Source organism: Cupriavidus sp. 10L43_2 (assembly GCF_056395265.1).
This window is the reverse complement of sequence record NZ_JBFTJE010000008.1, coordinates 222,564-271,354: the sequence shown is the minus strand read 5'-3', so window position 1 is coordinate 271,354 and position 48,791 is coordinate 222,564. Positions and strand designations below refer to the sequence as shown.

The window sequence follows — 48,791 nt, the reverse complement described above, 5'->3', positions numbered from 1 at the left end:
GGAACCACCCCTTCCCATCCCGAACAGGACCGTGAAACGACTTTGCGCCGATGATAGTGCGGACTACCCGTGTGAAAGTAGGTCATCGCCAGGCTCTTATACCCAGAACCCCCAGCCCCATAAAGGCTGGGGGTTTTGCTTTGTGGGCTCCCGATTGGCATTTTCGTGACGAAAACGCTTATGATCTGCGTGCCATGCCCTCTGACGAAGAAGACCTCGCTTGTGCCGAGGCAACGCCCTGGTATCTCTACCTGCTCGAATGCGAAGGCAATTCGATCTACACAGGGATTACCACTGACGTCCAGCGCCGTTATGCCCAGCACCTTGCGGGGATTGGTGCCAAATACACACGCTCCCGCAAACCTACGCGCCTGCTTGGATGGCTTCGCTACGATAACAAGTCAGAAGCGTTGAAAGCCGAGTTGGCCACCAAGCGCATGTCGGCCGTGCAAAAGCGCGCATTCTGCGCGATGCTCGAAACGGAAGACAGCGCATAAAAACAAGCATAAAAACAAAAACGCCGGCAAATTTGCCGGCGTTTTTGTTTGTGATCGCAACTACAGTCAAACTCAGACTACCGTGAGCGTTACCTCGATATTGCCGCGGGTGGCATTCGAATACGGGCAGACCTGGTGTGCGGCTTCCACCAGCTTCTGGGCCGCTTCCTTGTCCATGCCCGGCAGCGAGATCTTCAGATCGGCCTGGATACCAAAGCCCTGCGGAATCTGGCCGATGCCGACGGCGCCTTCGATCTTGGCGTCCGGCGAGACCGTGATCTTCTGCTGGCTAGCCACGAAACGGATCGCGCCCAGGAAACAAGCCGAATAGCCGGCTGCGAACAGTTGCTCGGGATTCAGGCCATCGCCCTTGCCGCCCATTTCCTTGGGTACGGCCAGCTTCACGTCCAGTTGATTATCGGACGTCACGGCGCGGCCATCGCGGCCACCGGTTGCGGATGCGTGGGCGGTGTACAGGACTTTCTCGAGTTTCATTTGCATTCTCCTAGCGATGCCCGCTCGGGGGCGTTTTCAAAGTCATGCCGAAATCGGCAAATCAACCGTCGGACCGTGCATCCTCCAGCGTGGTCCGCATCTCATGCAGGCGCGCCGTCAATGTCTGGATCTCCTCGATCGAGCACTGCGTCGCGCACAACATCTTTTCCGGGATGCCTTCCGCCGATGCGCGCAGGCGCCGGCCGGCATCCGTCAGGCTGACCAGCACGCGTCGCTCATCCTCGTCATCGCGTGCCCGTGCTACGAACCCCGCCACCTCGAGCCGCTTGAGCAGCGGAGTCAGTGTTCCGGAGTCCAACGTCAACCGTTCTCCGAGCGCCGACACCGTCAGCTTGTCCGTCTCCCATAACACCAGCATGACCAGATACTGCGGATAAGTGAGCCCAAGCTCACCCAGTATCGGCTTGTAGATCTTGGTCATTGCCAGCGAGGTGGAATACAGCGCGAAGCAGAGCTGTTGATCCAGCCCGAGCCAGTCTTCGTTAGTGGAGGAGTTCGTTGCGTCAGCCATGGCTCTATCTTATACACAATTAAATTGTGTGCAAGATAAATTTTCTATCGTGACTATTGAGGATAGGTGACGCGGGCGAGATAGGTCGGAACTTTAAGTCTGGTTTAAGGATGGCTGCTTACGATGCTTCCATCGCGCCGCAACTCCTGCGTCCGCGCAAGAAGCCAACCAGAAAGGAAAGACCATGATTCGCCAGACTTTTGCCCGCTCCGCCGTCGGTGTCGCCGCGCTCGTTGCGCTGGCCGGCGGTTATGCCTATCTCCAGAAGGACGCCATCACCCCCGGCTACGCCGCGCCGACGCCCGTCACGGCATCTGCCTCCGGCGCGCCCGTCGCCGTCGCCACGCCAGCCGACTTCTCGGGCATCGTCGACCAGTACGGCCCCGCCGTGGTGAACATCAGCGTGACCGCGCGCGCCCAGCGCACCTCCGCGCAGGCGCCGCAGGGCATCGACCCCGACGATCCGCTGTTCCAGTTCTTCAAGCGTTTCGGCCCGCAGTTCCAGGGTCCGCAAACCAGCCAGCCGCAGCTTGTGCGCGGCCTGGGCTCCGGCTTCATCGTCAGCTCGGATGGGCTGATTCTCACCAATGCTCACGTGGTCGATAACGCCACGGAAGTCACCGTCAAGCTGACCGATCGTCGCGAATTCAAGGCCAAGGTGCTGGGCGCCGATCCGCAGACTGACATCGCCGTGATTCGCATCGATGCGAAGGACTTGCCCACCGTGCGCCTTGGCGATCCGTCGAAGATCCGCGTCGGCGAGCCCGTGCTGGCCATCGGCTCGCCCTACGGTTTCGAGAACACGGTCACCGCCGGCATCGTCAGCGCCAAGTCCCGCTCGCTGCCGGACGACACCTACGTGCCCTTCATCCAGACCGATGTGGCGGTGAACCCCGGCAATTCCGGTGGCCCGCTGTTCAACCAGCGGGGCGAAGTGATCGGCATCAACTCGCAGATCTATAGCCAGACCGGCGGCTACCAGGGCCTGTCGTTTGCGATTCCGATCAACGTGGCGACGAAGGTGCAGGAGCAACTGGTGGCGCATGGCAAGGTCACGCGCGGCCGTCTCGGCATCTCGGTGCAGGAGGTCAACCAGGCGCTGGCCCAGTCCTTCAACCTGCCCAAGCCGGCAGGCGCGCTGGTAAATGCGATCGAGCCGGACAGCCCCGCTGCCCGCTCCGGCCTGAAGGCAGGCGACGTGATCGTGCAGCTGGGCGACGACGTCATCGACCATTCGGGCGATCTGCCCGAGCACGTCGCGGACATGAAGCCCGGCACGCAGACCCAGCTCAAGGTCATCCGCAAGGGCGAGCCGCTGACGCTGACCGTCAAGGTGGGCACGGCCCAGGAAGGCGCCGTGGCGCAGAAGACGAATGGCGGCGATACCGGCGGCAAGCTTGGCCTCGCGGTGCGTCCGCTTACGCCGGCCGAGAAGCGTGACAGCGGCATCGACGGCGGGCTGGTCGTGGAGAACGTGGCCGGACCGGCCGCGCGCGTGGGCATTCAGCCGGGCGATGTCATCCTGTCGCTGAACGGCACGCCGATCAGTTCAGCAGAGCAACTTCGGGCCCTGGTGTCGAAGTCCGGCAAGCAGGTGGCGCTGCTCGTGCAACGCGACGACGCCCGGATTTTCATCCCCCTCGACCTCGGCTAACCGGGTCCGAAAAACCGGGTTTACGGTGCCCGGTTTACGTATACAGGCCGTATACCGTAAACCGGTATACGGCCCGCAAACCCTTGCCAGAGGCCGCATTCAGGGCGATAAAACATCCCAAAAACGCGTTTGAGCAGGTATGATCTCGACTGCGATGCATGAAGCGCGTGGTGGCCATGGCCGCCACGTCTGGTTCTTGCTGAATCGACAGAACAAGGAAGTCTATGCAGTTGGATTTCACCCGCGCCCCCATCTCGCCGGGTACCGACCGAACGCGGCGCTTGACGCCTGCCACCACCAAGCCGACGACCCCGCGTCGCCGCAAGAAGGAAGCCGCTCCACACTGGGAGCGCGGCTACCGTTCTCATTTTTACCGTAGCGAACGCGGCGACAAGCTCGGTGAGGTCCACCTTTCCGATCGCGGCGAACTCCCCGTGGTCTACCGCTGGGCGGCCGGCAACTACTCCGGCGCAGAGGGCTCCCTGGCCCATGCGCGTGCCCGCGTGGAAGAAACCATCGGCTTCGGCATGCGCCAGCTGTCGCTGTTCTGACGGGCGGACACGCCTCCCGCCCCTAGTCGTATCCTCAACGCGCCGTCCCCAGTCTGGGCGCTAGTCCAGCCGACGCTGCGCGAACATGCCGATAGCCGCCACCAGCGCGAGCACGGCAATCAATCGATAGAGATCCTCGCAGGCAATTAGCCGCGCCTGTTGATCGGCAATTGTCGCCAACTGCGCCAGCGCGCCCACGTGCGCCTGCCCCGTATCGAAGCCGCGCGCCATCAGCGCCTTCTGTGCCGACTCCAACCACTGCGCCGCCTCAGCGGGACGTTGCCCGATGGCATTGGTCAAGCTGGTATGGACCGCGAACTGCCGGTTCTGCAGCAGCACGGCGCCGAGCGCCGACGCGAACGAGCTGGCAATCTGCCGCATCAGGTTCTTGCTGCGGTAGCCGTGGGCAAAGTCATCGTCGTCGGCCAGCGAGCGGAACGTCAGTCCAGCAATCGGGATGATGACCATCACGCCGAACAGCCCCTTGCCCACCAGCCCGGGCAGCAGCGCGACCGGTCCGACATCGGGTGGCATGATCGAAAACCACGCCATCGCGCCCGCCATCAGCAACAGGCCCGCCACCATGACCGGCTTCTTGTGCGTGAGGTGCCGCGCCACGCGCAGATAGCACCAGATGCCGGCGAGGCTGATGGTGGCGGCCAGCGTGTTGAGCCAGCCTGTGGTGGCCAGCGGGAAGCGCAGCGCCTGTTCGGCGTAGATCGGGAACACGTAGCCGCTCAGGTTGCTGATCATGTAGTAGACGAAATACATGGCCAGCCCCGTGAGGTAGACGGGATGGCGCAGCGCACGCAGTCGCAGCACCGGCGTGGCGTGGTGCCACTGGTGCCACAGGAAGCCGGCGAGCAGCGCCAGGGCAAGCGCGGCGACCAAGGCTACGCGGGCGGGATGCGAGAAGAGGTCGAAGCGCGCTTCGGTCAGGGACGCCTGGAGCGCCACGATGGCCACGCCGAACAGCAGCAGCGGACCGAGCGCCGGGCCGCCCACATCTTCGCGGGGTTCGGCGTCGGGCAGCAGCAGCCAGGCGCCGAGCGTGGCCAGCGCCGCGAACGGCAGCACGCCATAGAACACATCCTGCCAGACCCCGCGCTCGACCAGCTCTGCCGCGAACGCCGGCCCGAGCGCCGAGGCGCCGAAGATCCCCAGCATGAAGATACGCGTGGCGCGCGGCCGATCAGCCGGGCCGAACATCAGGTTCACGAGAATCCGGCAGCTGGTGAACAGCGCGCCGCCGCCCACGCCTTGCACGAAACGGGCGGCCACCATCTGCGCGAGGCCGGTGCTGGTGGCCGCGCCGAGCGTGCCGGCCATGAACAGCAGCAACGACCCTGTCAGGTAATAGCGATAGCCGAACCGCTGCGCCAGCCACTGCTGCTTGAGAATCATCAGCATGCTGCCCACGGCATAGGCGGCCTGCACCAGCGCAAAGCTGCGCGGGTCCGCATCGATGCCGCCGACGATATGGCTGGACGCGAACACGAACATGATGTTCTCGAGGAACTCCACGCCGGTGGCCAGCGCGAGCAACATCATCAGCAACGTCTGGCGCTGCGGTCGGCTCAACAGGCGACTCAGCGCGCCGGGCCAGCGGGCGCCGGCGCCCTTGCCCTGGGGGGCGGGCAGGTTCACGACCGCTGCGCGTCGAGCGCCGCGAGATTCTGGTGCAACTGCGCAAGGTCGCGCGTCACGTCGGCCAGCCGGTCCTTGCCCAGCGGCGCCCAGGCCTCGCCATAGGCGGCATGCACGGCGGGCGCGGCGCGCTCCAGCAACGCCCGGCCTTCCGCCGTCAGCGTCAGTTCCAGGCTGCGCCGATCCTGTGTCGAGGTCTTGCGCTGCACCAGGCCGCGCGCCTCCAGGCCGTCGATCAGGCGCGTCATCTGGGTGCGCGTGGCGTCGATGGCGACGCCAAGTTCCGACGGCATGGTCGGCTGTCCGCCATCGGCGACCAGCAGGCTCATGACCAGGTACTGGCCCATGTCGAGCGTGTGCGGCGCCAGTGCTCGCTCGATGTGATGTCGGAGCAATCTGGCGGAACGGAGCAGCAGGCGGGAGGCGAGCATGAGATCGCGCGGGGCTTCCGGATATTCCGCGCAAAACCGGGTGATACGCTGTTCGAACGGCATTTGTTACATCCGAGATAGTTACGAACGTAACTATATGCGCGAGATGCGGGAATGGCAACCGGTCGATGGTGCGCGGGACGGCTAGCGCACCTGCCGCCGCACGAGCGTCAGCGCCCTGCGCATGCGCGCCATCGCTTGCAACCTGCCTGCGGCGTCCGGCGTACCGTAGCGCAGCGCGATGTAGTCGCGCGTGAATGCCTGCAAGGCGGTGGCGGCGCCCGGCAGCGCCTCGGCGGCGCGCATGGCGAAATCGGCTGGCCCTTCCGAAGCCCCGCGCGCGCAGCCATGACGCGCCAGCAAGGTGCAGAAGCGGGCATAGAGCGACTGGAGCGGATCGAGCCGCCGTTGCCGTAGCCAGAGCGGCAACAGCGCGACGAGGCTCAGCGTTGCCAGTCCGCCCGCCAGCAACGCTGGCAATTGGCCATCCATGCCAAGTTTCTGCAGCAGCCGGCCCTGTTGCGCGCGGTCGTACTGGAGCACCCAGCGCTGCCACGTATAAGTCAGTCCGTCGAGGCCCAGGCGCAGGTCCCGCAACCATGCCGGGCCGCGCAAGGCGCGTAGCGCCTCAGCCTCGTCGCCGCTCAGGGCGGCGTCCACGCCTTCTTCCACACGGCTCGGCGCCACGGCGCTGGTCGGGTCCACGCGCACCCATCCGCGCCCGGCGATCCACACCTCGGCCCAGGCGTGGGCGTCCGATTGCCGGATGATGTAGTGCCGGCCCATCGGGTTGTACTCGCCGCCCTGATAGCCCATCACGGCGCGCGCGGGCACGCCGGCGGCGCGCATCAGGAACACGAAGCTGCTGGCGTAGTGCTCGCAGAAGCCACGGCGGGTATCGAACAGGAAGCTGTCCACCTGCTGCTTGCCGAGCGGCGGCGGGGAGAGCGTGTAGGCGAAGGGCGCCGCGGCGAAGAGCCGCAACGCGGCCTGCACGCGCTGCCACGGGTCCGGATACTGCGCCATCCAGCTGGCTGCGAGTTCGCGGCTGCGCGGATTGCCGTCCGGCAGCGCGAGCGACAGCGCAAGTGTGCGCCGCGACAGGGGTTGGGGCGTTCCCGTCAGTGTCGAGTGGCCCCGGTAGCGCAGCGGCCGGTCCACCGGTGCGCGGGCGAAAAACTCATCGTCGGCGGAAACGCGGGCGTCGAGGCTGCCGGACACCGCAACGCCCCGGTCGAGCAGGTACAGCCAGGCCTGCTGGCTTGGCTCCAGCGTAACGTTGTACGCGCGCACGCCCGAGGGCGGTGGCGTGGCGTCGTCGCCGTCATCGTCGCGCAGCCCGGTGGCCGGGCGCGTGGGCCGCATCGACCCATCGGCGGGCCGCCACGCCAGTCCGTCATAGTTCCAGAGCACCAGCGCGCGCCAGTACAGCGCACTGGCGGGCAAGGGATCGCCGATGATATCGGCGCGGAACGCCACCTCGGGCGAGCGGATCAGCTCGCCGACGCTGCCGGGTTTCATCGTGTCCGAAATACCGGTGCGGCCCACCGGCTCCGACTGCGGCAGCCGCCACAGCGGATGGTCGAGCCGAGGAAACAGCACGAACAGGAACAGCGCCCACGGCAGGCCGATCAGCGCCATGCGGCCAAGCAGCGGCCAGATCGCCAGCCGCCCGCGCGCTTCCGGATGGTGGAGCAGCAGCCAGTTGCGCAGGATCCATGCGCCGATCGCCATGCTGTAGATCGCCAGCCAGAACGGCTGGTCGGCGAGGTAGAGCGTCAGCAGCAGGTAGAACGACAGTTGCGTGACCAGCGTGGCATCGGACAGCGCCCGGGTTTCCAGCAGCTTGAGGATGACGAAGGCGCCCAGCAGCGCCACGCAGAGTTCGCGCCCGAGGCTGCCGCCCGATTGCCATACGAGCGCGGCGGCGGTCACCAGTACCAGCACGGCCGATACGCCGAGCATCAGCTTCGATGGCAGCGGTGCGCGCTGGCGCCAGAGCAGCCAGCGCCAGGCCAGCAGCACCAGCAGCAGCAGGCTGACCGACACCGGCAGCGAGCGCGCCTGCGGCGCCAGCACCAACGCGAGCTGGCCCATCAGCATCCCGTGTTCCTGATGCCCGAGCGGGCGAACTTCGTGCCGGGTCATGACGCGCGCCGCTCCGGCCACACGGCCAGCGCTTCCAGGCAGGCGCGGCGATGGGCGGCACCCTGGGCGGGCGGCAACGCCACGCCGGGCAGGCGCAGGCCGATCTCGAACTCGTCGCCGGCGGCCAGCACCCACGCGCACAGCCGCGATAGCCGGGCCTCGGTGTCCATGCCCGGCGGCAGCGCATCCCAGTCGAGCCAGCAACCGGGCTGGCGCGGCGTGGTGCCGGTGCGGCTCAGCATGCGGCCCGTGCGGGCGCTGTGCTTCCAGGCGATGCGGTGCAGCGGGTCGCCGGTGCGATAGCGGCGCAACTGGTCGATGCCATCGTCCGACGCGACGGATAGCGTGCCGTCCTCGGCGTCGTCCGGGCGGGCCACCTGCGGCAGCGGCGGGGCGTTCGGCTCGGGCGCCGGATAGACGAAGGCCACCAGCGACAGGTCCGCATAGCTCCACACGCGAAACAGGCCGAACGGAAAGCGGCTGGAAAACTTGACGCGCGGCAGCTTCATGCGCCCGCGCGCGGTGGCCGGCACGCGGAGCGGCAAGGTGCCCCGGCTGTCGCCATCAATGGTCAGCGTGGCGGTTTCGGATTGCGGCGTGCGGGCCTCCAGGCCGATGCGGGCGGCTGGGTCGGCGTTGTCCACGTTCAGTGCGAAGACCGCCACATCGCCCACGAAGGCCGGCGAGGCGGCACCCGTGGACACCGCCAGTTCCAGCAGATTGCGATAGGCCATCCACATGCACGCCATGCCGATGCCGGCGAGCAGGAACGTGAGCGCGAAGCCGAGGCTGATGTTGTAATTCAGCGAGGTCAGCAGCATCGCCACGAGCAGCACGCCAAAGCCGGCCCCGCTGCGCGTGGGCAGGATATAGAGATGGCGCCGATCGAACGTCACCACGCCATTGACCGGCCCATGCTGCCGATGCAGCCAGGCGGTCAGCGGACGATGCGCGGTGGCGGAGGCTTGCCGCATGGCGGGACGGAAATCAGGGAATGGCGACGTTGGACAGCAGGCGGTCGAGCACCCCGGCGCCCTGGCCCACGCCATGGCCGGACGGCAGCAGCCGATGCCCCGCCACTGCCGCAAACACGGCCTGCACGTCCTCGGGAACCACCATCTCGCGCTGCTCCAGCAGCGCCCACGCCCGTGCGCAGGCCAGCAGCGCCAGCCCCGCACGCGGCGACAGGCCGGCGACGAAACCCGGTTCCGCGCGGGTGGCCTGCACCAGCGCCAGCACGTAGTCCACCAGCGCGGGGCTCGCGTAGACCTTGGCGGCGGCGGCCTGCAGCGCCATCACCTGCTCGGCGTCCATCACGGCAACGGGGCGCTGATCGGCGGCACCGCCGAGGTACAGCACCCGCTCGAAGGCCGGATCGGGGTAGCCGAGCGAAATCCGCATCGTGAAGCGGTCGAGTTGCGACTCGGGCAGCGCATGCGTGCCGATCTGCTCGAGCGGGTTTTGCGTGGCGATGACGAAGAACGGCGCCGGCAGCGCGTGCGTGGTGCCGTCGTGGGTCACCTGCCGCTCGGCCATGGCTTCCAGCAGTGCGCTCTGGGTTTTCGGGGGCGCGCGGTTGATCTCGTCGGCGAGCACCAGCTGGGCGAAGATCGGGCCGCGATGGAAACGGAACTCGCTGGCCTCGCGCAGGAAGACTGACACGCCGACCAGATCCGCCGGCAGCAGATCGCTCGTGAACTGCACCCGCTGGTATTGCAGGCCCAGCGTCTGGGCCAGCGCATGCGCGAGCGTGGTCTTGCCCACGCCCGGCACGTCCTCCAGCAGCAGGTGGCCGCCGGCCAGCATGCAGGCCAGGGCAAGGCGCACCTGGCGCGGCTTGCCCAGCACGATGCGGCCTAGCTGGGTTTGCGCCTCGGCGAGCGAGGCAACGATCCTGGGTCGGGCGGTCACGAGTTGCCTCCGGTGACGTGGCTGCGGGTGCAGAGTGCGGCCATTGTAGCGGCGTCGGGGTCGCATCGGACAGTGGGTTGCCGCACGCTTTCAGGGCGACAGATGTCCTGTTGTCTCATGCGAAATGGGCGGTATCGCCCGCCAGCCCGCGCCGGATCTCGCCGCTTCTGGCATCATCGATCTGTTGGCGCCTTGCCACTTTCAGAATGGTCTCATCCCTCCACGATGACTGCCTCGCAACACCGCGCCTCAGGCGCCTCGGCTTCCCTCGATTTCGACTCTTCCGCGCCCCTGGCCGACCAGGCCGGTCTGGCCAGCCTGGCGCGTGAATTCCACGCGGGCGGCTACATCGTGCTGCGCCGCTTTGCCAGCGAGGCCATGTGCGCCGCGCTGGAGGACATGACCCGCAAGCATCTGGCCGCCGCCGTGCCGCCGGTGGAGTTCGAGGCCGATCTCGGCTATCCCGGCGCGCCCACCTCGCGCAAGGCCGAAGGGGGCGGTACGGTACGCCGGCTGCGCCAGGCCTATGGCCGTGACGAGGTATTCCGCCGCTGGGCCAGCGATCCGCACGTGGTGGCCACGGTGGAGGCGCTGCTGGGCGAGCCCGCCCGCCTGACGCTGGCGCACCATAACTGCGTGATGACCAAGCATCCGCATTTCGGCAGCCAGACTGGCTGGCATCGCGATACACGCTACTGGTCGTTCGTAAAGCCCGAGTTGGTCACGGTTTGGCTGGCGTTGGGCGATGAAGACGAGCGAAACGGCGTCTTGCGTGTGATTCCGGGTTCGCATCAGGCCAAGCTGGCGCCGGAGCAGCTCGATCCGGCCGAATTTCTCATCGAGGCGCATCCCAATAGCCAGAGCCTGCTGAAAGGGGCGATGCCCCTGACGCTGCATCGCGGCGACGTGCTGATGTTCGACAGCCGCCTGTTCCACGCGGCCGGCCGGAATGACGCCGAGACGGTCAAGCTGTCGGTAGCGTTCGCTTACTTCGGTGCGAGCAACCGGCCGCTGGCCGGCACGCGGTCCGCCGAGTTCGGCAGCGTGGAGCTGCCGCCGGCCGCCTTGTAGACGTCCCTTCCCAGAAACACAAAAGCCGCCTGATGGCGGCTTTTTCATTGGCGCGCGTGGTGCGCGTCAGGCGGCGTTGCCGCGAGTCGTGCCCGAACGGAACAGGGCAAACAGATCGGCCAGACGGACGGGCAGCAGCGGGGTGGCGTGCCGAACCGCATCGCGGCGGGCAAAGTGCTTGCGGAGTTGCTCGCCGACCGGACGGCTGAGGTACGAAGCATCCGGGTATTGCATGATGGTCATTCCCTATTGTGGTTAACAACAGCCTACAGTATACACCGCGATGGTGCGGCGCGCCATTTGCTGGTGCGAACGGGGAATGCCATGCGCAGACGCCCGCGCGAGGGCGGGCGTCCGTGCACCGGAATGTGGCCGGAATGTGGTGTCGAGGTCAGGCGGCGGAGATTACGCGCCCTTGTCAGGCGTATCGACCGGCGCGTTTGCCGGGGTGCCGTTCATGTTTTCGACAGCTTTCGCCGCGCTGAACACATGGCGCGTGGCCAGCAGCGCAGCAAGGTCGGCATCGCCGGCAATCACGGCCTGGAGAATCTGGGCATGCTCGTCCCAGTTCAGGCGCGCGCGGCTCAGGTTGGCCGGCGCGAACAGCAGCCCGGTGCGCTCACGCAGCGAACGCATCATGTCCTGCAGCACGCTGTTGGCGGCGATATTACCGAGCAGTTCGTGGAACTTGGAGTTGAGTTCGACGAAGCGCTCGGTCTGGCCGCTGTTCACGGCGTCGTTGCCTTCCTTGAGAACCTTCTCGATTTCCAGGATCAGCGCGGGGTCGCGGCGTTGTGCCGCGAGCTTGGCGTTGAGACCTTCGAGGGTGGCGCGCACCTCGACCATTTCGCGGGCGATATTGGGCGACAGACGCGCCACCGATGCCCCACGGCGCGGCTCGATCTTGACCAGCCCTTCCGCCGCCAGCGCGCGCAGCGCCTCGCGCACCGGAATGCGGGACACGCCCAGCTCCAGCGACAGCGTGTTCTCCACCAGCCGCTCGCCGGGATCGTACTGGCCGTCGAGGATGCGCTGCCGCAACGTATCGGTCACAAGCGCGAAGAGCGGGGAATGCTGGGCGCCCAGGCTGGCAGCCGGGGTGTCCGGATTCGGGCTGAAGGCACTGGTGGTGGCGTCGTTCATGGTCGGGATCGGCCGTGGAAATCGTGGATCGCGCAAGAAACTTGAGCGTTGAAGCACCGGCCCATTGGGATGCATGGGCCCGGCGTGAATGCCACTATTGTATACCGTCAACCTTTGCGACCAGACATTCCACTACATCGTCGGATGCTGAAAAGTGAACCCGTCGGCATACAGGAACGGGACCTGCGCGCCGAGTCCGGTGAACAACTGCTTTGCATCGTGGATCATGTTCGGCGAGCCGCAGAGATAAATCGCATGCTCGGACAGGTCGCCCAGGTCCGCCGCCACGGCTTCGTGCACATAGCCGCGCCGGCCCTGCCAGTCCGCGTCCGCGCGGGACAGCACCGGCACGTACTGGAAATCGTAAAGCCGATCGCCCCAGGCGCGGATCTCGTTGTCGAGGTAGAGGTCCGATGCGGACCGCATGCCCCAGTAGAGCCACACCGGCGGGCAATCCGGGTCATCCATCAGGGACTCCAGCATGCTCTTGATGGGCGCGATACCGGTGCCGGTGGCTACCATCAGCAGCGGGCGGTAGTCCTCCTTGCGCAGTGCGAAGTTGCCGAGCGGCACTTCCACGTCGAGCCGGTCGCCCGGTTGCAGGCGCGGCAGTTGCCCCGCCGTGAAGCGACCGCCGGCAATGCGGCGCACGTGGAAGTCCACCTCGTTGCCGCGCGGGGCGGACGCCATCGAGAAGCTGCGGTGGCTCCCGTCGTCTAGCAGAATCTTCATGTACTGGCCCGGCGCGAAGGCCAGCGGCGTGTCGTCGGGCAGGGCCATGCGCAGGTGCAGCACGTCGGCGGCGAGCGGCGTCACCGCCTGTACGATGGCTGACGCGCGGCGTGCCGGCACGGCCGGCTCCAGGCCGCGCGCGGTGCTGATGACGAGGTCGGCCGTGGGCCGCGCCTGGCAGGCCAGGGCGAAGCCGGCGGCGTCCTCGTCCTCGGTCAGTCCCATCGGAAATTCTTCATAACTGACCGATCCTTCCACCACGCGCACGCGGCAGGTGCCGCATCCGCCGAACGTGCATTCGTGGGCCAGGCTGACGCCCGTGCGCAGCGCGGCATCGAGCACGGACTCGCCGGGCTGCGCCGTGAACGACTGCTGCGTCTCGGCAATCTCGATGCGATAGAGGGGATGGGTACCGTGGGACATGACCGCTCCTGCTTACTTCTTGATGTCGGCCTGCGCCAGCACGGTCAGGTCCTCGCCGGCCAGCAGGTCGCGCAATGCTTCCAGCGCGGCCACGCCGCACGCGGTGTCCTGCTCGCCGTTGCCGCCGGACAGGCCCACGCCGCCGACCACCTCGCCGTTGACCACCACCGGGTAGCCGCCGACGAACACCGCGAACTTGCCTTCGAAGCTCCACTGGATGCCGAACGCCTCGTTGCCGGGCAGCGCGGGGCCGTTGGGCGCCGTATTGAACAGGTGTGTGGAACGCTTGTGGCCGGCCGCCGTGAATGCCTTGTTCCAGGCGATCTGCGGGCCGGTGATGCGGGCGCCGTCCATGCGTTCGAGCAGCAGCGGATAGCCGCCCTCATCGACGATGCAGATGGACTCCAGCACGCCGATTTCCTCGGCCTTCTTCACCGCCGCCGCCACCATGTGGCGGGCTTCCCGCAGTTCGAGCTTGATTGCCTTTTTCATCGTGAAATCCTTAATAGCCGGGTAGTCGCCGCTTAGCAGCCGCGATAGATGGTCTTGATCTGGGTGTAGAACTCGAGCCCCGCGCGGCCCGATTCCCGGAACGTGGAGGTGCTCGACCGCTTCAGCCCGCCGAACGGCGCGTTGACGAGGTTGCCGGTGGTGGTGCGGTTGATCTTCACCGTTCCGGACTCGATGTCATGCGCAAAATCGTGCATATAGCGCGGATTGCGCGTGGCGATGGCCGCGGACAGGCCGTACTCGGAGTCATTGGCAACGGCGATGGCCTCGGCGTAGCTGCCCACTTCGAGGATGGCGAGCACCGGGCCGAAGATTTCCTCGCGGGCGATGCGCATGGTCGGCGTGACATCGGTGAACACGGCCGGCGAGACGTAGTAACCGTGCGAGAAATCGCCATCCGTCAGCGCTTCGCCACCGCACAGCAGCGTGGCTTCAGCCTTGCCGGCGGCGATGTAGCCGAGCACGGTTTCCAGTTGCTTGCGCGTGGCGAGCGGGCCAAGATCCATGCCGGTGGCCATGCCGCTGCCGATCTTCAGCGTCTTGACCTTGGCCACGAGCTTGTCGGTGAATGCCTGCTTCACCTCGCGCATCACGAGGATGCGGCTGGTGCCCGTGCAGGCCTGGCCGGACAGCGACAGGCCGCCCTTGATGGCCAGGTCCACGGCCTTGTCGAGGTCGGCGTCCTCCATCACGATCAGAGGATTCTTACCGCCCAACTCCATCTGCGTGCGCGTGGTCATCGGCACGGACTTGTGGATCTGCTCGCCCGCTGCCGTGGAGCCGGTGAAGGACACGGCCCGTACCGCGCGCGATTCGACGATGGTCGGGCCCACCTCGGCGGCGCTGCCGGTCACGAAATTAAGCACGCCCTTCGGAATGCCCGCCTTGACGAAGGCTTCGGCCAGTCGGTAGCCGGAGAGCGGCGCGTCCGACGAGGGTTTGAAGACCACCGTGTTGCCGGTGATCAGCGCCGGTGCGATCTTGCGGGCCGGAATCGACACCGGGAAGTTCCACGGCGAGATTACCGTCACCACGCCCAGCGGCTCGCGCTGGCTGTAGACCAGCATGTCCGGGTCATCGTTGGGATACGTCTCACCGCCGTAGGTCTGTCCTTCCACGGCGTAGAAACGCAGCGTCTGGGCGGAGCGCATGACTTCGTCGCGCGCCAGCGACAGCGCCTTGCCTTCCTCGCGGGTCAGCTCGGCGGCGATGGCGTCGGCGTTGGCTTCCAGATGCGCGGCGGCATCGTTGAGAATTTTCGCGCGCTTGCCGATGGGGGTCTTTTTCCAGCTGTCGAAGGCGGCCGAGGCGGCGGCCACGGCGGCGGCGGCGTCACGCGCGTCCGAGGCGGCGTGCCGGCTCACGATGTCGCGCGTGTCGGCGGGGTTGAGGTTGTCGGTGGTGCGGCCGCTGGCGCTGTCGCACCATTCGCCGTCGATGTAGTTGCGGTACGTCTCGGTCATGACTGTGGCCTTTGCGAACGGGGGCGGGGCGCCCGGCACGGGGGCCGGGCAGATGCGGGGCCGCTCAGGCGGCCACGGTCTCGCGCGTGCCGTCCACGTAGTCGTAATAGAGCGCGGTGGTGTACAGCAGTCGCATCTGGGCGCCAACCTCGCAGATCTTCAGGCAACGCTGCTGCAATTCCGGCGTATTGGCGTGCTCGAGCACGATCTGATAGCCGCGTTCGCCGTGGATCTCGTCGGAGACGATGTGCAGGTCGAAGAATTCGACTTCCTCGTCCGTGAAGCCGTACTTCTCGCGCAGCGTGGGGGTCTGCTTGCGGTAGATCGACGGCACCTGCGACTCCAGGCCCACGACCAGGCCGGCCACGGCCACCACCGGGTCTTCGCGCATGGCCACGGCGTAGCACCAGCTTTGCAGGCCGCGCGTGGTCGGCGACATGTTGTCCGCATCCACCACGCGCTCGCGGGTGGTGCCGCAGGCTTCGGCAAAGCGGATCAGCAGGTCGGTGTGGCGGTCGCCGCCGATCTCTTCCTCGTACATATTGGCCAGCAGGAAGTCCTTGGCCTCGGTCATGTGGTCCGGCGTGCGGGCATAGATATAGGCGAGGTAGTCGGCGAACGGGCCCACGTAGTGATAGTGGTTCTCGGCCCAGCGGGCGAGGTGGTCGCGCGACAGCGTGCCGCCAGCCCATGCCTTGCTGAAGGGTGCCTGGTTGGCGCTCTTGCCCTTGATTGCGTTCTCGAGGGCGGCGCGGAAATCTTCACGGTTCATCAGTTCGGCCATTTGGGGGCTCCTGTTTTGACGAGGGGTGGTTGTGAGCCGCGACGTGAGAGACGTCTTATCTGCGGCGGGTTTGAATCAGGATGAAATTTGTATACTTTCTGCAATCGAATTTGGGCGACAAAGAGCTGACCGGGCGCAGCACGCGTCAGGCTTTTCCAGCCTCCGCTTCGGTAATCCGTCGATAGGCGACACCAGCCAGGGCGATGTCCTCCAGACCGACGCCGACCGACTTGTAGATCACGATGTCGTCGGCGTGGCGGCGCCCCGCCTTGCCCAGCAGAACATCGGCCAGCTCCACGATCTTGCTGTCGGGCAGCACCGCCTTGTCGGCGAGCACCAGGTCGCCGGCCTCGCGCAGCGACTGCGGCCGCCACTCCACCACCACGGTGGCGGCGCGGGACAGCGCGGTGTCGTCGAGTTCGCGGGTATGCGGCAGGCTCGATCCGATGGCGGCGATGAAGGTGCCCGGCTGGATCAGTTCGCCGGAGAACAGCGGTGTGGTCGAGCGCGAGGCAGTGACGATGATGTCGGCCTGCGCGGCGGCCACGGCCGGATCGGCAAAGGTCACGGGAATGCCGCACTGCGCGGCGAGCCGGTCGGGCAGGCTCGCGTCGGCATAAGGATCGACCACCAGCACGCGGCGCAGCGGCAGCGCGGCGGACAATTGCGCCGCATGCTGCACGCCCTGCGTGCCGGCGCCGAACAGCGCAAGCGTGGCGCTCTCGGGCCGGGCCAGCCGCTGCGCGGCCAGCACCGTGCAGGCCGCCGTGCGCAGCCGCGTGATCGCGCCGGCGTCGAACGAAGCCAGCGGCCGGCCGTCAACGGTTGAAAACAGCAGGATGACAAATGAGAACTGTCCTGCGATCGTCGTATATACCTTGGCCCCCGCCACCTCCTGCTCCGGAATCACCGCGCCAAGCGTGGAAAGCTTCACACCACCCGCCTCCGTCCGGATCCGTTCCTGCATCGCGGCCTCGCCGCGTCCAAAACTCTGGAAGGCCGCCAGCATGGCCTGCTGGGCGTCCTGGGCCGTCACGTGTCGGTCGATCAGTTCGTCGGTGATATGGAGCATGGTCGATGGGGGTTCAGGGCTGTTTGTGGCTCGAGTCGGTATACAGTCTACACATGGCCGGAAAAATTGCTAGCGTTGATGCATCGATATTTTCCCGGGGCGTGCCTTCCAGAGTGGTGCTTGATGCGCTGAAACCGTGCACTGATGCGGCTTTCCGCACCGCATTGGGGGATTACCCCAAGCCGTGCAGGTTTCGCTTGTTCGGAAGCGTCAACGGGATATAGTATACAAATTAGATCGACGCCCAGCGCTGCACGCAGCCAAGAGGTCGACGGCAGGTCTTATTCATCCGCCCCCACAAGGGCCCCAAGATCAGGATCAGGGGAGCCTCATGCAACAAACCGTAGAAATCGGCCTGGCACATTGGGTGTATTTGCTAGGTGTCGCAGTCATCGTCTTGACGATGATCCTGCGGGCCAACGTTGTCGTGCCGTCTATCGTCGGCACCTTCCTCGTGATCCTGGCCATCACGGGCAATCCGGTCAGCGCGTTGGGGGGCATCTTTGGGGCCAGCCTCGTCGCGGCGAAGGAGCTGTTCAATATCTTCCTGGTGATCGCCTTCATGACGGCGCTGCTCAATGCGCTGAAATCGTTGCGATCCGATATCCGCATGGTGGAGCCGTTCCGCCTCGTCATGAAGAACGGGCATAGCGCCTACTTCATCCTGGCGGGCATCACCTATGTGATTTCGCTGTTCTTCTGGCCCACGCCGGCCGTGCCGCTGGTGTCGGCCATCCTGCTGCCCGCGGCCATCGCCGCCGGGCTGCCGCCGCTGGCCGGCGCCATGGCCATCGCCATCGCCGGGCAGGGCATGGCGCTCTCGTCGGACTACGTGATTGGTGTGGCGCCAGGCATCAGCGCCAAGGCGGCGGGCGCAGCGGTCAGCGCGGCCGTGGTGGCGGACCGGGCGCTGATCCTGTCGATCATCACCGGCACCATCGCGCTGACGCTGGCTTATCTGTCGATGCGCCGTCACATCGTGCCGGCCAACGGCGCGCTGCTGGACCGCTGGCAGGCCCGCGCCACGGGCGTGGACACGGCCATGGAAGCCACCGGCACCTTCGACAAGGCGGAGATTGCGCGCGGCACGTCGCACCCGGAGCCGCTCGTCACGGACGCCAATATCGAACAGAGCCTGGCGATGGTGGCCAAGCGCCGCATCAAGTGGTCGAAGTTCTTCGCGGTGCTCACGCCGGTGGCGTTTATCTGCGTGGTCTCGCTGATGGTGGCGCCCAAGCTGGCCGCCGGCATGCCGGATCTCAAGGGCGGCGCGGCAGCGGCACTGGTGGGCGGCGTGGCCGCGCTGCTGATGATGCTGGCCACGCTGGCCGCCGAAGGGCCGCGCAAGATGCTCGATGTCTGCCCGGAGCACATCACCGATGGCTTCGTGTTCGCGTTCAAGGCGATGGGCTCGGTGCTGCCAATCGCCGGCTTCTTCTTCGTGGGCGCCGGCGAGACCGCCGCGCAGATCCTGGGCGTGGACGCCGGCAAGGCGCCCAGCCTGCTGTTCGAGCTGATCCAGGCGTACCAGCACATGATTCCGGACAACCACGTGTTCGTGGCATTCGGCGTGCTGTTGGTGGGCATGATCACCGGCATCGATGGCTCCGGCTTCGCCGGCCTGCCGCTGACCGGCACGCTGGCCGGCGCGCTGGGTCCGGTAGTCGGCTTCGACTCGGCCACGCTGGCCGCAGTGGGTCAGATGGGCGCGGTCTGGACCGGCGGCGGCACGCTGATCGCCTGGTCCTCCCTGATCGCCGTGGCCGGGTTTGCGCGCGTGCCGGTGCTCGATGCAGTGCGGGCGTTGCTGCTGCCCGTGCTGGCCGGGCTGTTCGTCTCCACGATCTGCGCGATGCTGCTCTGGCACTGACGCCGGGCGCTTCCTTTTTTTCGATTTCAGCGAAGTCACCAACATGCCGAAAGTCGTCTTTCACAAGCACGGGCAGGTTTTCGTGGACGAGGTCAAGCCCGAGACCAACCTCGTCGTCCGCGCCGGCATCAAGCAGTTTCCGTATCCGAACCTGCGCTACGAATGCGGCATGGGCAAGTGCTCCAAGTGCGCGTGCCGGGTCCTGGCGGGCGCCGAGCACCTGCCGCCGCCGAACTGGAAGGAAAAGAAGCAGCTGGGCGAGCGGATCGACCAGGGCTTCCGGCTTGCCTGCCAGATCTGGCTGACGCATGACATCGAGCTGGAGCAGGAGGATCAGCAGCCTGAGACCCCGGCACAACCACAGGCCAACACCCAGGCCCAGACCTCATGTTCGTGATCCTGACCAGCAAGCCGGGCCAGTTCCGCACGGAGGCCGTGCCGGGCGTGGAGCCGGTGGAAACCTACGAGTACCTGTTCTATGGCCGCCCGAAGGCGATCTTCGTGATCGCCACGCTGCATGCGGCGGTGAAGGTGCCCGTGATCGACGAAACCGGCGGCCCGGATGCGCCGCCGGTGGTCAACCACGTGCCATCGAAATTCCTCGAGCGCTTCGACACGCTCGACGCTGCCCGGGCCGCGCTGCAGGCGCTGGCGCACTTCGGCAGCATGGACCTCTCTTTAAGGAAGCAATGATGCGGGCAGATATCGAGACGGCTGCCGCCGACACCACCGAGGACACTGGCGGCGGCAGCGCCGCGCCCGCCGCACCCGCTGCGGCGCCGGAGGTCCGCAAGGTGGAAATCGAATTCGTGACCAATGGCGGCAAGACGGTTACCGCGCCCGCCAACAGCAACCTGCTGCGCGTATCGCTGCGCGAGCAGGGCGGCATCCCGTTCAAGTGTGGCGGCGGGCTGTGCGGCACCTGCAAGTGCCACATCGATCGCGGGCTGGAGCATACGGACGCGGTCAAGCCCAAGGAGCGCAAGCATCTGAGCGATGACGACCTGCGCGCCGGCTTCCGCATGGCCTGCCAGACCTTCGTCAACGGCGATATCGCGGTGTCGTGGGAGCCGAAGGCGCGGGTCTGAGCCCGTCGGTCTTCGACGCAGGCGCGCCTAGGTCCGCAGGCCGACCAGCCCGGAAATCTTCTCGGAGGCCTCCAGCAGCGGTGGCAGGAATCGATCCGACATCTCCTGCGCGCTGGTGCGGTTGGCCTGCCCGCTGATATTGATGGCGGCGATGATCTGCCCGGTGCGGTTGCGGATGGGCGCGGCCAGCGAGACCAGCCCTTCCTCCAGTTCCTGATCGTTCTGCGCCCAGCCGCGCGTGCGGATGTCGGCAATCAGCGACTTCAACTGGTCGATGTCGGTCACGGTGCGGCGCGTGCGCGCTTCCAGTGCGGTGTCGCGCAGCACGCGGTCGAGCGTGTCGTCATCGAGCCCCGACAGCAGCACGCGCCCCATCGACGAGCAATAGGCCGGCAGCCGGCTGCCGATGGACAGGTTGATCGTCATGATCTTGCGTGCCGGCACGCGCAGCACGTAGACGATCTCGGTGCCATCGAGCACGGAGATCGAGCAGCTTTCATGCACCGACTGCGAGAGCGCCTCCATGATCGGCTCGGCCAGGTTCCAGAACGGCATCGAGGTCAGGTAGGCGAAGCCGAGGTCGAGGATCTTGGGCGTGAGCCGGAACTGGCGGCCATCGGCCTGCACATAGCCCAACCCCACCAGCGTGAGCAGGATACGGCGCGCGCCGGCGCGGGTCAGGCCGCTGGCCTGGGCGATTTCGGTCAGCGTCTGGGTGGGGTGGCGGGCGTCGAATGCGCGGATGACGGACAGCCCGCGTGCGAAGGACTGCACATAGCTGTCGCTCGGCTTCTCGGCGGGCGGGGTGCCCGGCGTGCGGGATGATGCGGGATCGGCAGGGCTCGCCATTGCGGAATGGGCTCGAAATTGGCTCGGAAAGGCCGAAAGGGTAGTGGAAATGCGCCCAAATCGCTAGTCCGGGGCCATCGGCAATACCCCGCCGCGACAGACCGCCACGCTGACGGACGCCCCGCTCTCCCTCATAATGTGCGATCGCAAAATGTCGCAGGTCATCGGGTCAGTGAACGAAACAATTCAGTGGAATGATTGGGAGGCGTTCTGCTGCGTCGTCGAGCAGGGCACCTTCACGGCGGCAGCGGCGGCGCTGGACTGCCCCAAATCCAGGGTGTCGGCCGCCGTGGCGCGGCTGGAAACGGCCATCGGCGCCAAGCTGCTCGAGCGCACCACGCGCCGCATGCGCCTCACCGATGCCGGGGGCGCGGTCTATCGCGACGTGGCCCCGCTGTTCGCGCGGCTGCGCGAGATCCGCCAGGAAACCCTGGCGCGCGAGGAGCGCGTGCAGGGCATGCTGCGCATCGCCACGCCGTACGAGTTCGGCGCCCAGCAACTGGGCGGTGTGATCTGCCGAACACTTGCGGCGCATCCCGCACTCGATATCACGGTGGAGATTTCCCAGGGCTTGGTCGATCCGATCCGCGAGGGCTTCGACATCGCCTTCGTCACGGTGGAGACCGAACTGCCCGACTCCGGCACCATCGCCCGGCGCATCTGGCACGTGGAACGCGGCCTGGTGGCCGCGCCCTCGCTGGCGGCGAGCCTGCCGGCGCAGATGCATCCCGAGGATCTCTCGAACATGCCGACGCTGGCCACGCCCGGCGTCTCGGTCTGGGAGTTCGCGCGCGATGGCGAGCGCATTTCGGTGCCGATCCGCCCGCGCATGCAGACCTATAACGCCGAACTGCGCATGCAGGCCGCGCTGGCCGGGCTGGGCATCGCCCGGGTGCCGATGACGGCCGCCGAGACCGAGATCGCGCAGGGCCGGCTGGTGCGGGTGATGCCCGACTATCCGCTGCCGCCGCTGCGCGTCTTCGCGCTGCTGCCCGACCGGCGCCTGCAACCGCGCAAGGTGCGCGCGTTCATGGAAGCCATCGAATCGATGATGGGCGCGGATCTGGGCGATCTGGCCGAGCCGGCGGCGCGGATGGCGCCCGCTGGACGGGTGGAAGCCTTCGAGCGGATGGAGCAGGGGGAAGTCTAGCGGGGCGTGGGGAGCGCCCCGGGGGTGCTGCCGGGCGGCATTGCGCCGCCCTTGGTACTGCTACGCGGCTCAGGCGCCTTCGCTGAACTGGTCGCGCTGCTCGGTCACGGTGCGGGCACCTTCCGAGTACACGTCGCGCTTCTCGGTCACGCCGCGCGCGCCTTCCGAGTACACATCACGCTTTTCGGTCACGCCACGGGCGCCGTCGGTGTACGGGTCAGCCTTGCCGACGCGGCCGATGCTGCCGTCGAGGCGGGCCAGGTCCGTGATCGATTGCGAAGCCTGGGCAGAGGCGGCGCCGGCGGCCAGGCCGAGGGCGAGGAGGGTGAGGGCGAGGGTCTTCTTCATGGTCGTGCTGTTCCTACTTATTGGCAGAGATCGCGGTGGGTCCGCGGTGGCTGTAATGTAGGCTTCGGCACGCACAGGAAAAAGGGTAAATCCTCGAAAGACTGTCCAGTCAGCTGGACAATAAGGGTTAACCCTAGGGGTCGATCTGTGCTAGCCTTGCGGCTCAGATCACGCCACGGCTCACGCTGGCGATGACCATCAGCAGGATCTGCGCGATCACGAACAGGATCAGCGGCGAGATGTCGAAGCCGCCCAGGCGCGGTATCACGCGCTGGAGCGGGCGCAGCATCGGCGCGGTCAGGTGCCACAGCGCCGGCGCCATCGGCGATTGCGGGTTGACCCACGACAGGATCGCCATCAGCAACGTCACCCACATCACCATGCTGATGCCCCACTTGAGCACGTTGAGCAGGCTGAGGGCGAGGATCACCGGCAGGAAGGCCAGCGGATCCGCATCCAGCACCAGCGCACGGCAGACCAGGAACAGCACGGCGGTCAGGTAGGCCGCGATCAATGTGGCCCAGTCGATGCCGCCGAAGCCCGGAATGATGCGGCGCAGCGGCCGGACGATCCAGTCCGTGACCTGGAACACGCCCTGCGACACCGGATTGCGCGACGGCAGCCGGGTCAGTTGCATCCAGAGGCGCAGCAGCAGTGCCATGCCGAACAGCGTGAAGACGGTATCAAGCAGGAACAGGACAATTTCCGTGAACATCGGGCGGATTTCCGGGTTGGCGGTGTTAGGGTGTCGGTCTCCGCACAGATTCTGCCATACCCCGTCCGGCGCGCATGCGGAAATGCGCGCCAGCGCACCGGAGGATGCCTGCGCGCACAGGGGTGCTTTTATAATGAGCGCCGGATTTCCCCCTCTGCAAAACTGATTCTTCAATGCCACGCAAGCCCGCCGCGCCCCAAGCCGCCCTGACCAAGCAGGATTTCGAGGCGCTGTCCGATTTCCGATACCAGTTGCGGCGTTTCCTGCGGTTTTCCGAAGACGCCGCGCGCGCCGAAGGCGTGACGGTGCAGCAATACCTGCTGATGCTCCACATCCGCGGCTCGGCGGAGCGGAACTGGGCCTCGGTGGGCGAGCTGGCCGAGCGCCTGCAGGCCAAGCAGCATGGCGTGGTGGCGCTGGTGAACCGCTGCGAGGCGGCCGGGCTGGTCAGCCGCAAGGTGAATCCCGACGACCGCCGCGTGGTGCAGATCCACCTGCTGGCCAAGGGCGAGCGCTGCCTGAACCGGCTGGCGATGCTGCACCGGGCCGAACTCGAGTCCCTGCGCAATACCTTCCGCGTGGCCCGCATCACGGCGTTCAACGACGACGGCGCTGATCGGCTCTGATTCGTCCACGGGCGGCGTTACAGCCCGTTACCCATCACAATCTCCCGTGACACCTGCCGCCGGGCCCGGGCTCTAGACTCGCGCGCATCATCCACACGCGCATTGGCCGCAGGAGTCTCCACCATGTCTTTCCCGTTTCGTTCCACGGCGTTGGCCGTCATCGCCGCCGGCGCGCTGGCCGGCTGTGTCACCGCGCCGTATGGCAATGGTTATGCCGACGGGTACGGTACCGGCTATGGAGGCGGCTACGGCAGCAACTACGGCGGTGGCTACCCGCAGCAGGCGGGGTATGGCACCAGCGGCACCAGCGGCACGCAGATCAGCGGCGGGTATCCGGCGCAGTCGTATCCCCAGTCGGGCTATCCCCAGCAGCCGGCGTACCAGCAGCCGGGCTACCCGCAGCCAGCGTACCCGCAGTCGGGCTATCCGCAGTCCGGCTATCCCCAGGCGTCCTACCCCCAGCAGCCCGGTTACGACCAGTACGGCTATCCGGCGACACAGCCGGGCGATGGTGCCGACCCGTACGCGGTGCGCTACGGCTGGGTGGAATCGATCGAGATGGTGCGGGGCCAGCCTGCGGGCACCAGCGGCGTCGGCGCAGTGATCGGCGGCGTGGCGGGCGGGCTGCTCGGCCATCAGGTGGGCGGCGGGCGCGGCAATACCATCGCCACGATTGGCGGCGCGGTCGCCGGCGCCGTGGCCGGCAACGCGGTGGAGAAGCAGACCAACACTGGGCCGGCGGCCTACCGGGTGCGCGTGCGCACCAACGACAGCGGCTACCTGACCCTCACGCAGGCCAGCCCGTACAACCTGCGTTCGGGCGACCGCGTGAAGATACAGAACGGCGTGGCCGTGCCTTACTGAGCGGGGCTCAGGACAGCGCGTTGGCCAGGAAGGTCAGCGCGCGACCATGGGCCAGCGCCGCCGAGCGCTGATGGAACGAGGCGCGTGCCCAGCAGTTGAAGCCGTGATCGGCCTGATCGTAGACGAAGACCTCGGTGCCGCGCTTGCCGGCCACGGCCTGGCGCACCTGTTCGACATGCTCGGGCAGGATGTGCTTGTCCAGCGCGCCATAGTGGAACTGCACCGGCACGTTCAGCGCGGCGGCCTCGTGCAGCTGGTTCTGGATGCCGCCGCCGTAGTACGGCACGGCTGCATCGACCAGACCCCGCGCCGCCGCCAGGTACGACAGCAGCCCGCCGAAGCAGTAGCCCACTGCCGCCACCTTGCCGCCCGTGCCAATCTCGGCACGCAGCGCGGTGGCCGTGGCGCCGATGTCCGACACCGCGGCTTCCAGGTCCACGCTGGTGCGCAGCGCCATCGCCTGTTCCCAGTCCGGGCCGCTGTAACCCAGCTCCACGCGCGGCGCCTTGCGCCAGAACACGTCCGGGGCCAGCACCACGTAGCCGTCCGCCGCGTACTGGTCCGCCACCGAGCGGATGTGCTCGTTCACACCGAAGATCTCCTGAATCAGCACGATGCCGGGATTGCCGGGCTGCTTGCCGCCCGGCGGCAGGCTCAGGTAGGCGTCAAAGCTGCCATCGGCGGTGTCGATGCGAATCCAGCGGCTGTCGGGCTTGGTCGTCATGATGCGAACTCTCCAGGGTTTGAGGCACTCCACAATAGAACCCGGAAGTGTGCCATTCCTGTTGCATTCATGCAGGCCGTGGCCGAAAACCGTGGGCAACTACGTGGGCAAAAACGGGGGCAAAAAAATATGCCGGCCCCGCGGGGACGGGGCCGGCATGGGGCCGCGCAGGGGATGGCGGCTCAGGGCTGCATATCTATATAGCGGGCCGAGGGGGCGATGCCCCTGCCAGCGGCCCTACCAACGCAACTGCACGTTCTTCTCGCCAGGGCTCAGGGTGGTCCGCTTGGACGTCCCCTCGAACGTGGCCACTACCTGGTACGACGCGCGCGGGCCCTTGATCAGGCAGCGCGGGCCGGTGGACGTGAACTCCGCCACCTGCTTGCCGTTCCGCATCAGCTTCACGTTGACGTCCGAGAGGTACTCGCCCCGGCCGCCTTGTGTGAAGAGCAGGCCCATGTCGTACTCGCGGGCCGCGCTGTTCATTTCCGCCTGTTCGTCCGCCGCCACGCCACCGCATACATAGGTGAACGGGCCGGCGCTGGACGTGCTTATGTCGGCGCGGGCGCCCATCGACAAGCCCAGCGACGCCACGGCCACGCCGATGACGCAAAGCGCGCGCGCCCCTCGGCGCACGGGTTTATCGGTGTTCTGATTGGTAAGCATATTTCCTCCTGCCAGGTTGGCCGGCGGCGCGCGAGGGGGCGATCGGACGATGCGAGAGGGCAGGCTCGAAACATCGCCGGAGAGGGTCTGGCGGGGGATCATGGCTGGCATGACCCCGGGCAATCGCCGTTCGCGGCATCCGGGGATACACACCTGAAGTAGACACCGGCGCGGGCGGCCGGTCTGTCAGCGTTTGGCTGATCCTGCTGCGGGAGGATGCCGAGGGGCCGGGGGAGGCCCCTGGCGTGTGATCAGTACGCGGAGGACTGCTCGAAGCGGGTGCGCCAGTTCTCGGTATAGGCGCGCACCACGGCGGCGTCGCCCCGGATCAGCATGCCGTTCTCGGCGTTACGCTGCTCGGCGGACTTGGTGAAGTTGAACGAGCCGGTGAAGACCGCCTGGTCGTCGAACACCATGACCTTGTTGTGGGCGATGGCCGGCTTGGTATCGATCACCACGGGAATCCCCGCATTCTTGAGGAAGGTGGCGCTGGTGTAGCGCTCGGAGACCTGGCTCTTGTCCACGATCACGCGCACGTCCACGCCGCGCTGGTGCGCATCGGCCACGGCCTTGGCGATCTGCGCGTTGGTGAACGAGTACGCCTGGATCAGCAGCTTGCGGCGGGTGTTGTGGATGGCATCGATCAGCATGTCCTGGCAGCTCGGGCCGTCCGGCACGAAGCAGAGCGTATAGGTGCTGCCGGCCGCGAACGCGCTCGGGCGCGCGGCGGGCGTGAGCGCATCGGCCAGACGCTCGAGCGTGGAGGTGGTGCGGGCCTGGGCCACGGCGGCGAGGCCGGTGGCGGCAACCATCAGGCTCGCCAGGGCGAGCCGCTTGCAACGGTGAAGGGAAGTAAACATCAGGTTACAGAGTGGTGGCAGAAGTTCAGCGGCCCGCAGCGTAACAGTGGAAGCGGCCCTTCCGCAACCCGCGCGGGGGGCCCTGCGGCGTCCGTGGCCCTTGGGCTTGCCGGACATGCTGCCTATGATGGAAGGCACAACGCCAGATGCGACAGGAGACCACCATGACGAACCACACCTACAAGCTGGTCGAAATCGTCGGCTCATCCGCCGACGGCTGCGACGGTGCCATCCGCAACGCCATTGCCAAAGCCGGTGAAACCATCAAGAACATCGACTGGTTCGAAGTGATCGAAACGCGCGGCCATGTGCAGGACGGCAAGATCGCGCACTTCCAGGTCATGATCAAGGTGGGGTTCCGGGTGAACTGAGGCGCACCGCCTGGGCGCCCCGTGCGCCCGGGGCGCCTTGCACCGCATCCGCCAGCGCGCGTAGTGCGGGTTGCGGTGCCGCAACCAGCCAGGCCAGCATCTTGTCGACGAACGGCGCGTTGGCCGTCAGGGCCGCGCGCCGGACCCATGCGCGCGCGGGTATCTCGTGCCCGGCCAGCGCCAGCATGCGCGCGTGGTTGAAGCAGCCGCGGAAGTCCCCGCCCGCCGCGGCGCGACGGTAGTGGTCCGCCGCGCAGGCGAGGTTGCGCGCCACGTGCCAGCCATCTTCATAGAAGCCCCCGACGACGTTGAGCGACTTGGCATGGCCGCGTGCCGCCGCGCGCTCGAACCACGTGAAGGCGGCGGCGCGGCTGGCGGCCATGCCGCGCCCGAGCGCCAGCGACGTGGCGAAGTTGTACATCCCCCAATCGGAACCGCGCAGGGCTGCGGTGTGGAACCAGTGCGTGGCGGCGCGCGCATCGGGTGCCGTGCCCCAGCCGTTCTCGTAGCAGCGGCCGACGAGGTTGGCGGCGCCGGCGTGCCCGCACAGCGCCGCCCGCTTGAACCAGTAGTGCGCGCGGGCGGCATCGGGCGGCAGGCCCCGCCCGGCGAGGAACCACTGGCCGAGCGTCATCTGCGCATCGAGCTGGCCGCTGACGGCTGCCGCGCCGAGCCAGCGTAGCGCCGGTCCGGGCGGGCCGGCCAGCACGTGGCGCAGGGTATCGGGCGCAAGCTGGCCCAGCTCCAGCGCGGAGGCCACGCGGAATGGCAGCGTATCCATCCTCCGTCTCCGGCTGTCAGTAGCGCAGCGTGAGGGTCAGCGTGGCGGCGCGGCCCGGCGCCATCGTGGCGTAGTGGTTGCGGTGCGCCTGCGCGTAGTAGGACTTGTCGGTCAGGTTCTGCAGATTGAGCTGCACGCTGGCGAACTTGCTCAGCCGGTACGCGGCCATCGCGTCGAAGCGCCAGTAGGCCGGCACCCACTTCGTATTGGCCTCGTTGCCCCAGACCTTGGACACGTAGTTGGCGCCGCCCCCGAGGATCAGGCCCGGCAGCACCTCGTAGGTGGACCAGAAGCTGAAGCTGTCAGCCGGGGTGTTCGGGAACGCGTTGCCGTCGGTGGCGCCGTTCGCCGTGCCCTTGCCGCCGTTCCGGCGCAGCGTGGCCTTCTGGTGGGTGTAGCCGCCGTACACGGCCCATCTGGCCGTGACGTTGCCGGCGAAGCCAAGTTCCACGCCATCCACGCGCCGCTCGCCGGCCATATGCGCCGTGCCGTCCTGCGCGAGGATCCGCGTATTGTCCGTGTCGATGCGGAACACGGCGGCGGTCAGGGCCAGCTTCTCGCCCAGCACATCCCACTTGGTGCCCAACTCGAAAGCGCGGCTTTTCTCGGGCGCGAGCTGGTCGCCGCGATTGCCGGCGGCGTCGGTCGCCAGCGAATTGGATTCCGCCCCCTGGCCGAGGAACGAGCCCGCCGGCGTGGACGACGTGCCGAAGCTCGCATACACGCTGCCCCACGTCACCGGCTTGTAGACCGCGCCGAGCTGGTAGTTGACCAGCGTGTCCTGCCGCGAGAACTGGTTGCGCACGCCGCTGGCGTTGGGCGCCTGCGTCAGCGTGGTGTCATAGCGATCGAGCCGCAGGCCGGCATTGACCAGCCATTGCGGCGTGATCTCGGCTGAGTCGAACAGGTAGGCAGACAGCGTCCGGGTGCGCACATCGGTCGGCCGGTGGTTGCGCTGGATCGCGCCTGCCCACGGATCGGCCGGATTGGGATCGAACACGGTCGTGCAGTTGTAGCCGCTGGCCGCGCCGGCGCCATTGGCGCAGCGGCGGTCGCCGGTATCGACCTTGTAGGTATCCCAGTTGGCCTTCTCCTCGGAGAATTCGACGCCCGCCACGTACTTGTGGCCGATGGCGCCGGTACGGAAGGTGCCGGACAGGTCGGTCTGGTTGGCCACCGTGTCGACGGTGCCCACGCGGGTGTTGGCGCGCCGCCAGAGCAGGTTGTAGTAGGTGTTGCCGAGGTTGGAGTCCGGCTGGGTCCAGATGAAGTCCTGCTGGGTGCGCGCGAGCCGCGTCTGGTTTCGGAGCTTGAGCGCGGGGCTGAAATCGTGCTCGATACGCAGCGTGCCGGTGTCGTTCTGCTCCTTCTGGAAGTCACGGTTCAGCAGGCCGTAGTAGGTCTCGCGCGGCACGTCGAGCGGCCGGCCATCGCCGGTCGGGCGCACCCGGGGCCGCCCGTCCTTGCGTGCGGTGTGCGCCGCGTTGTTGTACGGGATGCCGACGTCGGGCTGGTCGTCGGTCTGCAAGTGATACCAGGAGGCGGTGACGCGCGTGGCGGTGCCCAGCCCGATGGCGACGGACGGCGCCACGCCCCACCGGCTCACGCGCGCGGCGTCGCGCCCGGGGATGTCGCTGCTGTGGGACATCGCATTGAGCCGCACGGCGGCATGCTCGCCGATGCGCCAGTTGCCATCCACCGTCGCGCGCACGTACTCGGCATTGCCCACGCCGAGGGTGCCTTCGGCGAAGCGTTCCAGCCGGGGTGCCTTGCTCTGGATGTTGATCGTGCCGCCAGCGCCGCCCCGTCCGTCATAGGCGCCGGCCGGCCCCTTGTTGACCTGCACCGACTCCACGTTGAACATCTCGCGCGACTGCGCGCCGATGTCCCGGAAGCCATCGAGGAAGGTGCTGGCCTGCGCGTCATAGCCACGGATGAAAGGCCGGTCGCCGATGGGATTGCCGCCTTCGCCCGCGCCGAACGTGATGCCCGGCACGGTGCGCAGCACCTCGGTCAGGCTGGTGGCGGCCGTCGTGCGGATGACCTCCTGCGGAATCACGCTGACCGAGCGCGCGGTGTCGCGCAGCGCTTCGGGGTCCTTGGGCGATCCGGTGGACGCGGCGCGGAAGCCGTCGTGGCGGTCTTCGTTGACGGTGACCGGTGGCAGCTCCACCTGCGCCAGCGCCGCCACGGGTGCGGCGGCGAGGGCCACGCCCACGGCCTGCGTCAGCCGGGGCAACGACGCCCCGGCACGGCCTTCTGATGCTTCGTCGGATTGGGACAATGTGGCCGATCCGGCCACGACGCGTGAGACCTGCATGACAACCCCCTGGTACGTGCTGATGTGTACAAATGCGAGCCATTCTCATTTGCGGGTGACGCGGGGGTCAAGGATCGAACTGCACCAAACCGCCTCAGCGGCTGGTGCGGTGACTCAATCGAACTGGTACGACCACAGCAGGTTGAAGCGCGGCGAGCGATGGCTCGCATTGGTGGGTTTGTCGCCCACCGGCTGGGCCACCGAGACGTCCATCGTGTAGTAGCGCCGGTCCGAAAAACGTAGGCCGATGGCCAGCGACTGCAGCGTCCGGTGCGAGAGCGACACGCTGTTCGAAACCACGCGCGCCATGTCCGCCACCAGGAACGGCTGGAGCGTCTTCAGGTAGGTGAAATCCACCGTGAACAGCCGGTTGAGTTCCGCCGAGGCGCCCCAGCCCTTGTCCCCGGCCACCTCGCCCGCCGGATAGCCGAGGCCGAAGAAGCGCCCGCCGAAGCTGATCTGCTCGCTCGACGCCAGCCGCTGGTCGCTGAACTGCCCGGCCGCCGAGAGCGCCATGCCGAAGCCGAACGGCAGGTCGTTGGCCTGCGAGACCAGCAGTCGGGTGCGCAGGAAGTTCAGATCATTCTGATTGTTTTCCCGATTCGCGCCGAGCGCGTCGAAGCCCTTGTAGAGGCCGAGCGTGGCGCTGCGCGTGACACCCTCCGCGCGCTGGACGTAGCCCATCTCCAGGCTCGCCACGCGCACGCTGGTGGACAGCTCCACCTGGCGGCCCGCGCCCGGCTGCACGGCCTGGGTGTAGCGCTCGAACTGGCTGTTCGCGTACATCCCGCCGGTCAGCGTCAGCGCGTGGCGGTTATTGAGGATGAGCGGATAGCTCAGCGTGCCGCCGAGCCGCTTCGAGTCGTTCACGTAGCGCGATTCGAAGCCGATTGGCGCCAGCGCGGCGTTCTCGGGCACGCCACGGTAGTGGGAGGCGGTGAGCTTGGCGAGCATGCCCTCGGTGCCGATCGGCTGCGCGTAGCTGGCCGCGTAGTACTCCTCGTTATCGCGCCCTTTCGGGAACAGCGTGGAGACCGAGAGCTGCTCGCCCAGCGGCGTCAGGCTGTTGGTGGTGGCCGTGGCGATGGCCCGCACGCCGGGGGACATCCACTCCACGCCGGTGCCGAACGTGAACGGCTTGCGCTTGACCTCGAGCACCATCTCGCAGGCGCCGTCCGTGGTGGTGGGCGGCTGCACGGTGGCCGCCACCTGCATGCCGGGCTGCTGCGCCAGCACGTTGACGTAGTGCTCGAAGCGCTCCTGGCGCAGCGGCCGGTCCTGCTTGAGCTGCTCGGCGATCTTGCGCAGCCGCGCTTCGGCGGGACCGGGCTTGCCTCGCACCGTGACGTTGGCGACGTAGCCCTCCACCACGGTGACCAGCACATCGCCATGCTCGAAGGACTGCGCCGGCACGAAGGCGAACGAGAGCGGGTAGCCGGCTTCCTTGTATAGCTGCGTGACGGACTCGGCGGCCTGGAGCAGTTCGGCGACGGTGATCTCGCGGTTGGCCAGCGGCGCAAACTTGGCGGCGATCTGGTCGAAGGGCAGCGTCCTGGCGCCCTCGATGCGGAAGTGGCGCGGCGTCAGGCGCGAGGCCAGCAGGTTCTGCAGGGCGGCGTCGGGCCGCTCCACCTGCACCGTGACGTTGCTGTCGGCCGGCTTGCTCGGCGCTATGCGCGGCAGGGTCTGGGTCGGGTCGCCTTGTACCGGGCCCCGTTCGGCAAAAGTGAGACTGCTGTGGCAGGCGCCGGCGCTGAGCAGCAGCGCGGCAACACGGACGCGTGGTCGCATGGCAATACCCCAAGGCAAGAAAGCACAGCTTCGCGGCTATGCGTGGCGTGCCACGGCGGGCGGGGATGCCGCTATCCCCGCCGCCTTGCGGTGGCCGCTACGCTTGTGTGTGCAGTGCGATGTCGATGGGAGGCCGTCAGCGTCGCGCGCCGGCGCCCGCGCCGAGGGCGCCTGTCAGGCCGCCGACCAGCCCGCCGACGAGGCCGGTGACTGGGGCGGTGATCGGGGCAAGCGGGTTCGCCGGCTTGCTTCCGCCCGTGCCGCCGCTGGGCGTCGGCGTGGTCGGCGCAGGGGTGGTCGTCGCCGGCGCGTTGCCGCCGGTCAGGCCGGCAACCAGGCCCGTCACCGGCGCAAGCGGGCCGGACGTCCCGGAGCCGCCGCCAGCGTTACCGCCCGTCAGGCCAGACGTGATGCCGCTGACCAGTCCCGTCACCGGCGCCAGCGGGCCAGCGCCGCCGCTGGCCGGGCCGTTCACTGCGCCACCGAGGGACGCCACCGTGTTGCCCGTGCCTGTGACGATGCCGCCCACGCCGGACACCACGGGCTTCTGCGTCGATTGCAGCGAGGTGCCGGCCGTCGCCAGCGCGCCGCCCACCGTGGTCAGCAGGTTGCTGACCGGCTGGCCGAGGCCGGTGGCCGCGCCGAGCGTCTGGGTGCTGCTGGTCAGCGTGGACGTGAGCGGCACGATGGCCTTGCTCACGCCGCTGGTCAGCTGCTCGACCGGGCCGGTGGAAAGCGCGGTGCCGAGCTTGCCGCCGGTATCGGTCACGGCGCCGCCGACTTGCGAGACCACGCCGCCGAGCGGGTTGGTCAGCGCCCCGAGCGGCGCCAGCGGGCCGCTGCCGAGGCCGCTGACCGCGCCGCCGGCGTTCGTCACCGCGTTGCCGACCTGGGCGACCACGCCACCGGTACTGGCCACCGTGGTGCCCAGCGGGTTGGTGGCGTTCGGCATATTGCCGAGCCCGGCCTGCACGCCGTTGCCGAGCGTGTTCACGGCGCTGCCGAGCGAGGTCACCACGCCGGCCAGGCCGTTCTGCGTGGCCGGCGACACCACTGGCAGGTTCGCATCCTTGATGGCCGTGCCGACGTCGGTCACGGTATCGCCCACGCCCTTCACCACGCCGCCGGCGTTGCTGACGATGGTGCTGGTGGGCGTGAGCGCCACCGTGCCGCCGCCGCCGCCGTTGTCTCCACCTCCACCGCCGCCACCGCCGCCACCACCACCGCCGTTGTTGGCCGTATCCGTGCCGGTGCCGCCCGTACCACCCGTGCCGCCGAGGCCGGCGTTGTTGCTGCCCGAGCCATTCGAGCCACCTGAGCCGCTGGTGCCCATCGACGTGGAGCCGCTGCCGCTGGCGCAGCCGCCCAGCACGATGAGCGACCCGAGCAATGCCGACAGGGCGATGTGCTTCGCGAACGTTTGATTGCGCATGACCTTTTCCCTTTTGGTTTTTTCCCGACCTGCCACGAATGCGTGGCGGTACATGCCATGGCGCAAACGGTGTGCCATGGCCGGCAACGGCCGGCAACGGCCTGCGGGCATGCCATGCGAAGGGAGGGAAGGGGCCGCGGAGAGGCGCGTCAGGCAAGCGTTTGCGGGCGGCGGGCTCAAACGCCCGCATGAAGCGGGCGGGGCTGGCGCGCGGCGGCGGCGTGTGGCGTGGGCGGGAACACGTTACGTAGCACGTAACACGCCACACGGCGTTCCGGCAGCGTTCGGCAACGCACGCCGGGGCGCGACGCGATGGCCGGAGCGCCGCGCCGGGCAACGGTCTCCGGGCGGTGGCGAGGGCGTGCGGAGCGCCCGTATTGAACGTGCGCTTGATGCTGGCACACCGCTTGCGCGCATCGGCAAGCCCGAGGGATTCGAGCACACCACACCAGCACACCATAGGAGATAGATCATGAGGTCAACGATGCAACGCGAACGTTCGGTGTCGGTCATCACCATCGCCTGTGGCGCCGTGCTGGCGCTGCTGGCCGGCTGCTCGTCGGGAGGTTCCGGCAGCGGCGCCTCGCCGAACGGGAACAACAACGTCACGCCGCCGCCGGCCACGCCGACCCCGGCTGCCTCGGTGGACACCACGCCCACCGCCAAGGTGACCGAAGGCGCCGGCAATACCGTGGTGGCCACCGGCAATGCCGTGAGCCAGATCGGCCAGCAGGTCAAGGACGCGAACCTGCCGGTGGTGCCGGATGCCGCGCAGAACGCTACCGGCGACGTGGTGATGAAGGCCGGCGACACCGTGGCCACGCTCGGCGTGGGCGTGCGGGAGGGGCTGGGCAAGATCGGCAGCGTGGACAACCCGCTCGGCGTCACTGTCGGCAACACCGGCAACGTGGTCACGCAGGCCGGCAAGACTGTAGTCAGCGCGGGCGATCTGGTCCAGTCGCTCGGCACGGAACAACTCTCGCCGCTGGCGCCCGTGACCCAGCCGGTGGGAGGCGTGGTGCAGACCGTGGGCGGCACCGTCATGCAGGTGGGCGGCAAGCTTGGCGACACCTTGTCCACCGGCCCCGTGGCGCAGCTCACCGGCAGCGCGAGCAAGGCCATCATGCCGCTGACGACCAAGCTGACCGATACCACGCAGACCGTGGGCGGGGCCACCGGCCTGGGCGTCCCGGTCGACAACCTGCTGACCAAGCTGGGTAACACCGTGGCGACTGGCGGCAGCATGCTGACCAACGCCGACAAGCCGATCGTCTCGCCGCTGGGCGGCGTGGTGACGGAGACCGGCAAGACCGTGGCCGCCGCCGGCGTGCTGCTGAACAACCGGAACGGCACGGGGGGCGGCACGGGCGGCAATCCGCTTGGCGGGCTGCTCAACAGCCTGCCGGTCGCCAATGCCAGCGGCAGCGGCGGCACCAATCCGCTGGCCCCGGTGACCGGCCTCGTCGGCACGGTAACCGGCGCGCTGACCAATGCGACCAACGGCACCGCCACCAGCGGCAATGCCGGCTCCCCGCTCAATGGCGTCACCGGCCTGCTGGGCGGCCTGACGCAACACTGACCCCCCCGAGCCTGAAGGTGGCTCGGGACTTTCCCTAGCCATCGCCCGGCTACTTTATGGTGCGCTGTCGTCCTTACCCCGCGCGGCGCATCCTTTTATTTCGTGCCGTGCAGCATCCCGCATCAGAACGTGCAGGACGCCGCACGGCACATTCGCTTTTATTGCCAGCGCGCGAACAATTCGGATCACGCTTTGCGCGGGGTTGCGTTGTTTCAAACGTCTGTCCCACTTTAAGCTAGGCCCCATTGGCATTCCCTTAGTTCCTATGGGGGGTATGGCTGGAGACATAGCATGTCTTATAAATGTTCTACCAGCGCCAAAAACAACAAAATCGCCGCTCAATGAAGCGGCGAACACAACCGGCATCCGGGCAGTGGCGCTGGCGGTCACGCGCAACACCCATCGGGATCGGAACTTCTTTTTTGTCGCTTCGGGAGTGCATCATGAAGAAGAACGTGCTGGCACGTTTCAGCCGCTACCAACGCGGCGCCACCGCCATTGAATATGGCCTCATCGTGGGCCTCATTGCCCTCGGCATCGTCACGGGGGCCACGGCCCTCGGCGACGGCCTCAGCCAGGGCTTCACCCAACTTTCCACCAAGGTCACCACGCTGTTCGGCGTGAAGAGCGGCAGCTAGCAGCCGCCGGCAATCCTCGACCCCTGTTGGCCACGCCGATCGCATCGGCGTGGATCGTCATGGCAATGCACCGGCCGCGGGCAGCACACGGACGGCCGGGCAAGCAACAGTGAGAGTGGTACCAAGTCGCGAAATGGCTGTCGGCGAACCTCCCCCGGCAACGGGGGAGGCCGCGCCTCCGGTTTGGCGCTAACAGAAGAGACCGGGTGAAGCATGTCATTACGGGCGAAGGCGACCCGACGCGGCCACATGGGGGTGGCGGCGCTCGAGTTCGCGATTGTGTTCCCGCTCCTGCTGACGCTGGTGCTGGGCATCGTGTACTACGGCATGGTGCTGGCGCTGCAGCAGGTGCTCACGCTCGCCGCCGAAGAAGGCGCGCGGGCCGCGCTGCGTTATCCGTTGACGTCGAACGGGGGCACGCTCGCCACCACCATCGACCTGCGGGTGTCCGCCGCGGCGCAGGCCGCGCGCGCCACGCTGCCCGATTCCCTCGCCACGCTGGTGCCCGCCGCCGATGTCGCGCAGGCCGTCGCCTGCTCCGCCCCGGCCGGTACCACCTGCGTGCGCGTCACGCTGAACCTGCCCACTACGTCGCTCCTGCCCAGCGTGCCGTTGGTGCCGGTGCCCGCCACGCTGACCGGTTCGGCCGTGGTGCAGATCTCCCCAGACATCTGAGAACGATCGCCGAGAAGAATTCCGAGAACCCAGCCATGTCGATGACACCCGGAGCACCCACATGAACAGCAGGCAGATACGGATGGCGGCCGTCGCGCTGCTGGTGCTGGCGGCGCTGCTGGCGCTGCTGGCCTGGCAGGTGGCGCGTCAGGCCGCGGTGCCGCAGCCGGTGCAGGGCGCCGCGCCCATGCATGCCGTGGTGGTCACCACGCGCGCGGTGGAGGCCGGCAAGCCGCTGCCCGCCGACGCGCTCAAGGTCATGCAACTGCCGATCGACCCGACCGGCGCCTACCAGGACGTAGCGCGCGTGACCGGCCAGGTGCCCGTGGTGGCGCTCGGCGCCAATGTGCCCGTGCTCGAAGGCCAGTTGCTGGCCGGGCTGGCGCGTCAGGTGCCCGAGGGCCAGCGCGCCATGGCGGTGGCGGTGGACGAGGTGATCGGCGTCGGTCATCAGGTGCAGCCGGGCGACTATGTCGATGTCTTCGTCGTCCTGCGCCGCGACAGCCAGGAAATTGCCGACAGCCAGGCGCGCATGCTGCTCTCCCGGCTGCGCGTGCTGGCCTACGGCGCCAGCGCGGTCAACGAGGCGAAGCGAGCCGAGGGCGGCGAGCAGATGATGGCCCGCCGCGAGGGCGCCAAGACGGCGGTGCTATCGGTGCCGCTGGAACAGGTCAGCAAGCTGGTCATGGCGCAGCAGGCCGGACGCCTGACGCTGGCGCTGCGCAACCCCAGGGACGAGACCATGCCAGGCGATGGCCTGCTCGCCGAGTCGCTGGCAAGGCTGGTCGGCACGGGCCCGGTGCGGCCTGCGGCGCAGGCCGTGGCACCCATTGCCCCCTCCATGCCAGCCCCCGCCGTGGCGCGGCCGGCATCGAACGACACCCGAAGCGGCGTGGAGATGATCCGCGCCGGCCGCCGAGACATCGAATAACGGACCCCACGGCATGCCCACCCCCACGCGTTACCGCGCCCTCGCACGCCCCGAGGCCTATCTATATAGAAGGATGATTCTGGCGATGGCGCTCGCGCTGGCCGCCGGCGCGGCGCTGCTGCCCGCCCGCGCCCCGGCGCAGGAGTCGCCGCCAGCCCCCCGCACGCTGCGGCTGCTGGCCGGCGCGCAGCAGGAAATCCGCCCCGGCCAGCCGCTGGAGCGCGTGGCGGTGGGCAACCCCGCCGTGGCGGACGCGCTGCTGCTCGAGCATCGCGACGGCCCGCCCAGCGTGCTCGTGGTGGCGAAGAAGCCCGGCGCCACCGACCTCAAGCTCTGGACCCGCAACGCCGCGCCGCTCAGCTACACGGTGCGGGTGGACGCCGTGGCGGCCGACGCCGATGGCGCGCAGGTCGATGTCTCGGCGGCCGGCGCCACCATCAGCGGCCAGTCGCCGGACGCCGCCGCCGCGTACCGGGCCCAGCAGGCCGCCCGCGCCGCAGTAGGTGGGACAGCAAGCGGAGCCGACGGCAAGCCGGGTGGCGTGGTCGTCGATCGCTCCACGCTGCCGGTCTCGGGCACGGTGCAGGTCGATGTGAAGGTGGTGGAGATCAGCAAGACCGTGCTCAAGGAGGTGGGCCTCAACTTCATCCGCAACAAGGGCGGCTTCACGTTCGCGCAGTTCAGCCCGTCGTCGCTGACCAAGGTCGATTTCACGTCCGGCGTGGGCACGGCCGGCGAGATGGTGTCGCCGATCAGCAGCGCCTTCAACCTGATCGCCGCATCGGCCTCGAAGGGTATCTTCGCCAACCTGAGTCTGCTGGAGGCCAACGGCATGGTGCGCGTGCTGGCCGAGCCGAGCCTGGTGGCGTTGTCCGGGCAGAGCGCCAGCTTCCTCGCCGGCGGCGAGATCCCGATCCCGGTGCCGCAGGCGCTGGGCACCACCACCATCCAGTTCAAGCCGTTCGGCATCGGGCTGACGGTCTCGCCGACGGTGTTGTCCGGCCAGCGCATCGCGCTGAAGGTGGCGCCCGAGGCCAGCGACCTCGACCCCTCGCGCGGCATCCAGATCAACGGCGCGTCAGTGCCGGCCATCGTCACGCGCCGCGCGGACACCACCGTGGAGCTGGGCGATGGCGAGAGCTTCGTCATCGGCGGGCTGGTCAGCCGCAACACGGTCAGCAACGTCAGCAAGATTCCGTTTCTGGGCGACCTGCCGATCCTCGGCAGCTTCTTCAAGAACCTGAACTTCCATCAGGAGGACCGCGAGCTGATGATCGTCGTCACGCCGCACCTGGTGAAGCCGCTGGCCAAGGATGCGCCGGCGGTGGCGGGCGTGGGTGGCGACGACGGCCGCACCAGCAGCGACCCCAACGTCTGGGGCCGCTTCATGCTCGGCGAGTTCGCCGACCCCACGCTGCCCGGCTTCTCGAGGTAAGACCATGGACGCCCAGACCGAGGTCTTCCTGCTCAACACCGCGCGCGATGATGTGCGCCACTGGCTGGCCGGCGCGCTGGTGGGGCTCGGCACGCTGGTGGTGGAGGCCAGCTCGCAGGAGGCGGTTGCCGACCAGATCAGTGCGCTCCGGCCCGGACTGGTGTTTCTCGATTTCACGGCGCCGCACGCGGTAGCCTCGACGCGCCTGGCCGAACAGGTGACGCGCCTGTTCCCGCAGGTGCCGCTGGTGGCCGTGGGCCACGCCACCGAGCCGGACACCATGCTGGCCGCGCTGCGCGCCGGCGTGCGGGACTTTATCGACCTGCACGGCGCCACCACGCAGGCCAAGGGCGCCGTGCAGCGGCTGATGGTGCCGCGCGCCGCGCTGCGCACCGACGTGCGCGCCGTGGAGCCGGCGCGGCACGGCAAGGTGGTGGCGATGCTGGGCGCGCGTCAGGGCGTGGGCGTGACCAGCGCCGCCGTGAACCTCGCGGCGGCGGTGCGCCAGCGCGGCGCCAGCGAGGTGCTGCTGCTCGACCTCGGCCTGCCGGCGCGCGACGGCGCGCTGTACCTCAATATCGCCCCCGAATTTCATTTCGCCGAGGCGGTGCGCAACCTGCGCCGCTTCGATCAGGTGTTCGTGCGCACCGCGCTGGCGCGCCACGCCAACGGCGTGTCCGTGTTGCCGCTGCCGGGCACGCTGTCCGAGCTGCGCGATGTCTCGTACTCGGAGGCCCTGACCCTGCTGGACCGCCTGCGCGCCTTCTTCGACCTCCAGGTGGTGGACCTCGGCGGCTTCTCCAATGCCGAGTTCATGGCCCAGATCGTCAAGGCGGCCGATGCCGTGGTGATCGTCACCGAGCAGAGCGTGGGCGCCATCGTCTCCGCCGTGGAGCTGGTGCAGGAGCTGCGCAAGCGTGAGATCGAGCGGGACGACCTGCACCTGTTGGTGTCCCGCTTCGACCCGCAGCTGGGCGTGGACGCCGCGCAGGTGGCCGAACGGGTGGGTGTGGCATCGGTCGGCACCCTGCCGGAGCGGCGCGGCGCGCTGCTGCGCGCGGCCAACCGGGGCGCGGTGCTGGCGGACGACGACGCGGCGGACCCCTACGTGCGCGCGCTGGGCACGCTGATGGCGCGGCTGGGCTACGCCGCCGCGCCGGGCGAGGCACGCAGCATCCTGGCGCGGATGAAGGACAGGCTGCCGGAGGCGCTGCGCGCCGTCCGCACCGGCACCTGATCAGGAAGCTGGAATCAAGCTGGAACTGACATGACCCAAGCGATCGAATTTTCGGACAACGCCGCCGCACCGTTTCCTGTCTCGCAGGAGTTCCACACGATCAAGGAGGCGGCGCACGAGCACCTGCTGACGCGCATCGAGGAACTCGGCGCCGAGTTCGGCCGATGGTCGCGCACGGCGATCCATCGGTTCGTGGACCTGGAGCTGGAGAGCTTCACCCGGCTGCGCCGCATCCCGATCAACGAGGCCGAGCTGCGCCAGATGGCCGAGGCGCTGACCAAGGAGCTGGCCGGCTTCGGCCCCATCGAGGACCTGCTCAACGACCCGGCCGTGGAAGACATCCTCGTGAATGGGCACCTGGACGTCTACGTGTCGCGCCACGGCGTGCTGGAGCGGATTCCGGTGCGTTTTGCCGATGGCGGTCACCTGCTGCGCATCGTGCGCCGCATCCTGGCGCCGATTGGCCGGCGGCTGGACGAGTCCAATCCGATGGTGGATGCGCGCCTGCCGGACGGCGGGCGCATCAACGTGATCATCCCGCCGCTGGCGCTGGAAGGCCCAGTGGTGTCCATCCGCAAGTTCCGCAAGGACCCGCTGACGCCGGCCGACCTGCAGGCGCTGGGCACCATGAGCCCGGAGATCAGCGAGCTGCTGGACGCCGCCGTGCGCGCCCGCTGCAACATCCTGGTCAGCGGCGGCACCAGTTCGGGCAAGACCTCGCTGCTCAACGCGCTGGCCACCTTCGTGCCGGCCACGGAGCGTGTGATCACCATCGAGGACACCGCCGAGCTGGCGCTCAACCACCCGCACGTGGTGCGGCTGGAGAGCCGGCCCGGCGGCTTCGAGGGGACCGGCACGGTCACCATCCGCGACCTGCTGCGCAACAGCCTGCGCATGCGGCCAGACCGCATCATCGTGGGCGAAGTGCGCGGCGGCGAGGTGCTGGAGATGCTCCAGGCCATGAGCACCGGGCACGATGGCTCGATGGGCACGATCCACGCCAGCAGCCCGCGCGAATGCCTGTACCGGCTGGAAATGCTGGCCGGCTTCGCCGGCTTCCAGGGCAGCGAGGTGAGCCTGCGCCGGCAGATCGCCAACGCCATCGACTTCATCGTGCAGATCGGGCGGCTGTCGAGCGGCAAGCGCCGCATCCTGTCGATTACCGAGGTGACCGGCCTGGGCGACAACATCATCTCCACGCAGGAACTCTACCGGCACGAGCCGGTGCAGAACGCGGACGGCACCGAGGGCGACCGCTGGCAGTCGCTCGGCATCCTGCCGCACTCGCCCAAGCTCGCGCGCATGCGGCCCGCGAACTTCGGGCTCGATGACCGGTTCGACCTCTGACATGGCGGTCGCCGGCCTGCTCATCGCCTCCATCGCCCTGGTGCTGCTCGGCACCGGGCTGCTGCTGCTCGCCACGGCCCGCGCGCGCGGGCAGGCGGAGCACGCGCGCGCCCATCTCACCGCCCAGACCGAGCAGGTGCGGGCGCGCTACGCCACCGCCGCCGACCCGGCCCCGCAAGCCGGCGCGCGCGACCTGCGCCGCCGCGGGACCGACCTGCTGCGCCGCGCCGACCTCGCGCCCACGCGCGCCACGGCGCTGCGCTGGGGCGCCCCGGTGGCCACGCTGGTGCTGTTCGGCGGCCTGATCGGCGGCGCGCTGGGCGCGGGGGCGATGTTGGTGACGGGCGTGGCGCTGGCGGCCTTCCTGCTCTGGGTGCGCATCCGGCGCGTGCGCGAGAAGATGCTGCGCCAGTTGCCGGGCTTTCTCGATGGCGTGGTGCGGCTGATGACCATCGGCAGCAGCGTGCCGGCCGCCTTCCAGAACTCCGTGGCGAACACCGAGGCGCCGCTGCGCCAGTGCCTGGTGCAGGCCATCCACCTCCAGCGCGCCGGCAAGGAACTCGATCAGGCGGTGCTGATGGTGGGCCGCGCCTATGACCTGTCCGAACTGGTGATCGTGTCGTCGGTGCTGCGCCTGTCCGTGCGCTACGGCGGCCGGGCCGATGTGGTGATGGAGCGCACCGCCACCTTCATGCGCGACCGCGAGGAAGCGCAGCGCGAGCTGATGGCGCTATCGGCGGAGACCCGCCTGTCGGCGTGGGTGCTGGGCCTGCTGCCACTGGTGGTGGCCGGCGGCCTGTTCGTGATGAACGCCGGCTACATCCTGCTGATGTGGCGCGACCCGATGGGCAAGGCGATGCTGCTGACCGCGCTGGGGCTGGAGGTGGTCGGCGCCCTCCTGCTGTACCGGCTGGCCAAGTCGATATGAGGGCGCGCGCATGGGCATGACGATCGACATGACGACCCTGCTCTCGATGAGCCTGCTGGCCGCCGCCGGGGCGGCGGGGCTGCTCGCGTGGCCGCTGGTGCGGCAATGGCGCCAGCGCCGCGCCACCACGCGCACGCTGGACGCCGCGCTGGACCGGCAGGCGGCACGCGCAGCGGCCACGCCAACTTCGCCACCAGCCGCCGCGCCCGCGACAGCGCCTGCCGCATCGCCCGATCCCGCTACGCCGGGCGCACGCTTCGGCGAGATCTGGCTCAGCTCGAAGCTGGGCCGCGCCGTGATCACCGCCGAGGAACAGCGGCTGCTGGAGCAGTGCGGCTACTACGGCGTGCGTCCGCGCGCAGTGTTTGGCGGGCTGCGCGTGGCGGTGCCCGTTGCGCTGGCGCTGGCGGTCTTCGCCTGGCGGCTGCCGGTGTCGCTGGCGGGGGCCATCGGCTGGGGCTTCGTCACCTTCGCGGTGGGCTTCCTGCTGCCCAAGCTGGCCCTGCGCCGCCGCGCGAAGCAGCGGCTGGCGCGGGTGGCCGATGAACTGCCGGTGCTGATCGACATGCTGCGGCTCCTGCAGGGCGTGGGGCTGTCCATCGACCAGAGCCTCCAGATCATCGTGGTCGAGTTCGGCAGCATGCTGCACGTGCTCGGCCCCGAGTTGCAGCGCGCGAACCAGCAGTTCGCCTCGGGCCGCTCGCGCGAGCAGACGCTGCAGCGCATCGGCAAGCTGTTCGACGATGAAGACCTCAAGGGCCTGATCACGCTGCTGACGCAGGTGGACCGCCACGGCGGCGCCGTGCAGGAGCCGCTGCGCCAGTTCGGCGAGCGGCTGCAGACCGCGCGCAAGGCGCGCATGAAGGACAAGATCGGCCGGCTCACGGTGAAGATGACCGGTGTGATGGTGGTCAGCCTGCTGCCGGTGCTGCTGATCCTGACCGCCGGCCCGGGCTTCCTGGGCGTGATTCGCATGCTGGCGCGCATGAACGGAGGGCACTGAATGACGAAACCGATGATCGCCATGGTCGTGACACTGCTGCTGGCGGGCTGCGCGAGCCAGAGCCAGCAGAGCGCCGAGGCGCTGGCGCAGCAGGCGGAGGCGCAGATCGCGCTGGCCAAGCTGCGCGACAAGGAGGCCCGCGCCGAGTACAACGACCAGGCCGTCTACCTCGGCCTGATCGCCCGGATGCAGCAGGAGGGGCTGTACTTCGCCTCGCTGGCGCATATCGACGCGTTCCAGCAGCGTTTCGGCACCCAGCCGGGCGTGCAGTTGATGCGCGCCGCCGCGCTGCGCGAGACCGGCCAGGACGACGCGGCGCTGGCCGCCTACCGCGAGCTGCTGAGCACCGACCGCGCCGCCGCCGCGCATCACGGCATCGGACTGGTGCTGGGACGGCAGGGCGATTTCGTGCGCGCCGCCGTTTCGCTGCGGCAGGCCGCCACGCTCGATCCGGTGAACCCGCAGGTGGCCAACGACCTCGGCTACGCGCTGATGCGCGGCGGCGCGCTGCAGGACGCGCGCATTCCGGTGATGCAGGCGCTGCAGCTGGACGGCGGCAACCCGCGCATCGTCAGCAACGCGGCGGTATGGCTGTGGGCGAGCGGCAAGCGCGCCGAGGCCAACGCGATGATGCAGCGCGCCGCCATGCCCGAGCCCACGCGGACCGCTATCCGCAAGGAAGGCGACCGAGTCGCCCGCGCGGCGCTGGCCCGCGAGCGCACGCCCGCCACCAAGCCGCTGGCGCTGCTGGCCCCGGCCAACGCCATCGCCATCGCTGCTTCAGGAGCCGCACAATGACCATCCGTCGATTTTCCAGTGTCGTGGCGCTGCTGGCGCTGCTGATCGCCGCGCCGGTATCGGCCCAGCCCGCCGACCCCCAGCCAACGACCGCCCAACTCCCGGTCGGCCAGCAGACGCGCACGCTGCTGGAGATCCAGCGCAACGGCTCGCAGGCCGGCGCGGCGATCCCGCTCGGCGGCGAGCAGGCCGCCATCGGCTATGAGCGATATATGCGCAGCTTCCGCTACGAGCTGCCGGAGTTTTTCACCAGCCAGGCCACCGGCAGCCCACTGCGCGGCGGCGCCGGCAGCGGTACGCCCGCCGTGCCCAACGGGCAGTAAGGCCACGGCCATGCGTCCGCTCCGAGCCCATCGCCACGCGCGCGGCGCCGTCAGCCTGATGGCGGCGCTGCTGATCGCCACGGTCGGCGTAGCCGCGCTGGTGTCGATCGACGTCGGCCATGTGTTCTACAGCCAGCGCCAGTTGCAGAAGATGGTCGATCTGGCCGCGCTCTCGGGCGCGCAGCAACTCAAGCGGGCCGCCGACCTGCCCACCACCACGGCCAGCGTGCTCGGCAGCGTGACGGCGGCGGCGGCGCAGAACGGCTATGCGTCGGGCGTGAGCGCCAATTGCGCCGATGTGGCCGGCGGCGGCGCCGATGGCCTGCGCGCTTGCCTGGGCCTGTGGGACCCGGCCAACCCGGCCAACGGCGACAGCGTGCGCCACTTCAACGCCGCCTATCCGGCCGCCACCGTCTCGCCCAACGCGGTGCGCGTGCAGGCCACCTACACGGTGCCGGTGCTGTTCGTGCTGCCCGGCACGGCATCCCGGCAGTTGCGCGCGGAGGCCATCGCGGCCGGCAGCCCGCCCGTGGCGTCGTTCACGCTCGGCAGCGGCGTGCTCGACGTCTCCACGGCCAGCGGCATGCTCGGCCTGCTGCTCGGCAACACGGTGACCCTGTCCGTGCTGGACTGGAGCGGGCTGGTCGGCGCCAATGTCACGCTGGAGCAGCTTCGCCTGCAAGCCGGCGTGGGCACCATCGACCAGCTGCTCAACGCCACGCTGTCGATCCAGCAGTTCTACGCGCTGGTGCTGGGCGCGGCGGGCAAGAGCGCGCTGCTGAACGCGGCGCTTGGCAGTCCGGTGACGCAGCTGGGGGTGAGCGGCATCGGCACCACGGTGACGCTGGCGAAGATGCTCGATCTGGGCGTGCTCACGCCGGCGGCCTCGTCGGCGGCGGAGGTGGCCGTGAACGTGGCCTCGCTGCTGACCACGGCGGCCTACGTGGCGCGCGGGACCAGTGCGATCGACCTGGACAAGATCTCGGTCAACGTCGGCCTCGGCTCGGTGGGCGGCAAGCTCTATATCGTGCAGCCGCCACAGGTGGCGGTGGGGCCGGCGCGGCAGTTGCCCGGCGGCACGTGGCAGACCACGGCCACCACGGCGCAACTGGGGCTGTGGCTGGCGGTGAAGGCCAATCTGCCCGTGCTGGGGCTGGCCAGCGCAGACGTCAACCTGCCGGTCTGGTTGCGCGTGGGGCAGGCGCGGGGCGACCTGACCAACGTCCAGTGCGCGGCCAACCCGGCGCAGCGGCGCGCCACGGTCAACGTGATCCCGGACGTGCTGACCACCTGCGTGGCCGATGGGGCGAAGCCGCAGTGCGCGCCGGCGGCGACGGTGGTGGAGCTGGCCTCGGTGAAGGTGCTTGCCGGCGTGCTGTCGACCAGGGTCGTCGCCAATCCCAAGCCGGATGTCACGCCGATGAACCCGCTCAACGACGTGGTGCTGGCGCCGGGCGGCAGCGCCACCACGTCATCGACCAAGCCGTTGTCCCGCGCCATCACGGACATGGTCCGCAACCTCAACCCCGATGTGACGGTGGGCCTTGGCGTGCTGGGCATCCCGCTGAACGTCGGGGCCTTGCTCGATGCCCTGCTGCCTCCCATCGCGGGCCTGCTGGACGCCCTGCTTATCCCGCTGACGTCCACGCTCGGCATCCGGCTCGGCAATGCCGACCTGTGGCTGAACGGGGTCGATTGCAACAACGCCGAACTGGTCTACTGAAGGTCTACTGAAGGTCTACTGAAGCGAACCATCATGAAAGCCGACCGCTGGGCCTACGAGACCCTGGAAGTCTATGTCTGGGAAGGCAAATACGAGATTGCCGACCGCGTGGCGCGCTTCCTGACGCCGCTGGGCGTGGAGGTGATCCGCGCCGGCGCGCTGGACGCGCTGCCCGCCGAGCCGCGCGTGAAGCCGTGCATCGCTGTCATCAGCGCCTCGGCCATCGGCGCGGCCAAGTTCACGCTCGACTGGGAGGCCGCGCACGGCATGCCGGTGATCTGGGTGGGCGCGCCGGACCGGGAAGTCGACCCCGGCCGCTTTCCGCCCGAGTACGCGCACATCCTGCCGCACGACTTCACCGGCGCCGACCTGCGCACGCAGATCGGCAAGCTGATGCCGCAACTGCTGGCCGCCGCCGCTACCGGCCCGGACGTGGCCGACCTCGTCGCCGGCTCGCCGGCCATGCTGCAGCTGATGTCGCACGTCGACACCTACGCGGACTTCGGCAGCAACGTGATGCTGTACGGCGAGACTGGCGCCGGCAAGGAGCGCATCGCGCGGCTGTTCCACGAGCGCAATACCCGCTACGGCAAGGGGCCGTTCGTCGCCGTGAACTGCGGGGCGATTCCGGACGGGCTGTTCGAGTCCCAGTTCTTCGGCCACGCCAAGGGCGCGTTCACGGGGGCGATGTTCGCCCACCGGGGCTACTTCGAGCAGGCCACCGGCGGCACGCTGTTCCTCGATGAAATCGGCGATTTGCCGCTGTTCCAGCAGGTCAAGCTGCTGCGGGTTCTGGAGGAAAACGCGCTGACGCGGCTGGGATCGACCATGCCGGTGAAGCTGGACTTCCGGCTCGTGGCGGCCACCAACAAGGACCTGCGCGAGGCGGTGAGCCAGGGCCGCTTCCGCGCCGACCTCTATTTCCGGCTGGCCGTGATCGAGCTGCGCATCCCCAGCCTGGAGGACCGTGGCGCGGCGGACAAGGTGGGCCTGCTGGTGTCCTTCCTGCGCCATATGCTCGGCCCGGCCGGCTTCGACGCCCTGCCGCCGCTGCCGGACTGGCTGCGCGGCGCCGTAGGCACGGCGTTCTTCATCGGCAATGTGCGGGAGCTGCGCAACCTGGCCGAGCGGATCGGCATCACCGTGCAGCAGTGCGGCCATTGGGACGAGGAACGCATCCGCCCGCTGTTCCGCGCGCTGCGCCCGGGTGCCTTCGACGGCACCGAGCGCGCCGACCCGCGTGGCGACGCCGAGGAGCGCCGCCGCATCATCGCGGCGCTGGACGCCAACGGCTGGCGCCGGCAGGACACCGCCGCCTGCCTCGGCATCAGCCGCAAGGTGCTGTGGGAGAAGATGCGCAAGTACCAGATCGCCGACAGCGAAGCGGAGCCGGCCTGAGGCAGCGCACACAGGGGAGGGGATACAGGGGGATGCGGCGCCGGGGGCCGCAACGTTATGATGCGGGACCGCGCGGCCCGGCCGTGCTTCTCGCGCCACGGCGCCGAAGGATTCAGATTGCGTTTTCTCCACACCGCCGACTGGCATCTTGGTCGGCTGTTCCACGCCCGCAGCCTGCTCGAAGACCAGGCCCATGTGCTCGACCAGTTCGTCGCGCTGGTCCGTGACGTACGGCCAGACGCCGTGCTGATCGCGGGCGATGTCTACGACCGCGCCGTGCCACCGCCCGAGGCCGTGGCGCTGCTGGACGACGTGCTGGCGCGCATCGTCGTGGACGCGGGCGTGCCCGTGGTGATGATCGCCGGCAATCACGACAGCGCGCACCGGCTCGGCTTCGGCGCCCGCCTGATGGCCGTGCAGGGGCTGCACGTGGCGGGGCGCACCGGCCCGCAGGCCAGTTGCGTCACGCTGCACGACGCCGATGGCGAAGTGCGCATCTATGCGCTGCCCTACGCGGAGCCGGCCGCGGTGCGCGATGCGCTCGGGCTGGACCTGCCCAGCCACGAAGCGGCGCTTCAGGCACAGCTGGCGGCCATCCGCGCCACCCATCCGGCCGGTGTGCGCGCCGTGGCGGTGGCCCACGCCTTCGTGGTGGGCGGGACGGTGAGCGAGTCGGAGCGGCCGCTTTCCGTCGGCGGCAGCGGGGCGGTGGCGGCGGAGGTGTTCGCCGGCTTCGATTTCGTCGCGCTCGGTCACCTGCACCGGCCCCAGACCATCGGCGAGCGGGTGCACTACTCGGGCTCGCTGCTCAAGTACTCGCTGTCGGAAACCGAGCACATGAAGTCGGTCTCGCTGGTGGAGATCGACGGCGCCGGGCAGGTGACGATCGAGCCGATCGCCCTCCAGCCGCTGCGCGACCTGCGCGTGCTCCAGGGCGAACTGGCCACGCTGCTGGCGCAGGGCATGGACGACCCGCGCCGCGACGACTATGTCTATGCAGTGCTGTCCGATACCGGCGCGCTGCTGGACCCGATGGCGCGGCTGCGCCAGGTCTACCCGAATGCGCTGGCGATGGAGCGCACGGTGCTGGCGCGCACCGGGCAGGCCAGCGCGGCGGGGCGGCAGTTGCGGGAACTCGATACGGGCACGCTGTTCGCCAACTTCTTCCGCGAGGTAGCGGACGCGGATCTTGACGGCGATCAGCGCCGGACGCTGGACGACCTGCTGGCCGACATGGCCGCGGCGGAAAGGGAATCG

50 protein-coding genes and 1 rRNA gene (1 of these 51 only partly in view) are annotated in these 48,791 nt (G+C 68.4%); 27 read left to right on the top strand and 24 right to left on the bottom strand.

What is annotated here, in order from left to right; genetic code table 11:
• A 5S ribosomal RNA gene (gene rrf / locus AC1DEL_RS14665) occupies positions 1-94 on the top strand; the annotation flags it as partial.
• 100 nt (positions 95-194) lie between these two features.
• Positions 195-497, top strand: a complete 303-nt coding sequence (locus tag AC1DEL_RS14660) for a GIY-YIG nuclease family protein (protein WP_092296124.1) — start codon at positions 195-197, stop codon at positions 495-497.
• A gap of 72 nt (positions 498-569) precedes the next feature.
• Here AC1DEL_RS14660 and AC1DEL_RS14655 read toward each other — a convergent pair whose 3' ends face one another.
• Together AC1DEL_RS14655 and AC1DEL_RS14650 are read right to left on the bottom strand one after the other, a co-directional pair.
• Entirely contained in the window at positions 570-992 is a 423-nt protein-coding gene (locus AC1DEL_RS14655; protein ID WP_092296121.1) for an organic hydroperoxide resistance protein, read from the bottom strand.
• Positions 993-1,053: 61 nt separating this feature from the next.
• Positions 1,054-1,524 carry a MarR family winged helix-turn-helix transcriptional regulator gene (locus tag AC1DEL_RS14650; protein ID WP_477125311.1) on the bottom strand — a complete coding sequence of 157 codons (471 nt, stop codon included), beginning with the start codon at positions 1,522-1,524 and terminating at the stop codon, positions 1,054-1,056.
• 184 nt (positions 1,525-1,708) lie between these two features.
• On the opposite strand from AC1DEL_RS14650, the gene AC1DEL_RS14645 reads away from it, so the two are divergent.
• A complete protein-coding gene (locus AC1DEL_RS14645; RefSeq protein WP_092296115.1) occupies positions 1,709-3,178 on the top strand; it encodes a DegQ family serine endoprotease in 1,470 nt (489 codons plus the stop codon).
• Positions 3,179-3,402: 224 nt separating this feature from the next.
• Positions 3,403-3,729, top strand: coding sequence for a hypothetical protein (locus AC1DEL_RS14640; RefSeq protein ID WP_092296112.1), 327 nt, complete (start codon positions 3,403-3,405; stop codon positions 3,727-3,729).
• Positions 3,730-3,789: 60 nt separating this feature from the next.
• On the opposite strand, the gene AC1DEL_RS14635 is transcribed toward AC1DEL_RS14640, so the two are convergent.
• The 5 genes from AC1DEL_RS14635 to AC1DEL_RS14615 form a co-directional block, all read right to left on the bottom strand.
• Positions 3,790-5,280, bottom strand: a complete 1,491-nt coding sequence (locus AC1DEL_RS14635) for an MFS transporter (protein WP_092296256.1) — start codon at positions 5,278-5,280, stop codon at positions 3,790-3,792.
• A gap of 92 nt (positions 5,281-5,372) precedes the next feature.
• Positions 5,373-5,870, bottom strand: a complete 498-nt coding sequence (locus tag AC1DEL_RS14630; protein WP_092296108.1) for a MarR family winged helix-turn-helix transcriptional regulator — start codon at positions 5,868-5,870, stop codon at positions 5,373-5,375.
• Between the two features lie 81 nt (positions 5,871-5,951).
• Entirely contained in the window at positions 5,952-7,955 is a 2,004-nt protein-coding gene (locus AC1DEL_RS14625; RefSeq protein ID WP_477125312.1) for a transglutaminase TgpA family protein, read from the bottom strand.
• A complete protein-coding gene (locus AC1DEL_RS14620) occupies positions 7,952-8,929 on the bottom strand; it encodes a DUF58 domain-containing protein (protein WP_477125313.1) in 978 nt (325 codons plus the stop codon). Before AC1DEL_RS14620 ends, AC1DEL_RS14625 begins: the two co-directional genes overlap by 4 nt.
• A 13-nt stretch (positions 8,930-8,942) precedes the next feature.
• Entirely contained in the window at positions 8,943-9,866 is a 924-nt protein-coding gene (locus tag AC1DEL_RS14615; protein WP_092296100.1) for an AAA family ATPase, read from the bottom strand.
• A 225-nt stretch (positions 9,867-10,091) separates the two neighbouring features.
• Here AC1DEL_RS14615 and AC1DEL_RS14610 point away from each other — a divergent pair, with 225 nt between their 5' ends.
• Complete coding sequence (locus AC1DEL_RS14610) at positions 10,092-10,937, top strand: phytanoyl-CoA dioxygenase family protein (protein ID WP_092296097.1); 846 nt, start codon at positions 10,092-10,094, stop codon at positions 10,935-10,937.
• Positions 10,938-11,003: 66 nt separating this feature from the next.
• Here the strand turns inward: AC1DEL_RS14610 and AC1DEL_RS14605 are convergent, their stop codons facing one another.
• The 7 genes from AC1DEL_RS14605 to AC1DEL_RS14575 form a co-directional block, all read right to left on the bottom strand.
• Positions 11,004-11,180, bottom strand: a complete 177-nt coding sequence (locus tag AC1DEL_RS14605) for a hypothetical protein (RefSeq protein WP_177219928.1) — start codon at positions 11,178-11,180, stop codon at positions 11,004-11,006.
• Between the two features lie 162 nt (positions 11,181-11,342).
• A complete protein-coding gene (locus tag AC1DEL_RS14600; protein ID WP_092296094.1) occupies positions 11,343-12,080 on the bottom strand; it encodes a GntR family transcriptional regulator in 738 nt (245 codons plus the stop codon).
• A gap of 132 nt (positions 12,081-12,212) precedes the next feature.
• Positions 12,213-13,235, bottom strand: a complete 1,023-nt coding sequence (locus AC1DEL_RS14595; protein WP_144199747.1) for a 2Fe-2S iron-sulfur cluster-binding protein — start codon at positions 13,233-13,235, stop codon at positions 12,213-12,215.
• 12 nt (positions 13,236-13,247) lie between these two features.
• Positions 13,248-13,727 (bottom strand): GlcG/HbpS family heme-binding protein, encoded by a 480-nt coding sequence (locus tag AC1DEL_RS14590; protein WP_092296089.1) that lies wholly within the window; start codon positions 13,725-13,727, stop codon positions 13,248-13,250.
• 32 nt (positions 13,728-13,759) lie between these two features.
• Positions 13,760-15,208 (bottom strand): aldehyde dehydrogenase family protein, encoded by a 1,449-nt coding sequence (locus tag AC1DEL_RS14585; RefSeq protein ID WP_092296086.1) that lies wholly within the window; start codon positions 15,206-15,208, stop codon positions 13,760-13,762.
• A gap of 64 nt (positions 15,209-15,272) precedes the next feature.
• Positions 15,273-15,992 (bottom strand): iron-containing redox enzyme family protein, encoded by a 720-nt coding sequence (locus AC1DEL_RS14580; protein ID WP_092296083.1) that lies wholly within the window; start codon positions 15,990-15,992, stop codon positions 15,273-15,275.
• 145 nt (positions 15,993-16,137) lie between these two features.
• Complete coding sequence (locus AC1DEL_RS14575; RefSeq protein ID WP_477125314.1) at positions 16,138-17,064, bottom strand: ornithine cyclodeaminase family protein; 927 nt, start codon at positions 17,062-17,064, stop codon at positions 16,138-16,140.
• A gap of 331 nt (positions 17,065-17,395) precedes the next feature.
• Between AC1DEL_RS14575 and AC1DEL_RS14570 the strand changes: the two genes are divergently transcribed.
• The 4 genes from AC1DEL_RS14570 (at position 17,396) to AC1DEL_RS14555 (ending at position 20,022) form a co-directional block, all read left to right on the top strand.
• Positions 17,396-18,934, top strand: coding sequence for a hypothetical protein (locus AC1DEL_RS14570; protein ID WP_092296077.1), 1,539 nt, complete (start codon positions 17,396-17,398; stop codon positions 18,932-18,934).
• 43 nt (positions 18,935-18,977) lie between these two features.
• The gene (locus tag AC1DEL_RS14565) at positions 18,978-19,331 is read left to right on the top strand and encodes a 2Fe-2S iron-sulfur cluster-binding protein (protein ID WP_255370861.1); all 354 of its coding nucleotides are present in this window, start codon (positions 18,978-18,980) and stop codon (positions 19,329-19,331) included.
• The gene (locus AC1DEL_RS14560; RefSeq protein WP_092296074.1) at positions 19,322-19,627 is read left to right on the top strand and encodes a ferredoxin; all 306 of its coding nucleotides are present in this window, start codon (positions 19,322-19,324) and stop codon (positions 19,625-19,627) included. The genes AC1DEL_RS14565 and AC1DEL_RS14560 overlap by 10 nt, the downstream gene beginning before the upstream one ends.
• A gap of 101 nt (positions 19,628-19,728) precedes the next feature.
• On the top strand, positions 19,729-20,022 hold the full coding sequence (locus tag AC1DEL_RS14555; RefSeq protein WP_255370867.1) for a 2Fe-2S iron-sulfur cluster-binding protein: 294 nt from the start codon (positions 19,729-19,731) through the stop codon (positions 20,020-20,022).
• 27 nt (positions 20,023-20,049) lie between these two features.
• Here AC1DEL_RS14555 and AC1DEL_RS14550 read toward each other — a convergent pair whose 3' ends face one another.
• A complete protein-coding gene (locus AC1DEL_RS14550) occupies positions 20,050-20,871 on the bottom strand; it encodes an IclR family transcriptional regulator (RefSeq protein ID WP_092296068.1) in 822 nt (273 codons plus the stop codon).
• Between the two features lie 172 nt (positions 20,872-21,043).
• Between AC1DEL_RS14550 and AC1DEL_RS14545 the strand changes: the two genes are divergently transcribed.
• The gene (locus AC1DEL_RS14545) at positions 21,044-22,021 is read left to right on the top strand and encodes a LysR family transcriptional regulator (protein ID WP_255370860.1); all 978 of its coding nucleotides are present in this window, start codon (positions 21,044-21,046) and stop codon (positions 22,019-22,021) included.
• Positions 22,022-22,090: 69 nt separating this feature from the next.
• On the opposite strand, the gene AC1DEL_RS14540 is transcribed toward AC1DEL_RS14545, so the two are convergent.
• Positions 22,091-22,369 carry a hypothetical protein gene (locus AC1DEL_RS14540; protein ID WP_092296065.1) on the bottom strand — a complete coding sequence of 93 codons (279 nt, stop codon included), beginning with the start codon at positions 22,367-22,369 and terminating at the stop codon, positions 22,091-22,093.
• A gap of 163 nt (positions 22,370-22,532) precedes the next feature.
• Positions 22,533-23,084, bottom strand: coding sequence for a YggT family protein (locus tag AC1DEL_RS14535; RefSeq protein ID WP_092296062.1), 552 nt, complete (start codon positions 23,082-23,084; stop codon positions 22,533-22,535).
• A gap of 173 nt (positions 23,085-23,257) precedes the next feature.
• Between AC1DEL_RS14535 and AC1DEL_RS14530 the strand changes: the two genes are divergently transcribed.
• On the top strand, positions 23,258-23,710 hold the full coding sequence (locus AC1DEL_RS14530) for a MarR family winged helix-turn-helix transcriptional regulator (RefSeq protein WP_092296060.1): 453 nt from the start codon (positions 23,258-23,260) through the stop codon (positions 23,708-23,710).
• A 123-nt stretch (positions 23,711-23,833) separates the two neighbouring features.
• Entirely contained in the window at positions 23,834-24,574 is a 741-nt protein-coding gene (locus AC1DEL_RS14525) for a glycine zipper 2TM domain-containing protein (RefSeq protein WP_477125315.1), read from the top strand.
• Positions 24,575-24,581: 7 nt separating this feature from the next.
• Here the strand turns inward: AC1DEL_RS14525 and AC1DEL_RS14520 are convergent, their stop codons facing one another.
• From AC1DEL_RS14520 to AC1DEL_RS14510, 3 genes are all read right to left on the bottom strand, one after another.
• Positions 24,582-25,298, bottom strand: coding sequence for a dienelactone hydrolase family protein (locus AC1DEL_RS14520; protein ID WP_092296054.1), 717 nt, complete (start codon positions 25,296-25,298; stop codon positions 24,582-24,584).
• Positions 25,299-25,535: 237 nt separating this feature from the next.
• Positions 25,536-25,964 (bottom strand): hypothetical protein, encoded by a 429-nt coding sequence (locus tag AC1DEL_RS14515; protein WP_477125316.1) that lies wholly within the window; start codon positions 25,962-25,964, stop codon positions 25,536-25,538.
• A gap of 251 nt (positions 25,965-26,215) precedes the next feature.
• Entirely contained in the window at positions 26,216-26,824 is a 609-nt protein-coding gene (locus AC1DEL_RS14510) for a phospholipase D family nuclease (protein ID WP_092296049.1), read from the bottom strand.
• Between the two features lie 164 nt (positions 26,825-26,988).
• On the opposite strand from AC1DEL_RS14510, the gene AC1DEL_RS14505 reads away from it, so the two are divergent.
• Positions 26,989-27,195: a dodecin gene (locus AC1DEL_RS14505; RefSeq protein WP_092296046.1), complete on the top strand. Its 207-nt coding sequence runs from the start codon at positions 26,989-26,991 to the stop codon at positions 27,193-27,195.
• On the opposite strand, the gene AC1DEL_RS14500 is transcribed toward AC1DEL_RS14505, so the two are convergent.
• From AC1DEL_RS14500 to AC1DEL_RS14485, 4 genes are all read right to left on the bottom strand, one after another.
• Positions 27,170-27,976 (bottom strand): tetratricopeptide repeat protein, encoded by an 807-nt coding sequence (locus tag AC1DEL_RS14500; RefSeq protein WP_477125317.1) that lies wholly within the window; start codon positions 27,974-27,976, stop codon positions 27,170-27,172. The genes AC1DEL_RS14505 and AC1DEL_RS14500 overlap by 26 nt on opposite strands.
• Positions 27,977-27,992: 16 nt before the next feature.
• Positions 27,993-30,296 carry a TonB-dependent receptor gene (locus AC1DEL_RS14495; RefSeq protein ID WP_477125318.1) on the bottom strand — a complete coding sequence of 768 codons (2,304 nt, stop codon included), beginning with the start codon at positions 30,294-30,296 and terminating at the stop codon, positions 27,993-27,995.
• A gap of 114 nt (positions 30,297-30,410) precedes the next feature.
• Positions 30,411-32,087, bottom strand: a complete 1,677-nt coding sequence (locus AC1DEL_RS14490; RefSeq protein WP_441592669.1) for a ShlB/FhaC/HecB family hemolysin secretion/activation protein — start codon at positions 32,085-32,087, stop codon at positions 30,411-30,413.
• A gap of 136 nt (positions 32,088-32,223) precedes the next feature.
• A complete protein-coding gene (locus AC1DEL_RS14485) occupies positions 32,224-33,519 on the bottom strand; it encodes a collagen-like triple helix repeat-containing protein (protein WP_477125319.1) in 1,296 nt (431 codons plus the stop codon).
• A 484-nt stretch (positions 33,520-34,003) separates the two neighbouring features.
• Here AC1DEL_RS14485 and AC1DEL_RS14480 point away from each other — a divergent pair, with 484 nt between their 5' ends.
• From AC1DEL_RS14480 to AC1DEL_RS14415, 14 genes are all read left to right on the top strand, one after another.
• On the top strand, positions 34,004-35,098 hold the full coding sequence (locus tag AC1DEL_RS14480) for a collagen-like triple helix repeat-containing protein (protein WP_255370858.1): 1,095 nt from the start codon (positions 34,004-34,006) through the stop codon (positions 35,096-35,098).
• Between the two features lie 443 nt (positions 35,099-35,541).
• Positions 35,542-35,736 (top strand): Flp family type IVb pilin, encoded by a 195-nt coding sequence (locus AC1DEL_RS14475; protein ID WP_092296028.1) that lies wholly within the window; start codon positions 35,542-35,544, stop codon positions 35,734-35,736.
• Positions 35,737-35,949: 213 nt separating this feature from the next.
• A complete protein-coding gene (locus tag AC1DEL_RS14470) occupies positions 35,950-36,411 on the top strand; it encodes a TadE/TadG family type IV pilus assembly protein (RefSeq protein ID WP_092296026.1) in 462 nt (153 codons plus the stop codon).
• Positions 36,412-36,472: 61 nt separating this feature from the next.
• Complete coding sequence (cpaB, locus tag AC1DEL_RS14465) at positions 36,473-37,342, top strand: Flp pilus assembly protein CpaB (protein WP_477125320.1); 870 nt, start codon at positions 36,473-36,475, stop codon at positions 37,340-37,342.
• 73 nt (positions 37,343-37,415) lie between these two features.
• Complete coding sequence (locus AC1DEL_RS14460) at positions 37,416-38,777, top strand: type II and III secretion system protein family protein (RefSeq protein ID WP_477125421.1); 1,362 nt, start codon at positions 37,416-37,418, stop codon at positions 38,775-38,777.
• Between the two features lie 4 nt (positions 38,778-38,781).
• Entirely contained in the window at positions 38,782-40,014 is a 1,233-nt protein-coding gene (locus AC1DEL_RS14455) for a MinD/ParA family protein (protein WP_092296017.1), read from the top strand.
• A gap of 30 nt (positions 40,015-40,044) precedes the next feature.
• Positions 40,045-41,361: a TadA family conjugal transfer-associated ATPase gene (locus tag AC1DEL_RS14450; RefSeq protein WP_092296014.1), complete on the top strand. Its 1,317-nt coding sequence runs from the start codon at positions 40,045-40,047 to the stop codon at positions 41,359-41,361.
• 1 nt (position 41,362) lies between these two features.
• Complete coding sequence (locus AC1DEL_RS14445) at positions 41,363-42,289, top strand: type II secretion system F family protein (protein ID WP_477125321.1); 927 nt, start codon at positions 41,363-41,365, stop codon at positions 42,287-42,289.
• Positions 42,290-42,299: 10 nt separating this feature from the next.
• Entirely contained in the window at positions 42,300-43,292 is a 993-nt protein-coding gene (locus tag AC1DEL_RS14440; RefSeq protein ID WP_477109973.1) for a type II secretion system F family protein, read from the top strand.
• Positions 43,293-44,090, top strand: coding sequence for a tetratricopeptide repeat protein (locus AC1DEL_RS14435; protein WP_477125322.1), 798 nt, complete (start codon positions 43,293-43,295; stop codon positions 44,088-44,090).
• Entirely contained in the window at positions 44,087-44,413 is a 327-nt protein-coding gene (locus AC1DEL_RS14430) for a DUF3613 domain-containing protein (protein WP_092296009.1), read from the top strand. Before AC1DEL_RS14435 ends, AC1DEL_RS14430 begins: the two co-directional genes overlap by 4 nt.
• A 10-nt stretch (positions 44,414-44,423) precedes the next feature.
• The gene (locus AC1DEL_RS14425) at positions 44,424-46,136 is read left to right on the top strand and encodes a TadG family pilus assembly protein (protein ID WP_477125323.1); all 1,713 of its coding nucleotides are present in this window, start codon (positions 44,424-44,426) and stop codon (positions 46,134-46,136) included.
• Positions 46,137-46,169: 33 nt separating this feature from the next.
• Complete coding sequence (locus AC1DEL_RS14420; RefSeq protein WP_092296006.1) at positions 46,170-47,534, top strand: sigma 54-interacting transcriptional regulator; 1,365 nt, start codon at positions 46,170-46,172, stop codon at positions 47,532-47,534.
• Between the two features lie 117 nt (positions 47,535-47,651).
• Positions 47,652-48,791 carry the 5' portion of an exonuclease SbcCD subunit D gene (locus AC1DEL_RS14415; protein WP_477125324.1) on the top strand. Its footprint extends 6 nt past the window's final position, so only the first 1,140 of its 1,146 coding nucleotides appear in the window; the start codon lies at positions 47,652-47,654; its stop codon lies beyond the right edge, outside the window.

Coding starts and splice junctions, on each gene's coding strand:
- AC1DEL_RS14530 (WP_092296060.1), top strand. CDS start 23,258: ATGCCACGCAAGCCCGCCGCGCCCCAAGCCGCCCTGACCAAGCAGGAT.
- AC1DEL_RS14485 (WP_477125319.1), bottom strand. CDS start 33,519: ATGCGCAATCAAACGTTCGCGAAGCACATCGCCCTGTCGGCATTGCTC.
- AC1DEL_RS14480 (WP_255370858.1), top strand. CDS start 34,004: ATGCAACGCGAACGTTCGGTGTCGGTCATCACCATCGCCTGTGGCGCC.
- AC1DEL_RS14460 (WP_477125421.1), top strand. CDS start 37,416: ATGATTCTGGCGATGGCGCTCGCGCTGGCCGCCGGCGCGGCGCTGCTG.
- AC1DEL_RS14565 (WP_255370861.1), top strand. CDS start 18,978: ATGCCGAAAGTCGTCTTTCACAAGCACGGGCAGGTTTTCGTGGACGAG.
- AC1DEL_RS14440 (WP_477109973.1), top strand. CDS start 42,300: ATGGGCATGACGATCGACATGACGACCCTGCTCTCGATGAGCCTGCTG.
- AC1DEL_RS14455 (WP_092296017.1), top strand. CDS start 38,782: ATGGACGCCCAGACCGAGGTCTTCCTGCTCAACACCGCGCGCGATGAT.
- cpaB (WP_477125320.1), top strand. CDS start 36,473: ATGAACAGCAGGCAGATACGGATGGCGGCCGTCGCGCTGCTGGTGCTG.
- AC1DEL_RS14445 (WP_477125321.1), top strand. CDS start 41,363: ATGGCGGTCGCCGGCCTGCTCATCGCCTCCATCGCCCTGGTGCTGCTC.
- AC1DEL_RS14535 (WP_092296062.1), bottom strand. CDS start 23,084: ATGTTCACGGAAATTGTCCTGTTCCTGCTTGATACCGTCTTCACGCTG.
- AC1DEL_RS14655 (WP_092296121.1), bottom strand. CDS start 992: ATGAAACTCGAGAAAGTCCTGTACACCGCCCACGCATCCGCAACCGGT.
- AC1DEL_RS14450 (WP_092296014.1), top strand. CDS start 40,045: ATGACCCAAGCGATCGAATTTTCGGACAACGCCGCCGCACCGTTTCCT.
- AC1DEL_RS14515 (WP_477125316.1), bottom strand. CDS start 25,964: ATGCTTACCAATCAGAACACCGATAAACCCGTGCGCCGAGGGGCGCGC.
- AC1DEL_RS14550 (WP_092296068.1), bottom strand. CDS start 20,871: ATGGCGAGCCCTGCCGATCCCGCATCATCCCGCACGCCGGGCACCCCG.
- AC1DEL_RS14525 (WP_477125315.1), top strand. CDS start 23,834: ATGTCTTTCCCGTTTCGTTCCACGGCGTTGGCCGTCATCGCCGCCGGC.
- AC1DEL_RS14645 (WP_092296115.1), top strand. CDS start 1,709: ATGATTCGCCAGACTTTTGCCCGCTCCGCCGTCGGTGTCGCCGCGCTC.
- AC1DEL_RS14490 (WP_441592669.1), bottom strand. CDS start 32,087: ATGCGACCACGCGTCCGTGTTGCCGCGCTGCTGCTCAGCGCCGGCGCC.
- AC1DEL_RS14435 (WP_477125322.1), top strand. CDS start 43,293: ATGACGAAACCGATGATCGCCATGGTCGTGACACTGCTGCTGGCGGGC.
- AC1DEL_RS14575 (WP_477125314.1), bottom strand. CDS start 17,064: ATGCTCCATATCACCGACGAACTGATCGACCGACACGTGACGGCCCAG.
- AC1DEL_RS14570 (WP_092296077.1), top strand. CDS start 17,396: ATGCAACAAACCGTAGAAATCGGCCTGGCACATTGGGTGTATTTGCTA.
- AC1DEL_RS14505 (WP_092296046.1), top strand. CDS start 26,989: ATGACGAACCACACCTACAAGCTGGTCGAAATCGTCGGCTCATCCGCC.
- AC1DEL_RS14500 (WP_477125317.1), bottom strand. CDS start 27,976: ATGGATACGCTGCCATTCCGCGTGGCCTCCGCGCTGGAGCTGGGCCAG.
- AC1DEL_RS14495 (WP_477125318.1), bottom strand. CDS start 30,296: ATGCAGGTCTCACGCGTCGTGGCCGGATCGGCCACATTGTCCCAATCC.
- AC1DEL_RS14510 (WP_092296049.1), bottom strand. CDS start 26,824: ATGTTTACTTCCCTTCACCGTTGCAAGCGGCTCGCCCTGGCGAGCCTG.
- AC1DEL_RS14600 (WP_092296094.1), bottom strand. CDS start 12,080: ATGAACGACGCCACCACCAGTGCCTTCAGCCCGAATCCGGACACCCCG.
- AC1DEL_RS14610 (WP_092296097.1), top strand. CDS start 10,092: ATGACTGCCTCGCAACACCGCGCCTCAGGCGCCTCGGCTTCCCTCGAT.
- AC1DEL_RS14605 (WP_177219928.1), bottom strand. CDS start 11,180: ATGACCATCATGCAATACCCGGATGCTTCGTACCTCAGCCGTCCGGTC.
- AC1DEL_RS14630 (WP_092296108.1), bottom strand. CDS start 5,870: ATGCCGTTCGAACAGCGTATCACCCGGTTTTGCGCGGAATATCCGGAA.
- AC1DEL_RS14470 (WP_092296026.1), top strand. CDS start 35,950: ATGTCATTACGGGCGAAGGCGACCCGACGCGGCCACATGGGGGTGGCG.
- AC1DEL_RS14560 (WP_092296074.1), top strand. CDS start 19,322: ATGTTCGTGATCCTGACCAGCAAGCCGGGCCAGTTCCGCACGGAGGCC.
- AC1DEL_RS14660 (WP_092296124.1), top strand. CDS start 195: ATGCCCTCTGACGAAGAAGACCTCGCTTGTGCCGAGGCAACGCCCTGG.
- AC1DEL_RS14475 (WP_092296028.1), top strand. CDS start 35,542: ATGAAGAAGAACGTGCTGGCACGTTTCAGCCGCTACCAACGCGGCGCC.
- AC1DEL_RS14640 (WP_092296112.1), top strand. CDS start 3,403: ATGCAGTTGGATTTCACCCGCGCCCCCATCTCGCCGGGTACCGACCGA.
- AC1DEL_RS14520 (WP_092296054.1), bottom strand. CDS start 25,298: ATGACGACCAAGCCCGACAGCCGCTGGATTCGCATCGACACCGCCGAT.
- AC1DEL_RS14420 (WP_092296006.1), top strand. CDS start 46,170: ATGAAAGCCGACCGCTGGGCCTACGAGACCCTGGAAGTCTATGTCTGG.
- AC1DEL_RS14425 (WP_477125323.1), top strand. CDS start 44,424: ATGCGTCCGCTCCGAGCCCATCGCCACGCGCGCGGCGCCGTCAGCCTG.
- AC1DEL_RS14635 (WP_092296256.1), bottom strand. CDS start 5,280: ATGATGTTGCTCGCGCTGGCCACCGGCGTGGAGTTCCTCGAGAACATC.
- AC1DEL_RS14595 (WP_144199747.1), bottom strand. CDS start 13,235: ATGTCCCACGGTACCCATCCCCTCTATCGCATCGAGATTGCCGAGACG.
- AC1DEL_RS14625 (WP_477125312.1), bottom strand. CDS start 7,955: ATGACCCGGCACGAAGTTCGCCCGCTCGGGCATCAGGAACACGGGATG.
- AC1DEL_RS14590 (WP_092296089.1), bottom strand. CDS start 13,727: ATGAAAAAGGCAATCAAGCTCGAACTGCGGGAAGCCCGCCACATGGTG.
- AC1DEL_RS14540 (WP_092296065.1), bottom strand. CDS start 22,369: ATGAAGAAGACCCTCGCCCTCACCCTCCTCGCCCTCGGCCTGGCCGCC.
- AC1DEL_RS14585 (WP_092296086.1), bottom strand. CDS start 15,208: ATGACCGAGACGTACCGCAACTACATCGACGGCGAATGGTGCGACAGC.
- AC1DEL_RS14430 (WP_092296009.1), top strand. CDS start 44,087: ATGACCATCCGTCGATTTTCCAGTGTCGTGGCGCTGCTGGCGCTGCTG.
- AC1DEL_RS14580 (WP_092296083.1), bottom strand. CDS start 15,992: ATGGCCGAACTGATGAACCGTGAAGATTTCCGCGCCGCCCTCGAGAAC.
- AC1DEL_RS14650 (WP_477125311.1), bottom strand. CDS start 1,524: ATGGCTGACGCAACGAACTCCTCCACTAACGAAGACTGGCTCGGGCTG.
- AC1DEL_RS14620 (WP_477125313.1), bottom strand. CDS start 8,929: ATGCGGCAAGCCTCCGCCACCGCGCATCGTCCGCTGACCGCCTGGCTG.